42 protein-coding genes, 2 tRNA genes and 1 pseudogene are annotated in these 45,017 nt (G+C 66.3%); 27 read left to right on the top strand and 18 right to left on the bottom strand.

Annotation, left to right across the window (positions count from 1 at the left end):
* Positions 1–300: 300 nt before the first annotated feature.
* The 5 genes from AB0L58_RS12380 to AB0L58_RS12360 all read right to left on the bottom strand — a co-directional run bounded on the left by AB0L58_RS12380 (position 301) and on the right by AB0L58_RS12360 (position 6,426).
* The gene (locus AB0L58_RS12380) at positions 301–777 is read right to left on the bottom strand and encodes an NUDIX domain-containing protein (protein WP_364385436.1); all 477 of its coding nucleotides are present in this window, start codon (positions 775–777) and stop codon (positions 301–303) included.
* Between the two features lie 957 nt (positions 778–1,734).
* Complete coding sequence (locus tag AB0L58_RS12375; RefSeq protein ID WP_364385433.1) at positions 1,735–3,240, bottom strand: alpha/beta hydrolase; 1,506 nt, start codon at positions 3,238–3,240, stop codon at positions 1,735–1,737.
* Between the two features lie 225 nt (positions 3,241–3,465).
* Entirely contained in the window at positions 3,466–4,698 is a 1,233-nt protein-coding gene (locus AB0L58_RS12370) for a DUF6596 domain-containing protein (RefSeq protein WP_364385430.1), read from the bottom strand.
* A 5-nt stretch (positions 4,699–4,703) separates the two neighbouring features.
* The gene (locus tag AB0L58_RS12365) at positions 4,704–5,105 is read right to left on the bottom strand and encodes a YciI family protein (RefSeq protein WP_364385427.1); all 402 of its coding nucleotides are present in this window, start codon (positions 5,103–5,105) and stop codon (positions 4,704–4,706) included.
* Positions 5,106–5,202: 97 nt separating this feature from the next.
* Complete coding sequence (locus AB0L58_RS12360) at positions 5,203–6,426, bottom strand: FAD/NAD(P)-binding oxidoreductase (RefSeq protein ID WP_364385424.1); 1,224 nt, start codon at positions 6,424–6,426, stop codon at positions 5,203–5,205.
* Between the two features lie 181 nt (positions 6,427–6,607).
* Here AB0L58_RS12360 and AB0L58_RS12355 point away from each other — a divergent pair, with 181 nt between their 5' ends.
* Positions 6,608–7,252: a DsbA family protein gene (locus tag AB0L58_RS12355; protein ID WP_364385421.1), complete on the top strand. Its 645-nt coding sequence runs from the start codon at positions 6,608–6,610 to the stop codon at positions 7,250–7,252.
* Between the two features lies 1 nt (position 7,253).
* Here the strand turns inward: AB0L58_RS12355 and AB0L58_RS12350 are convergent, their stop codons facing one another.
* Entirely contained in the window at positions 7,254–8,396 is a 1,143-nt protein-coding gene (locus tag AB0L58_RS12350) for a M48 family metalloprotease (RefSeq protein WP_364385418.1), read from the bottom strand.
* A gap of 151 nt (positions 8,397–8,547) precedes the next feature.
* Between AB0L58_RS12350 and AB0L58_RS12345 the strand changes: the two genes are divergently transcribed.
* The 3 genes and pseudogenes from AB0L58_RS12345 to AB0L58_RS12335 all read left to right on the top strand — a co-directional run bounded on the left by AB0L58_RS12345 (position 8,548) and on the right by AB0L58_RS12335 (position 10,068).
* A complete protein-coding gene (locus AB0L58_RS12345) occupies positions 8,548–9,021 on the top strand; it encodes a ribose-5-phosphate isomerase (protein WP_364385415.1) in 474 nt (157 codons plus the stop codon).
* An 86-nt stretch (positions 9,022–9,107) separates the two neighbouring features.
* Positions 9,108–9,203 (top strand): annotated as a pseudogene (locus AB0L58_RS12340) (Fpg/Nei family DNA glycosylase); the annotation flags it as partial.
* A gap of 49 nt (positions 9,204–9,252) precedes the next feature.
* Complete coding sequence (locus AB0L58_RS12335; protein WP_364385412.1) at positions 9,253–10,068, top strand: DNA-formamidopyrimidine glycosylase family protein; 816 nt, start codon at positions 9,253–9,255, stop codon at positions 10,066–10,068.
* 168 nt (positions 10,069–10,236) lie between these two features.
* Here the strand turns inward: AB0L58_RS12335 and AB0L58_RS12330 are convergent, their stop codons facing one another.
* From AB0L58_RS12330 to AB0L58_RS12310, 5 genes are read right to left on the bottom strand one after another with little or no spacing between them, the layout of a single operon-like run.
* Positions 10,237–10,695, bottom strand: a complete 459-nt coding sequence (locus AB0L58_RS12330) for a MaoC family dehydratase (protein WP_364385409.1) — start codon at positions 10,693–10,695, stop codon at positions 10,237–10,239.
* Between the two features lie 42 nt (positions 10,696–10,737).
* Positions 10,738–12,258, bottom strand: a complete 1,521-nt coding sequence (locus tag AB0L58_RS12325; protein ID WP_364385407.1) for a long-chain fatty acid--CoA ligase — start codon at positions 12,256–12,258, stop codon at positions 10,738–10,740.
* Complete coding sequence (locus tag AB0L58_RS12320) at positions 12,258–13,133, bottom strand: amidohydrolase family protein (RefSeq protein WP_364385404.1); 876 nt, start codon at positions 13,131–13,133, stop codon at positions 12,258–12,260. Before AB0L58_RS12320 ends, AB0L58_RS12325 begins: the two co-directional genes overlap by 1 nt.
* Complete coding sequence (locus AB0L58_RS12315) at positions 13,130–14,053, bottom strand: SDR family NAD(P)-dependent oxidoreductase (RefSeq protein ID WP_364385402.1); 924 nt, start codon at positions 14,051–14,053, stop codon at positions 13,130–13,132. The genes AB0L58_RS12320 and AB0L58_RS12315 overlap by 4 nt, the downstream gene beginning before the upstream one ends.
* Before the next feature lie 35 nt (positions 14,054–14,088).
* Positions 14,089–14,433 (bottom strand): aldehyde dehydrogenase family protein, encoded by a 345-nt coding sequence (locus AB0L58_RS12310; protein WP_364385399.1) that lies wholly within the window; start codon positions 14,431–14,433, stop codon positions 14,089–14,091.
* Between the two features lie 194 nt (positions 14,434–14,627).
* Here AB0L58_RS12310 and AB0L58_RS12305 point away from each other — a divergent pair, with 194 nt between their 5' ends.
* The 5 genes from AB0L58_RS12305 to AB0L58_RS12285 all read left to right on the top strand — a co-directional run bounded on the left by AB0L58_RS12305 (position 14,628) and on the right by AB0L58_RS12285 (position 18,139).
* Positions 14,628–15,083, top strand: coding sequence for a MarR family transcriptional regulator (locus tag AB0L58_RS12305; RefSeq protein WP_364385396.1), 456 nt, complete (start codon positions 14,628–14,630; stop codon positions 15,081–15,083).
* A 12-nt stretch (positions 15,084–15,095) separates the two neighbouring features.
* Positions 15,096–15,839 carry an IclR family transcriptional regulator gene (locus AB0L58_RS12300; protein WP_364385393.1) on the top strand — a complete coding sequence of 248 codons (744 nt, stop codon included), beginning with the start codon at positions 15,096–15,098 and terminating at the stop codon, positions 15,837–15,839.
* 97 nt (positions 15,840–15,936) lie between these two features.
* Positions 15,937–17,016, top strand: a complete 1,080-nt coding sequence (locus tag AB0L58_RS12295; protein WP_364385390.1) for an aromatic ring-hydroxylating dioxygenase subunit alpha — start codon at positions 15,937–15,939, stop codon at positions 17,014–17,016.
* On the top strand, positions 17,013–17,207 hold the full coding sequence (locus tag AB0L58_RS12290) for a hypothetical protein (protein ID WP_364385387.1): 195 nt from the start codon (positions 17,013–17,015) through the stop codon (positions 17,205–17,207). The genes AB0L58_RS12295 and AB0L58_RS12290 overlap by 4 nt, the downstream gene beginning before the upstream one ends.
* On the top strand, positions 17,204–18,139 hold the full coding sequence (locus AB0L58_RS12285) for a PDR/VanB family oxidoreductase (protein ID WP_364385384.1): 936 nt from the start codon (positions 17,204–17,206) through the stop codon (positions 18,137–18,139). Before AB0L58_RS12290 ends, AB0L58_RS12285 begins: the two co-directional genes overlap by 4 nt.
* Before the next feature lie 112 nt (positions 18,140–18,251).
* On the opposite strand, the gene AB0L58_RS12280 is transcribed toward AB0L58_RS12285, so the two are convergent.
* Positions 18,252–19,205 carry a GGDEF domain-containing protein gene (locus tag AB0L58_RS12280; protein WP_364385381.1) on the bottom strand — a complete coding sequence of 318 codons (954 nt, stop codon included), beginning with the start codon at positions 19,203–19,205 and terminating at the stop codon, positions 18,252–18,254.
* A gap of 525 nt (positions 19,206–19,730) precedes the next feature.
* Here AB0L58_RS12280 and AB0L58_RS12275 point away from each other — a divergent pair.
* The 5 genes from AB0L58_RS12275 (at position 19,731) to AB0L58_RS12255 (ending at position 22,839) form a co-directional block, all read left to right on the top strand.
* Positions 19,731–19,804 (top strand) — tRNA-Gly (locus tag AB0L58_RS12275).
* 44 nt (positions 19,805–19,848) lie between these two features.
* Positions 19,849–19,922: transfer RNA gene (locus tag AB0L58_RS12270), tRNA-Pro, on the top strand.
* A gap of 195 nt (positions 19,923–20,117) precedes the next feature.
* Positions 20,118–20,834 carry a response regulator transcription factor gene (locus AB0L58_RS12265; RefSeq protein WP_364385378.1) on the top strand — a complete coding sequence of 239 codons (717 nt, stop codon included), beginning with the start codon at positions 20,118–20,120 and terminating at the stop codon, positions 20,832–20,834.
* Between the two features lie 32 nt (positions 20,835–20,866).
* Entirely contained in the window at positions 20,867–22,330 is a 1,464-nt protein-coding gene (locus AB0L58_RS12260; RefSeq protein WP_364385375.1) for a HAMP domain-containing sensor histidine kinase, read from the top strand.
* A gap of 113 nt (positions 22,331–22,443) precedes the next feature.
* On the top strand, positions 22,444–22,839 hold the full coding sequence (locus AB0L58_RS12255) for a DUF1801 domain-containing protein (RefSeq protein WP_364385372.1): 396 nt from the start codon (positions 22,444–22,446) through the stop codon (positions 22,837–22,839).
* Between the two features lie 42 nt (positions 22,840–22,881).
* Here the strand turns inward: AB0L58_RS12255 and AB0L58_RS12250 are convergent, their stop codons facing one another.
* The gene (locus AB0L58_RS12250; protein ID WP_364385369.1) at positions 22,882–23,583 is read right to left on the bottom strand and encodes an NAD(P)H-binding protein; all 702 of its coding nucleotides are present in this window, start codon (positions 23,581–23,583) and stop codon (positions 22,882–22,884) included.
* A 98-nt stretch (positions 23,584–23,681) separates the two neighbouring features.
* On the opposite strand from AB0L58_RS12250, the gene AB0L58_RS12245 reads away from it, so the two are divergent.
* Entirely contained in the window at positions 23,682–24,398 is a 717-nt protein-coding gene (locus AB0L58_RS12245; RefSeq protein ID WP_364385366.1) for a TetR/AcrR family transcriptional regulator, read from the top strand.
* A 292-nt stretch (positions 24,399–24,690) separates the two neighbouring features.
* On the opposite strand, the gene AB0L58_RS12240 is transcribed toward AB0L58_RS12245, so the two are convergent.
* Positions 24,691–24,975, bottom strand: a complete 285-nt coding sequence (locus AB0L58_RS12240; protein WP_364385363.1) for a hypothetical protein — start codon at positions 24,973–24,975, stop codon at positions 24,691–24,693.
* Positions 24,976–24,989: 14 nt separating this feature from the next.
* Here AB0L58_RS12240 and AB0L58_RS12235 point away from each other — a divergent pair, with 14 nt between their 5' ends.
* Positions 24,990–25,577, top strand: coding sequence for a short chain dehydrogenase (locus AB0L58_RS12235; protein ID WP_364385360.1), 588 nt, complete (start codon positions 24,990–24,992; stop codon positions 25,575–25,577).
* Between the two features lie 27 nt (positions 25,578–25,604).
* On the opposite strand, the gene AB0L58_RS12230 is transcribed toward AB0L58_RS12235, so the two are convergent.
* The 3 genes from AB0L58_RS12230 to AB0L58_RS12220 are packed head-to-tail and all read right to left on the bottom strand — an operon-like array spanning position 25,605 to position 32,539.
* Positions 25,605–28,175 (bottom strand): polynucleotide kinase-phosphatase, encoded by a 2,571-nt coding sequence (locus tag AB0L58_RS12230; RefSeq protein ID WP_364385357.1) that lies wholly within the window; start codon positions 28,173–28,175, stop codon positions 25,605–25,607.
* On the bottom strand, positions 28,175–30,016 hold the full coding sequence (locus tag AB0L58_RS12225; RefSeq protein ID WP_364385354.1) for a 3' terminal RNA ribose 2'-O-methyltransferase Hen1: 1,842 nt from the start codon (positions 30,014–30,016) through the stop codon (positions 28,175–28,177). Before AB0L58_RS12225 ends, AB0L58_RS12230 begins: the two co-directional genes overlap by 1 nt.
* A 54-nt stretch (positions 30,017–30,070) precedes the next feature.
* A complete protein-coding gene (locus AB0L58_RS12220; protein WP_364385351.1) occupies positions 30,071–32,539 on the bottom strand; it encodes a phosphoketolase family protein in 2,469 nt (822 codons plus the stop codon).
* Between the two features lie 275 nt (positions 32,540–32,814).
* Between AB0L58_RS12220 and AB0L58_RS12215 the strand changes: the two genes are divergently transcribed.
* From AB0L58_RS12215 to AB0L58_RS12185, 7 genes are all read left to right on the top strand, one after another.
* Positions 32,815–33,405 (top strand): FKBP-type peptidyl-prolyl cis-trans isomerase, encoded by a 591-nt coding sequence (locus AB0L58_RS12215; RefSeq protein WP_364385348.1) that lies wholly within the window; start codon positions 32,815–32,817, stop codon positions 33,403–33,405.
* 168 nt (positions 33,406–33,573) lie between these two features.
* Complete coding sequence (gene tig, locus AB0L58_RS12210) at positions 33,574–34,950, top strand: trigger factor (RefSeq protein ID WP_364385345.1); 1,377 nt, start codon at positions 33,574–33,576, stop codon at positions 34,948–34,950.
* A gap of 258 nt (positions 34,951–35,208) precedes the next feature.
* Positions 35,209–35,817, top strand: a complete 609-nt coding sequence (locus AB0L58_RS12205) for an ATP-dependent Clp protease proteolytic subunit (RefSeq protein WP_364385654.1) — start codon at positions 35,209–35,211, stop codon at positions 35,815–35,817.
* A 45-nt stretch (positions 35,818–35,862) separates the two neighbouring features.
* Positions 35,863–36,531, top strand: a complete 669-nt coding sequence (locus AB0L58_RS12200) for an ATP-dependent Clp protease proteolytic subunit (RefSeq protein ID WP_364385342.1) — start codon at positions 35,863–35,865, stop codon at positions 36,529–36,531.
* A 429-nt stretch (positions 36,532–36,960) separates the two neighbouring features.
* Positions 36,961–38,241 carry an ATP-dependent Clp protease ATP-binding subunit ClpX gene (gene clpX, locus AB0L58_RS12195; RefSeq protein WP_063044679.1) on the top strand — a complete coding sequence of 427 codons (1,281 nt, stop codon included), beginning with the start codon at positions 36,961–36,963 and terminating at the stop codon, positions 38,239–38,241.
* A gap of 211 nt (positions 38,242–38,452) precedes the next feature.
* On the top strand, positions 38,453–38,578 hold the full coding sequence (locus tag AB0L58_RS12190) for a hypothetical protein (RefSeq protein WP_364385339.1): 126 nt from the start codon (positions 38,453–38,455) through the stop codon (positions 38,576–38,578).
* Between the two features lie 244 nt (positions 38,579–38,822).
* Positions 38,823–39,164, top strand: a complete 342-nt coding sequence (locus AB0L58_RS12185) for an STAS domain-containing protein (RefSeq protein WP_364385336.1) — start codon at positions 38,823–38,825, stop codon at positions 39,162–39,164.
* Positions 39,165–39,222: 58 nt separating this feature from the next.
* On the opposite strand, the gene AB0L58_RS12180 is transcribed toward AB0L58_RS12185, so the two are convergent.
* On the bottom strand, positions 39,223–39,600 hold the full coding sequence (locus tag AB0L58_RS12180) for a nuclear transport factor 2 family protein (RefSeq protein ID WP_364385333.1): 378 nt from the start codon (positions 39,598–39,600) through the stop codon (positions 39,223–39,225).
* 282 nt (positions 39,601–39,882) lie between these two features.
* Between AB0L58_RS12180 and AB0L58_RS12175 the strand changes: the two genes are divergently transcribed.
* The 4 genes from AB0L58_RS12175 to AB0L58_RS12160 all read left to right on the top strand — a co-directional run.
* Complete coding sequence (locus AB0L58_RS12175) at positions 39,883–41,397, top strand: hypothetical protein (protein WP_364385330.1); 1,515 nt, start codon at positions 39,883–39,885, stop codon at positions 41,395–41,397.
* 42 nt (positions 41,398–41,439) lie between these two features.
* On the top strand, positions 41,440–41,793 hold the full coding sequence (locus tag AB0L58_RS12170; RefSeq protein ID WP_364385327.1) for a hypothetical protein: 354 nt from the start codon (positions 41,440–41,442) through the stop codon (positions 41,791–41,793).
* The gene (locus AB0L58_RS12165) at positions 41,790–42,269 is read left to right on the top strand and encodes a YbaB/EbfC family nucleoid-associated protein (protein ID WP_364385324.1); all 480 of its coding nucleotides are present in this window, start codon (positions 41,790–41,792) and stop codon (positions 42,267–42,269) included. Before AB0L58_RS12170 ends, AB0L58_RS12165 begins: the two co-directional genes overlap by 4 nt.
* Positions 42,270–42,278: 9 nt before the next feature.
* A partial coding sequence (locus tag AB0L58_RS12160; protein ID WP_364385321.1) for a hypothetical protein occupies positions 42,279–45,017 on the top strand: 2,739 nt, incomplete at its 3' end.

The raw sequence follows: 45,017 nt of genomic DNA, 5'->3' as shown, positions 1-45,017 counted from the left end.
GCGCCGAGACCGGGCAACTTTGTGTGGGGTGCCAGGTTGCTGCACCGGGTGCCCAGTGGGGTGCGCGATGCACGTATCGGGTGCCGGGCACCCTGTGCCGAGACCGGGCAACCTTTGTGTGGGGTGCCAGGTTGCTGCACCGGGTGCCCAGTGGGGTGCGCGATGCACGTATCGGGTGCCGGGCACCCTGTGTCGAGGCCGGGCACCGTTTGTGTGGGGCGGCTGGTTGTCGTACGGGGTGCCAGGTGGGACCGAGCGGGTGGGGTAGTCGGCGTTGGGCGGGTGGGGTGGTGGAGGGGGTTAGGTGAGGTGTTCGGCTAGGCGGTCGAGGTAGGGGCGTTGGCCGGTGCTGAGCTTTTCGCGGGCAGTGGGGAGGTCGAACCAGGCGGCGCGGTCGATTTCGGGGAAGGTGGCGAGGCGGCCGGATTTGGGTGGCCACTCCATTTCGAAGGTGCCGGGCACGACTGAGGATGGGTCGAGGTCGCCCGCCACGGCCCAGACGGTGAGGTTCTTGGTGGATTTGCCACTGCCGTAACGGACTTCGCCCAACGGCACCCGCTCGCCCTCGGGCACCGGCAGCCCGAGTTCCTCGAGGAACTCGCGCGCCGCGGCCATCTCGGCACTCTCGTGTTCCGGCTCGTACTCGCCCTTCGGAATCGACCAGGCCCCCGCATCCTTGCGCGCCCAGAACGGGCCACCCATATGCCCGATCAACACCTCGACATCACCGGAGTTCCGGCGAAACAACAGAATCCCCGCACTGAATTTGCCTGCCACACCAAGCAGTCTGCCGTCTCCCGCCACCTCGGCGCACAAGACACGGCGCCCGCAGCGCCCCCGGATGCTCGGCACCGAGCAAGGCGCCTATTTCCTCGTAGATCGGTTGGATCTTGTCCCGCAATTCCTTGGACTTGCCTACGTCAAGGTTCGACACCAGAGATTTCCTCTCATCGGCTCCGGCATTGGCTGGTCGGTACGTCGCGCGTTCCCGAGTGGTCGCTGAAGACGAACGGTTTCCTCGGATGCGCCCCGCGACCAGCGTCCGGTGGTCGGCCTGCTTCGCGATCCCGGTCTCGCCGAATGACAGCGCCTGCGCAGCGACACATGTCGCCAGCGCGCGGTCGCGGGAGGTGCCTCGGCTCGATCAAGTCGGGCCCGGCGGACTGCCGGGCCCGACTTGCCGTTGGCCGACTTGCTGTTGGCCGACTTGCTGTTGGCCGACTTGCTGTTGGCCGACTTGCTGTTGGCCGACTTGCTGTTGGCCGACTTGCCGTTGGCCGACTTGCCGTTGGCCGACTTGCTGTTGGCCGGCTTGCCGCGGGCCGGCTTGTTGTTGGCTGGCTTGCCGTTGTGGCTTGTTGTTGGCCGACTTGCCGTTGGCCGACTTGCCGTTGGCCGACTTGCTGTTGGCCGGCTTGCCGCGGGCCGGCTTGTTGTTGGCCGACTTGCCGTTGGCCGACTTGCCGTTGGCTGGCTTGTTGTTGGCCGGCTTGCCGTTGGCTGGCTTGTTGTTGGCCGGCTTGCCGTTGGCCGGCTTGTTGTTGGCCGACTTGCTGTTGGCCGACTTGCTGTTGGCCGACTTGCCGTTGGCCGGCTTGTTGTTGGCTGGCTTGTTGTTGGCTGGCTTGCCGTTGGCCGGCTTGTTGTTGGCTGGCTTGTTGTTGGCCGACTTGCCGTTGTGGCTTGTTGTTGGCTGGCTTGCCGTTGGCTGGCTTGCCGCGGGCCGGCTGTCTGCTAGCCGGCTTTGCGGCAGGTGGTGTCGCCGGGCGCGGTCAGCTGCTCGAAGTAGGCGAGGACAAGTTTGTCGACACAGTCGACTCCGTGCAGGAATCCGCCGTGCCCTTGGCCGTCGTTCGTGATGAGCGAAGCGTTCAGGGCGCGAGCGAGCTTCACCCCGCCCTGATACGGCGCTACCGGATCACCCGTGGTGGCGACGACGACAACCTTTGGCAGGCCGTTGATTCCGGATATCTGGTGCGGCTGGCTTGTCGGCGGTGTCGGCCAGAAAGCGCAAACACCCAGTGGCGCTTGACCTCGGAAGCGTCCGGTATCGGTGATCGGCGCGGCGGCGAGGCCGAGCTCGGTTTCCTCGGCGGCCTTCGCCCGATCCGTTGTGCGTGGTTCGTCGAGGCAGAGGGTCGCCATCTGCGCCGAGCGGTCGACTGCCCCGCGGAACAGGTCCGACAGCGCGAGCAGGGTGTCGCCGGTGCCGCCGGACAGCTCGCGCAGCCCAGTGGTGGTCTTGGGCCACAACGCGGGGGCGTAGAGCGAATTCAGCACCGCGGACAGGCCGTTGAGATAGTTCAGCCCGCGCCCGTCGCGGGTCGTAGCGGGCCGATCCAGCAGTGGGTTGAGCAGCCCGCGCAGTCGCGCGGTCGCACCGGCGGCATCGGTTCCGAGCGGACATTCGGCGTCCCGGACACAGCTGTCGGCATACGTCTGGAACGCCGATTGCAACGATGCATTGGTCAGGACGGGGTCGATGATCCGGGCCGCCGGATCGAGCGAGGCGTCGAGCACGAGAGCGCGCAACTTGCCGGGGAAGCGTTCGGCGTAGCTCGACCCCACTCGCGAACCGTAGGAGACGCCCAGCGCGTTGAGTTGGTCCGCACCGAGCGCGGCCCTGATGATGTCGAGGTCCCGGACCGCTTCCCGGGTGCCGAGGTGCCCGAGCAGTTCGGTGCCGGACTTCGCGACGCATTCCGCGACGTAGTCACGATTGTCCTGCTCGGATCGCTCGATTCCACTCGGCGACATATCCGTGAACATGCGCAGCTGATTCGCCTCGAATTGTTCCTGCGAGGCGCAGCGCGCCAGCGGGGTGGACGCACCGATTCCGCGCGGGTCGAAACTGACGACGTCGAACTTCTCGCCGAGCCCAGATTTCCCGAAGTAGGCGGGCACGCCGAGTCCGGGCTCGCCGGGACCGCCGGGAATCACGACCAACGATCCGAGCCGTTCTGCCCGCGCGGTCGTCCGCGAAACGGCGATCTGCGCGGTATTGCCGTCGGGTTTGTCATAGTCGATGGGCACCCGCACCCGTCCGCACCGCACATCCTCCCCGGCGTCTTTCATGCCTTCGAACCCGGCACACGATTCCCACTCGACGCGCTGGCTGTAGTACTTGCCGAGGTCCGGCTCCCCACGCGTCCCGTCCTGTCCGGCAGTGCACGCGGCAAGCAACGCGCCGCATGCCATCATCGCCATCAGCCGAATCTCATGCGCGCCAATGGATCTCATCTATGCCACATCCCATTTGTCCGATATCCGTGCTCACTCCAACCTCGAGATCAACCGTATGGCCCCGGCGTTGTCCGGGCCATCCGCGTCTTGCCGATGTGCCCGGACGGCGCCTGGGCCCGCCACGTGCACGAGGTGTGCATAGCCCACGGTGCGCCACGCGGTTGGCGGGCGAGTGCATGCATGCTGTGTAGAAGTGAATTGATCACAGCGACTGGCTTCGGACTACCCCTGCTGGGGGCAGGGGTGGTGGTGGAGGTGGGCGGCGCGGAGGGTGAGGTAGTTGCGTTCGGGGAGGCTGGTCGCGTGGTTGGCGGCGCGGGTGTAGTGGGCGATGGCTGTGGGGAAATCGCCTGCCATTTCGTATAGGTGGCCGCGGACGGCATCCAGGCGGTGATTGCCAGCGAGTTGGTCTTCGAGGGTGTTGGCGAGTTCTAGACCGGCGGTGGGGCCGTGGACCATGGCGGTGGCGACGGCCCGGTTGAGGGTGACCATCGGGTTCTTCGAGATGCGCTCGATTATGTTGTAGAGGGCCAGGATTCGGCGCCAGTCGGTGTCCTCGGCGCGCAGCGCCTGCGCGTGTAGTACGGCGATTGCGGCCTGGATTTGATAGGGGCCGGTGAGGCCCGAGGCGAGGCTGCTGGTCGCCGATGTGATGCCCTCGGTGATCAGGTCGCGGTCCCATAGTGCGCGGTTCTGTTCGGCGAGGGGGATCAGTTCACCGTGCGCCCCGGTACGGGCGGTCCGGCGGGAGTCGGTGAGCAGCATGAGTGCGAGTAGCCCGGTGACCTCGGTGTCGTCGGGGAGTAACCGGTGCATCGACCTGGTCAGGCGGATCGCTTCGGCGGAGAGGTCGGTTCGCTGTAGGTCGGGTCCTGCGGTGGTGGTGTGTCCCTCGTTGAAGATCAGGTACAACACGTGCAGTACCGCGCCGAGCCGCTCGTGCCATTGCGCATCACCGGGCTGGGCGAACGGGCGGTCGAGGGTTGCCAGCTTCTTCTTCGCGCGGGTAATTCGTTGCGCCATGGTTGCTTCCGGCAGCAGGAAGGCATTGGCGATCTCCGCCGTGCCGAGTCCGCCGACCGCGCGCAATGTCAGCGCGATGGCGCTCGCGGACGACAGCGCCGGATGGCAGCAGAGGAAGAACATGGCGAGCGTATCGTCGCGGTCGACGGCTTCCGTATCGGGCACATCGCGCTCGAAAACCGTTGTCTCCCTGCGCCGCCGAGCTACCTCGGCGCGCACCGCATCGGCCATCCGGCGCTGCGCGACCTGGATCAGCCAGCCGCGCGGATTATCCGGCAACCCGTCGGCAGGCCATTGGGTCGCCGCCGCCAGCATTGCCTCCTGCAGTGCATCCTCGGCAGCGTCGAAATCGCCGAACCGGCGTACCAAGGTGCCGAGGACCTGCGGCGCGAGTTCACGCAACAGGTCCTCGATGGGCGGTGCATCGTGCATGGCAACTATTGCTCGGTCGTCGGAGCACCCATGACCGCGCGCACCTCGATGTACTCACCGATCGGCTGACCGCCCGGCCCGGGGGCCGCCGAAGCCTGTGCGGCGATCTCCAACGCGCGCTCCGGATTTTCCACATCGACGATCCAATATCCGGCCAGGAACTCCTTGGTCTCCGGGAACGGCCCGTCGGTGATCACCGGCGCGGCGCGCCCGTCCGAGCTGACCAGCCGTGCCTCGTCCGGGCCCGCCAGGCCCTGCGCGTCGACCAGCTCACCGGACTTGGCCAGCTCCGCGCCGAGGGCCCGCTGGAAGTCGATATGCGCCTGGATCTCCTCCGGCGTCCATTCGGTGATCGGGACGTCGCAGTTGGCGGCAGGTCCATAGGTCTTGAGCAGCATGTATTTCATATCCGGTCTCCCAGCCTGCGGTGCGCCCGTGCGGCGCGCTCGCGATCAGGTCGGAGCTGGCGACGCCGATTCGACACCCACTCGATAGTGATCTGCATCACAGTGATGCGGAGGTATCGGCGAGCCGTTCCGGGTCGACCTGCTGGCCGATCAACTCCTTGATCCGGTCGGTCACATCCCAGACGTTCACATTCATTCCCGCCAAGACCCGGTTATCGCCGTCGAGCCAGAATGCGACGAACTCACGCTTGCCCACATCACCGCGCACCACCACGCGCGCGTACTCACCGGGTGCGGCGAATCCGGTGTACTCCATGCCCAGGTCGTATTGGTCGGTGAAGAAGTACGGCAGGCGGTCGTAGGAGGCCGATTTGCCGAGCATGGTCTGTGCCGCGACGGCGGGCTGATTGAGCGCGTTCGCCCAGTGCTCCACCCGAATTCGACGCCCGAGCCGCGGATGCTGTTCGCTGGCGATATCGCCGACCGCAACGATATTCGGGTCACTGGTGGCCAGGCTCGCGTCGACGAGTACGCCGCCATCGGTCGCCAGCCCCGCGTCGGTGGCCAGTTCGATATTCGGCCGGGCGCCGATCGCGACGAGCACCGCGTCGCCCTCGATCACGGTGCCGTCGGCGAGCCGGACGCCGGTCGCCAGATCGGTCTCCGCCCGATGGGTGGTGATCGCCTCGACCTGCGCGCCGAATCGCAGGTCGACGCCGTGGTCGCGGTGCAGATCCGCGAAGACCCGCCCCATCTCCGGTCCCAGGGCCGCCAACAGTGGCAGTTCGGCCGATTCGACAATGGTGACCTCGACCTGGGCGGCGCGCGCGGCCGAGGCGACCTCCAGCCCGATCCAGCCCGCCCCGATGATGACCAGCCGGCGGGCCGAGCCGAAGAGCTCGATCAGGCTGTCGGAATCGGCGATGGTGCGCAGCGTGTACACCCCGTGCGCGTCCATACCCGGAATCGGCAGGCGCCGCGGTGTCGAACCGGTCGCGAGTGCGAGCTTGTCGTAGCCGAGCGTCGAACCATCGGGCAGCGTCACGGTTTTCCCGCTCGGATCGATCGCGCCGACCTCGGTGCCGAGCCGGACATCGATATGGTGATCGCGATACCACTGGCCCGGATCGACGGTGAATTCCTCGAGCGACTTCTTACCGGCCAGATGTTCCTTGGACAGCGGTGGTCGCTCATACGGCAGGTAGTCCTCGGCGCTGATCAGCGTCACGGTTCCGGCGAAATCGTTGTCGCGCAGTGCTTCCGCCACTTTGGCCGCGGCCAGCCCGCCTCCGACGATGACGAAACGCTGATCAGAGGTCATAACGGACTCCTTTTCGGGAGGGAACCGGACGCCTGCGTGTCAACCCTACTGGGACCCGGGGCCGGCTTTGGAGAAAATCGGCGTCCGGTCCGGGAACGAATCGCGCGTCCGCGTGGTTGGCCACGGAGAGTGGCGCGGTGAATCCGCGCGTTCCGAGCGTGCGATGGAGAGGAACAGCTCTGTGAGCGAGACGACCACCAAGAACGTTGCCGATTTCTGGTTCGACCCGCTGTGCCCCTGGTGTTGGATCACCTCCCGCTGGATCCTCGAGGTCGAGCAGGTACGCGATATCGAGGCCCGTTTCCACGTGATGAGCCTGTCGGTGCTGAACGAGGGCAGGGAGGGGCTGCCTCCGCAGTACGAGGAGTTGCTCGCCACCGGCTGGGGTCCGGTTCGGGTCGCCATCGCCGCAGCACAGGAGCACGGCGACAAGGTGCTCTCGCCGCTGTACACCGCGATGGGCACCCGCATCCACAACCGTCGCGAGGAGTACGCGCGCGACTCCCGCAAGGAATTCCTCGCCGTGGTGATCGCGGATTCGCTGGCCGAGGTCGGCCTGCCCGCCGAGCTGGCCGCGGCCGCCGAGAGCGCCGAATTCGACGAGGCGCTGCGCAAGAGCCATCACGCGGGCATGGACAAGGTCGGTCCGGATGTCGGCACCCCGACCATCCACATCAACGGCAAGGCATTCTTCGGTCCGGTGCTGTCGCGGATCCCGCGCGGCGAGCAGGCCGGGAAGCTGTGGGACGCGGCGGTGACGCTCGCCGACTACCCGCACTTCTTCGAACTGAAGCGGACCAGGACCGAGGACCCGGTCTTCGACTGACCTATGGCACGGGCTTCGGCGGCAATGCCGGAACCTCGCCGTAGCTGCTCGGGTACGGACCGGCCGGTGGCGCACCGGCCGGTCGGCTCGGCCGCCAGAACAGCTTGCCGTGCCTGCTGCGGTCGCGCAGGGCCCACATCCGCCAGGTCAGCACCGGATGCGAGGACATGGCATTGCTGATCCAGATGAAAAAGCCCTTCTCGACCGCGGCCCGATCGGCCATTTCGTCGAAGCCGACCAGTTTGTTCAGGTATTTGCCCGCGGCGAGAGTGCCCATGGCCCCCGGTGCTCCGACATGCCGGTTGCAGTAGCCGTGGTTGTCGGCGGTGTACTCCTGGGACCGGATCAGCGAGCTGCCGATGATCGGCAGTGACGGCGCCACGAACATGCCGAGCTGACGCCAGTAGGAGGTGTGCCCGGCCGCGATATGTCCGACCTCGTGGCCCACGATGAAGGCGAGGGCCTCGGGTTCGCGTGCGGCGCCGCCGATTTCGAACAGATCGCTGTAGACCGCGACATAGCGTCGGAAGCCGTGACCGGAAGCGAAGGCATTGATCTGGCCGTTGCCGAGCACGACGTAGGCGTCCGGCACCTTGGCCATCCCGAATCGGGCCGCAGCCTCGACCACCAGCTGATAGCCCTCGGGAAACTGGGTCGGTGACATCTTGACGCCGTTGACCCGCATGGACGCGTAGCCCATGCCGCGCAGGAACCAGACCACGATCGGCGCGAAGACCAGGATGATCACGTAGATGCTCGGCTGCTTGCCATCCAGGACGAGATCGATGCACACCGCCAGCGCGATCAGCATCGCGAACGTGGTGATCACACAGACGACGACCAGCAGTGGAATCTCCCATGGGTGCCGTGCGGGCATGCCGAACGGAGACAGGCCCCGCGGCTGTCGCTGCGGGGGCGTACCCGGCGGAACCGGAGTCACACCGTATCCATACGACGCGGGTCCGTACTGGGGCGTGGGGATTCCGGGATACGGCGCCGACGGGTATTGCGGCGTTGACGGGTACCGGGGCGGTTCATTCGGTGTGGCGGTCGCGTCCTGAACCTGCGCCCATCCGCCCAGAGCGGGATAGGGATCGGCGGGTCCGCCCGCCTGCTGGGGCGGCTGGGAGTCGTGCGGCTGCATGCGATGAACTCTATTCATTTGCCGGTGGCGAGGTTCGGTGCCGTTGGCGTGGGTGGCACATCAGTCGATTCGCCGTGGCGGCCAACAGTGTTAATGGTGGCCGCGCGGCCCTCTCGCGGCACCGCGAAACACGCCTGACACAATCGCAGCCATGCGCGTATACCTGGGTGCCGACCATGCCGGTTTCGAATTGAAGAATCACGTCAAGGCCCATCTGGAGCAGGCGGGCCACGAGGTCGTCGACTGCGGCGCCCTCGAATACGACGCACTCGACGACTACCCCGCGTTCTGCATCGAGGCGGCCCGCCGCACCGTCGCCGATCCGGGCAGCCTCGGCCTGGTCTTCGGCGGCAGCGGCAACGGTGAGCAGATCGCCGCGAACAAGGTGCCCGGCGCCCGCTGCGCCCTGGCCTGGAGTGTGGAAACCGCCCAGCTGGCCCGTGAGCACAACAACGCCCAGCTGATCGGCATCGGCGGCCGCATGCACTCCACCGAGGAGGCGCTGGCGATCGTGGACGCGTTCGTCTCGACCAAATGGTCCGAGGAGCCGCGCCACCAGCGTCGCATCGACATTCTGGCCGAGTACGAGAAGACCGGTGTGGCCCCGGCGCTTCCGGCCTCCTGACGCAGAGCATTTGGCGAAAACCGCCGTCTCGCAAGCCGAGCCACCGCGGATGCGGGACGGCGGACTGGAGAGGATCGCTATTTTCGATGCCTGAGGGCAATACACCGCAGCGCCTTGCGTGGCTGCGGCAACGGGGCTTCGCGGGCAATGCGGTGTGCGTTTCGAGCTCGAAGCAGCGGTTCGCCGCCCCAGCCGCGCGCGTCGGCGGACCGGAAAGGATTTCGACCTTCGATGCCTGAGGGCCACACGCTACATCGGCTCGCGCGACTACATCAGCGGCGGTTCGCCGGGGGAGTGGTGCGCGTTTCCAGCCCGCAGGGCAAGTTCGCCGCCGGGGCCGCGCGCGTCGACGGTCAGGTGCTCACCAAGGCCGAGGCGTGGGGCAAACACCTACTGCACCACTACGAGTCGGGTCTGATAGTCCATGTGCACCTCGGGCTGTACGGGGTGTTCACCGAGGTGCCGCTGCCGATGGGCGAGCCGGTCGGACAGGTGCGGATGCGGATCGTCGGTGACGCGTCGGCCGATGATCGCTGGTACGGCACCGACTTACGCGGCCCGACCGCGTGCGAGGTGTACACCCGAGCGGAGGTGACGGCGCTGACCGAGCGGCTCGGCCCGGATCCACTGCGGCGCGGCGCCGATCCCGAACGGGCTTGGCGGCGAATTCATCGCTCGCGCAGACCGATCGGCGCACTGCTGATGGATCAGCAGGTGCTCGCCGGTGTCGGCAATGTGTATCGCGCGGAACTGCTGTTCCGGCACGGTATTTCGCCACAGCGACCGGGTACCGCGCTGTCCGCCGACGAATGGGACGCGATGTGGACCGATCTGGTCGCGCTGATGCGGGTGGGCGTGCGGGTCGGCAAGATGGTCGTCGTTCGGCCCGAACACGACCACGGCGAACCGTCCTACACGCCCGACCGCCCACGCACCTACGTCTACCGCCGTCCCGGCGCGCCCTGCCGCATCTGCGGCACCCCCGTCGCGCACGGTGTGCTGGAGGGTCGCAACCTCTTCTGGTGCCCCACTTGTCAGGCCAACTGAGCCGGTGCCGGTCGTATTGCGCCCCAGTCGAATCCGAGCAACCGGCAGCCTGTGGGAGTACATGATTTCGCGGCGGTGCTGGATTGTGGATCCGGCCCAGCTCGGTCGTCGACGAAACTGCGGATCGCTGGGTACCCCGGCCGTCGGCCGTGTCAGGCCTACGCAGCGCTACCGGTAGTAGCGGTGCACCATCTGGGCGATGCATACCGGTTTGTCGGCGCCTTCGCGCTCCATGACCGCGTCGACGGTGACCTGGACCGCGCCGTCGCCGAGGTCGGTGGCATCGGTGAGGGTGGCGGTGAGGCGAACCTTCGAACCGGCGGGGACGGGGGCTGGGAAGCGGACCTTGTTGAGGCCGTAATTGATTGCCATGCCACGGTTTTCGATGACGAGTAGGTGCGACCAGAGCGGGATGAGCAGCGACAGGGTCAGATAGCCGTGCGCGATGGTGCCACCGAAAGGGCCCGTCTTCGCGCGTTCGACATCGACGTGGATCCACTGCTCGTCATGGGTGGCGGCGGCGAACATATCGATATCGCGTTGCGGGATCTCGATCCAGTCGCTGCTGCCGAGGTCGGTGCCGATGAGGTCGAGTAGGTCGGTGGGATTGTCGACGGTGGTCGCCATGGTGGCCGTGCTCCTTCGTGAATACTGTTGCGGGGTAGAGATTTACGGTGCCGAATCGCGGAGTCGGCGAGCCTCGTCGCGCAGCGGCAGGCGCTGGATCTTGCCGAGGGCGTTGCGCGGCAGCTGCTCTCGGAAGACGTAGAACTTCGGGATCTTGTATCGGGCGAGATGTGCTTCGAGATGGGCGCGAATCGTGTCTTCGTCGACGACGTGACCGGCGCGGACGACGATGAACGCCAATCCGACCTCACCCCAGCGTTCGTCCGGCACGGCGACCACGGCGCAGTCGCCGACACCGTCCAGGCGGGCGATCGCCGCTTCGACCTCGACGGGGTAGATGTTCTCGCCACCGGAGATGATCATGTCTTTGACGCGGTCGACGATGTACGCCCAGCCGTCCTCGTCGATGCGGATGATATCGCCGGTGCGGAACCAGCCGTCGATGAACGCCTGCTCGGTGGCATCGGGTCGCTGCCAGTATCCGGCAAAGACATTGGGGCCCTTGACGAGCAGTTCGCCCTGACCCGGACCTTCGATGATCTCGCCGGTCGGGGTGAGCAGCGCGACGTCGGTGAAGAAATGCGGCACACCCGCGGATACCGGATGTGCATCGGCGCCGTGGCGCAGTGCCATGAGCACGCCGGGTGCTGCCTCGGTCATACCGTAGCCCTGTAGGGCTTGGATGCCGCGGTCCAGCCACGCCTTGGCCACATGTTCGAGGACAGGGGAGCCGCCGAAGGCGACGCAGCGCACGCTCGACAGATCGGTGGTCTCCCACTCGGGCGCCTCGCACAGCATTTTCAGCATGGTCGGGGCGAGCGGGAAAGCCGTGGCCCTCCGGTGCTCGATGATGGCCAGGAATTCGGCGGGATCGAATTTCGGTATGACAATGACGGTTCCGCCGACGTAGAGCGTCGGCAGCGTGATCTGCCCCAGTCCGAGTACGTGGAACAGCGGCGCGGAACACAGGCTGACATCGTCGCGGCCGAGACTGAAATGGGCGAACTGGTTGAGAGTGTTCCAGACGATATTGCCGTGGGTCAGCACCGCGCCCTTGGGGCGGCCGGTAGTGCCAGAGGTGTAGAGGATCAATGCGGGATCGTCGAGTCCGACCGCACGGGCGGGTGGTGTTCGTCCGGCGTGCTCGGTAATCGCGTGCTCGTACTCCTCGCCCGGATGAAGCAGTCGGGGAGCGGTGGAGCTCCGTGCGAGCGCATCGATGCCAACCGCTTCGGTGTCGGCACCGATGACGAATACCGTTGGGGTGGAATCGTCGAGCAGGCCCGCGATCTCCGGTGCCGTGAGCCGCGTGTTGAGCGCGACGAAGATGGCACCGAGATGCACCGTGGCGAAGAGGGTTTCGAAGGTCGCGATGTCGTTGTGTCCGAGGTAGGCGACCCGGTCGCCCGCCTCGACGCCGAAATCGGCGAGGGTTGCGGCCAGGGCGTCGACGCGACGGGCGAGGGTGGCGTAGTCGACCCGCCGGCCTTGTTGGATCAAAGCGACGGCATCGGGCTCCATCCGGGCCCGCCGACGCGGCCACGAGCCGATTCCCTGGTCCATCACGTCGGCCTCAATCCCAATGCGGTGATGGCGTTTTCGCGCAGGATCAGCGGACGGACCTCGTCTTTGATATCGAGTTGCGCGAAGTCTGTCAGCCACCGATCCGGGGAAATGAGCGGAAAGTCGGAGCCGAACAGCACCTTTCGTTTGAGCAGGCTGTTGGCGTATTTGACCAGTTGCGGCGGGAAGTATTTCGGTGACCACCCGGACAGATCGATATAGACATTGGGTTTGTGGGTGGCCACGGCCAGCGCTTCGTCCTGCCAGGGAAACGACGGATGCGCGATGATGATGGTCAGATCGGGGAAGTCGACCGCCACGTCATCGAGCAGCATCGGGTTGGAGTACTTGAGTCGGATGCCACCGCCACCGCGGAGTCCCGATCCGATTCCGGTCTGACCGGAATGGAACAGGGCGGGCACCCCGAGTTCGCTGATGGTCTCGTAGAGCGGGTAGACGGCGCGATCGTCGGGCCGGAACGCCTGCACGCTCGGATGGAATTTGAAGCCACGAACCCCGTGCTCGACGACGAGTCGCCGGGCTTCGGCCAGTCCCGCCTTGCCCTTGGCCGGATCGATACTGGCGAACGGGATGAGGACGTCGCGGTGTGCGGCGGCCGCGGTGGCGATGTCGTCATTGCTGATCCGCCGGTGGCCGAGTGCGGATTCGGCGTCGACGGTGAAGACGACCGCGGCCATGCGGCGTTGCCGATAGTAGGCGGCCATCTCGTCGATGGTCGGCGGACCCGATTCGGTGCCGAAGTAGTCCTCGGCGCCCGCCCGGAGCTGGTCGGGTAGTGAATAGTGGCCGCAGCCATCGGTTTCGGCGTGCGTGTGCACGTCGATCGCGACGAGCTGGTCCAGGTCGAGGCTCATGACAGCTGCTGCGCGGTCGTCGGGATCTTGGGCAGCGGGATGCCGTAGGTTTCGAGCTGCTCACCGATGGCGGAATCGAATGCTTCGGCGATCGCGTCGGCGCTCCAGCCGCCGTCGCGGAAGGCACTGCGGATTTCGCGCGGATGCGACCAGAGCGATAGCCGGTCGCCGCCGATGCCGAGGCACTGGCCGGTGATAGAGGCGGATGCGTCGGAGGCGAGGAAAACCACCAGTCCGGCGACATCCTCCGGGGTGCCGAACGAGGCGGCGCGGCGCACCACCGAGGGGATGGGCGCACCGTTCTTCATACCCTCGACGTAGGGGGCGAGGAAGGGAATTGTCTCGGTCATCGCGGTGGCCGCATTGGGGATGATCGCGTTGACGGTGACTTCGGCCTTCGCGCATTCCATCGCCCACGTGCGTGCCATCGCCGCGATACCGGCTTTTGCTGCCGCATAGTTGGTTTGACCGAAATTACCGCGCTGACCGGCGGGGGATCCGGCGAGCACGACCCGCCCGCCGTGTCCGGCTGCACGGAAGTGTTTGACCGCTTCCCGCACGCAGGTGAAGGTGCCGCGCAGATGGACGTGGATGACCGCGTCGAAGTCGTCGTCGGACATATTCCACAACACTTTGTCGCGCAGGATGCCCGCATTGGTCACCATCGCATCCAGTCGCCCGAACGCGTCGACGGCCGCCGCGACGAGTGTCCGCGCGGCCTCGGTGGTACCGACGGCGACGGGCACGGCGAGCGCTCGACCGCCCGCTTCGGCGATTTCGGCGGCGGCCTTCTCGGCGCGGTCGGCGGCCACATCGTTGACCACGACCGCCGCGCCGACGCCGGCCAGAGCCTTGGCGTAGGCGAGGCCGAGACCTTGTCCGCTGCCGGTGACGATGGCGACTTTGCCGGTGAGATCCATATGCAATATTCCTTTCGAAAGCGCTGTCGACAGTCTCAGAAGATGAGGACGGTTTGATCGCCTTGTCCGAGGTCATATCCGCCACGGCCCGGCCGATATCGTCGAACGGGTACCGGGTGATCAGCTTGTCGATCGGCAGCCGTCCGCTGCGCTCGTCGACCAGCGCGAGTCGGCCCGCGACCGGCCCATTCGGCGCCGATGAACGCCGCACGTGCGGCCGCGAGCGCATCGTCGACGTCGGTGCGGTCGGCGTCGGCGACGCTGCCGATGACCCGGCCGGTCGACGGGTCCAGCACCTCGCCGCGGCCACCCGATGCGGAGTCGCGCCATGTGCCATCGATGAACAGCTGTCCGTAGACGTGACTGTCGTTCGTGCTCATGCTTCCTCGTTCCGTCCGACGATTCCGGCCGTGGCCGAGACGCGCCTGACGCTCGCTCTCATCAACAGGAAACCTGATGGTTTTAGTGATGTCGGCCACTATCCACCAATGACAGGATTCCTGTCAATGATCTATTCTCGATTTCGTCGAACGTCCGGTTCGACGCCCGCGACGTCGCCGGTGAGGAGAGGTTGATGACGATGTCGGAAGCCAATGCGTCCGCAAGCCGACCGCGTAGCCACACCTCGCTGCTGTACGCGGTGAAGCGGGTCGAGCTGGCGGTGCGGGCGCGCCTGGACGAGCTGCTGCGCCCGGTCGGGATCACCACGTTGCAGTACACCGCGCTGACGGTGCTCGAGCGTCACGACGGCTTACCGGCCGCGCAGTTGGCGCGGGATTCCTTCGTCACGGCACAGTCCGTCGCCGATGTGGTCCGTGCCCTGGAAAGTCGCGGACTCATCGCGCGCGAACGCAACGCATACAACCGGCGCGAACTGCTGATCCACCTCACCCCGGCCGGGCGGCGGTTGTTGGCCGATGTCGCCGACGCGGTCGACGCGGTGGAACAGCAGATGATCAGCGGGATGACGGCCGAGCAGGCCGACGATTTCCGCTCGGCGTTGGTCCGAGCCTGGCATGCGCTGTCCTGACCGGCCGCGGCCATGACCCAGTCGTCGGTGCTCGCGCGCGCACTGGTGCTGCTGGAGGCGTTCGACAGCGCCCACCCGGTGTTGAAGCTGTCGGAACTGGCCGAGCGCACCGGTCTACCGCAGACCACTGTCTACCGTCACGTCGTCGATCTCGTGCAGTGGGGTGCGCTGGATCGGGCCCCGAGCGGCGGGTATCAGATCGGTTTGCGCATGGTGGAGATCGCCTCCTTCTGCCCACGCGCCAGGCCCATTCGTGATGTCGCGCTGCCGTTCATGGAGGACCTGTACGAGGCGACGCACCAGAACGTGCAGCTGGCGGTCCGCGACGGCACCGAGGTGGTCTATGTCGAATTCCTCGCCGGTCGCGATGCCGTATTCGTGCGCACCCGAGTGGGGGCACGCTGGCCGATGCACGCGACCGGCGTAGGGCTGGCCATCCTGGCCTACGCTCCCGCCGAGATCGTGGACAAGATCGCCGACCGGCCGTTCGCGGTATTCACCACGAAGACGATCAGTACGCCCGATGCGCTGCGGCGGGCACTGGCCGAGGTGCGCCGCACCGGGGTCGCGATCAGTGACGGGCAGGTGACTCTCGACGGATATTCCGTCGCCGCACCGATTTTCGGTTCGGACGGCCAGGTCGCGGCGGCGCTGTCGATAGTCGTACCGGCCGGTGACTCCCGCCGCGCCATGTGGGCTCCGGCGGTGCGCACGGCGGCCCACGGCATTACCCGGCAGCTGGGTGTCGGGCACTGACTTCCGTTCGACGGAAGTGTGTCTTGGTTCACGTGCCGCTGGCCCACACGATGGACCGCACAGCCCGCTCGGGGGAGCACATTTCAGGAGCATTCCGATGAGCCCGACAACCGCAATCGCCCGCAACCAGTGGTATGTGGCCGCCTACAGCCAGGAGATCGATCGCGACCTGTTCGCGCGAACCATCTGCAACGAGCCACTGGTGTTCTACCGGACCGAGGACGGCACAGTGGTGGCACTGTCCGACCGCTGCATCCACCGCCGCTACCCGCTGTCGCAGTCGCGGCTGGTCGATGACCGTGTCGTCTGCGGCTACCACGGCTTCACCTATGACCGCACCGGTGCCTGTGTCGCGGTGCCCGCACAGACCCGCATTCCCCGCACCGCCCGTGTCGCGTCTTATCCGGTGGTGGAACAGGATTCGTTCGTCTGGGTGTGGATCGGCGACCACGTACTGGCCGACCCGGCGGCGATCCCGCGCGCACCGTGGCTGGTGCAGGAGGGCTGGACCACTGTCCGCGGTCTGGAGACCATTCGGGCCAGGCATGCGCTGCTGATGGACAATCTGATGGACCTGTCCCACGAAACCTATTTGCACGGCGGCTATATCGGCACACCCGAGGTCGCGGCGACGCCGATCAGCACCGAGGTCGACCAGGCGGCCGGTGTCGTGCGGGTGAGCCGGCACATGGACGATGCCGAATGCCCGCCGTTCTATGCCGGTTCGACGGGTATCACCGGGCGCATCACCCGCTGGCAGGACATCGAGTTCCAGCCGCCGTGTCTGTACCGATTGCACAGCCGCGTCGCGCCGCAGGGCAACTATCCGCCCGACGGCTACCTGCCCGGCCGCGGCGCCGACACCGATCCCGGTGCGTGCCACACCGAGATCGTGTACGCCCTCACTCCGGAAACCGAGCGTTCGGTACACGACTTCTGGATGGTGGCCAGGGATTTCGCGATCGATGACCAGGACGTGACCGACTACCTGTACAAGAGCAATCACACCGTGGTGATGCAGGATGTGGTGGCACTGAACCTGGTCGAGGAGGTCATCGCCGCGGAGGAACGCGCCGGGGGCACCTATCAGGAGCTGTCGATCAATATCGACACCGGCGCGCTGGCGGCACGTCGGCTGATCGCCGAACTCACCAGGACCGAGGCAACCCGGGCATGACCGCGACCGACTGTCACCGCGTGCAGTGGTTCCCGGGCAGCGACCAACTCTTCGGCCGATGCCATTGCGGCGCAACCAGGATCGCCGATGATCCGATCGAGATCTGGCAGTGGTTGCTCGCCCACCCCGGCGGTCATCGCGACCAGACGTCCGATCCGCGGCCCGCGACGCTGATCGGCGCCGGAAGATGACCGCCGAACCGGAATTCACCGTCACCGTCACCGACCGCCGCACCCTCGCCGAGGGCATCGTCGAACTCACCCTCGCTGTGACCGACGGGCACACCCCGAAATGGCAGCCGGGCGCCCATATCGACCTGATCCTGCGCCCGGATCTGGTGCGCCGGTATTCGCTGTGCGGTGATCCCGACGATCACGGCCGATTGACCGTCGCGGTCCTGCGCGAGGCGAGCGGCCGTGGTGGATCGGCCTACATCCACGACCGGCTGACCGTAGGCGAATGTCTGCGAATCCGAGGTCCCCGCAACAACTTCCCGCTCCGGGACGCGCAACGCTATCGGTTCATCGCCGGTGGTGTCGGAATCACACCGCTGCTGCCGATGATCCGCACCGTCGCGGGACGCGGTGGCCAGTGGCGCCTGCACTACGGCGGCCGCACCCGCGCGAGCATGGCCTACCTGCCTGAACTGTCGGCGCTCGGGCCGATCGAGGTGTGTCCGCAGAGCGAGACCGGCCCGCTGGATCTCGACGCCATCCTGTCCGGACCCGATCCGGGCGCCCTCGTGTACTGCTGCGGTCCGGAGTCGCTGCTGGCCGCTGTCGAACGTCACTGCGCCGCAACCTGGCCCGCCGATGCCCTGCATATCGAGCGGTTCGCGCCGAAGCCGACCGAGGGCGCGGTCGACACCGCCTTCGACGTCGAATGCGCGCAATCCGGTCTCACCGTGCGCATCCCGGCGCATACCTCCGTTCTAGACGCCGTCGAAGGGGCCGGTATCGCAGTGTTGTCTTCTTGCCGCGAAGGCACCTGCGGTACCTGTGAAACCGTTGTGCTGGACGGTATCCCCGACCATCGCGACAGCATCCTCACCCCGGACGACACCGACGTGATGATGATCTGCTGCTCGCGCGCCCGCACTCCGCGACTGGTTCTGGACATCTAGTCCCAGCTATCGAAATGTTCCCCTGAATGCTTGGCGTCCAGGTCCCCGGTACCGAGGTCCAGAAACCGGCCGAACTCCTAGCACTGGTAGGAGATTTCTTGTACTCCTCCGGTCAGCCTGCTACGGCCTTGATTTCGGGTTTATCGGAATCGGCGAGGGCGAAGCGGCGCCCGCCCGCGGTCTTCGCCGAATACATCGCGCGATCGGCGCGACGCAGCAGATCGGTGAAATCGCAGGAGTCGCCCGGCGGACAGTAGGCGGTGCCGACACTGGCCGAAACCGGCACCGGACCGGCCGTCGACCACACCGGATCCCGCAGCGCGGCCACGATCCGATGCGCGATTTCGCCGAGCGTGTTGTGCAGCGGGTTGGTGGCCAGCACGAATTCGTCACCGCCGTAGCGGCAGATGACCGTATCCGGGGGGCAGATCTCGCGCAGCCTACGGGCCAGTTCGACGAGCACCTCGTCACCGACGGCGTGTCCGTAGTTGTCGTTGATCTGCTTGAACCGGTCCAGATCGATCAGCAGCAGGCCGACTCCGCGGTTCGGGTCGGCCGTCATCAGCCGCACCTTGTCCTGCAGCAGCGTCCGGTTGGCCAGATCGGTGAGCGCGTCATGGGTGGCCTCGTGCCGCAGCCGATGCTGGAGCGCGGCGATCTCCTGCACCCGCAACGACACCGCGGCCGAAATGTGTTGCTCCTGCTGGGCCAGCGCCCGCTCCTGCAATGCCTGGGCATAGCTGTCGATGGCCTGACTGGCGACCAGCGGCCAGCGCGTGGCGACCAGCGACCCCGGCGCCCCCGCCGGGAAGCCGAGCAGCCAGCGGGTGGCCTGCGCCAGCATTCTGGTCCGTTCGAACGGCGCCTCGACCAGTCGCGCCCCCAACATCCGCGCCTCGGGCACCGGAAAGGGCTCGGACCTGGCCAGCAACAGCAGCCGCTGGATGATCTCGACCAATACCGGCTGCAACTGTTGTGGTGACGCGTGTGATCCCGGTTCCGCGCAAACCGCGCGTGCCCAATCGCCCGCCATCTTCGCCACGGGGGGCTCGGTATCCGCAGCCATCGTCCTCACCCGCCACGGGTGATGTCGGTACCCGGGTGCCCTGTTCTCACGCAGGTGCCGGCGCCACCCCGATCGTTCCCACTGCTACGCGGTTGTGTCCACCTCGCTTGGTGCACGCTCACCGCCCCCTTTCCAGATACCCCCGTCCGGCAAAAAGGATCCTAGCAAGCCACTCGGCACTGAAAAACGCCGTTTTATAACGAGTTATCGGTACCTCGCGAATGGCGATCGGGTATGACATCGCTCCCGCGTCATCGGCGTTACACATCAATTTCGTTCGCCGGGATGTCGCGGACCGACACGCCGACAGCACGCCGAAACGGGCGGTTTTCTGGTCCGGGGGCGGCTCGACCCGATTAGTAATAGCCATCGGCTACCGTAGGCGGTCGGGATTGCGGTCAGGTCTGCCCGGCAAGGGCCCCGCTGAGCGGTTCGATGGGGGGCTGATTGGCGTTCCCGACGCCTGATTCGGTACAGTCGGTTCGCACACGACATCGTGGCGATCCCATCAGATGTCGTATGCCTGCGGGTGTAGTTCAATGGTAGAACCTCAGCCTTCCAAGCTGATGGTGCGGGTTCGATTCCCGTCACCCGCTCCACGCAGGATTCATCCTCGTCGGCACGGTCTTTCGCCGCGAGGTCACGGGGTGTAGCGCAGCTTGGTAGCGCATCCGCTTTGGGAGCGGAGGGTCGCAGGTTCAAATCCTGTCACCCCGACAAGAGTTCCAATGCCCACAGGCCGGGTTCGGTTGTGGTGGGCGGTGTTCCGCGCTTCGGGAGTAGGTCCCGGATGTAGCCAGGCGAGGTGCTGGTGCGATGCGGCAGGATAGCCGGCGCGGCCGATTCGAGCGAAATCTCCGCCGATGCGATCGCTCCGCCGGCCGGGTGGACAATGCGGCATAGTGTGTAGCCGTGCCCGACCGCGACACATCACCGGCCGCGACCGTTCTCGTGGTCGACGATGAGCCCAACATTCTCGACCTGCTCTCCGCCGCACTGCGGATGAGCGGATTCGACGTGCATACCGCCGCGAGCGGGTACGCCGCGCTCGCCGAGGCCGCGGCGCATCCGCCCGACATCGTGGTACTGGACGTGATGCTGCCGGATCTGGATGGCTATGCGGTGGCGCGGCGGCTGCGGGAGTCCGACAGTCAGGTGCCGGTGTTGTTCCTGACGTCCCGGGACGCAGTAGAGGATCGGATCGCCGGGCTGGCCGCCGGTGGTGACGACTATGTCACCAAGCCGTTCAGCATCGAGGAGGTCCTGCTGCGATTGCGCGCGATTCTGCGCCGCACGCTCGGATCGGAGTCCGGCGACGATCGGGTACTCGAATACGCGGACCTGGAACTGGATCTCGATGCGCATGCGGCCTATCGTGCGGGCGCCGAGATCCGGCTGTCGGCCACCGAATTCAGTCTGCTGCGATATCTGGTGGTCAATGCCGAGAAGGTGGTCAGCAAGCAGCAGATCATCGATCGGGTGTGGAGTACGGAGACCGGGCGCGACGGGCGGGTCGTGGAGACCTTCATCAGCCAGCTTCGGCGCAAGGTCGATGCCCAGAATCCGCCGCTGATCCATACCATTCGCGGTGTCGGCTACACCCTGCGGCGCGGCGGCGGGCGTTCGTGAGTCGGCGCCGGGTGTGGAATCGGGCTCGCCGGTTGACCTTACGCACCCGGCTGCTGCTGGCGCTCGTCGCGATCGCCGGTATCGGTATGGTCGCCTTCGGGCTGCTCAGTGTGGCGATGTTGGATCGCGCGCTGCTCGACCGGGTCGACGACCAGCTCAATCACGTTGCCAGCGATATGACTTCGACCAAGCGGCCACCGCCGCCACCGCCCTCCCGGCCGCCGGAGTACGAGCAGTTGCCTTCGGATTTCCGGCTGACGTTCTTCGATCTCGACGGGCGTCAGATCGGCAAACTCGGCGCATCGGCCGAGGTGAGTACGGTGCCCGCATTGCCCGCGATGGACGCGGCATCGGTACGTGCCCGTGCGAATACCGCTTTCACGGTCGGTGACAAGAAGAGCGATATCCGTTGGCGGGTGCGCACTGTCGTACAGCCGGCGACCGAATGGCAGCCCGATGGCGGGACCGTCGCGATCGCGATGTCGCTGGCGACCACCGAGGCGACCACCGGCAAACTCCGCACGATCGAGTTGGTGGCTGGTGCGACACTGCTGCTCGCCATCTCCGTGATCGCGACGCTGCTGGTGCGAATCGGCCTGCGACCGTTGACCAGGATCGAGCACACGGCCGAGGCCATCGCCGCCGGGGATCTGGATCGCCGTGTCGCGCAGACCGATCCGCATACCGAGGTGGGGCGGCTCGGCACGGCGTTCAATGTGATGGTCACCCGGCTGTCCACGGCATTGCGCCAGCTCGCCGATTCCGAGCAGCGGATGCGGGCGTTCATCGCCGACGCCTCCCACGAATTGCGCACCCCGCTGACCTCGGTGCGCGGCTACGCCGAGCTGTATCGGCGCGGTGGCGCCTCGGACGAGGTGGGCGTGCGGGAGATGATGAGCCGGATCGAGGGCGAAGCGATCCGGATGGGTGTGCTCGTCGACGACCTGTTACTACTGGCCAAATCCGATCAGGAACGGGCGCTCGATCTGGCCGAGGTCGATCTGGTGGTGCTCGCGATGGAAGTGGTGCGCGACGCCGCTACCCGAGCCCCGGATCGGGATATCGGCCTGGACAGTCCGGATGACCCGGTTCGGATCGTCGGCGACGAACATCGATTGCGGCAGGTCGTGACGAATCTGGTCAACAATGCGCTGGTGCATACGCCGTCCGAGGCGTCGATAACCGTCACCGTCGGGGTCAGGGCGGCCGCCACATTGACCGATCCGATCGCCGCCGAAGCCGGCGCGGTACTGCCCGACGCATCCGAATTCGTCGTACTCGATGTGCACGACGACGGCCCCGGCATCGCGCCGGAGAACGCGCCGCGCATCTTCGATCGCTTCTATCGGGCCGCCGAATCGCGCTCCCGCACCGGCGGTTCGGGACTCGGACTCGCCATTGCCGATGCCATCCTGGGCGCGCACGGTGCCCGGATCCAGCTGTTGCGCACCCCAGGGGCCGGTACGACCTTCCGGATCCTTTTCGCCGTCTCCTGAACATCGGCGCGGATTCGGCACGATGCTCGCGGAGATGGGTTAAGTTAATCGTCGTTCTGGTTCCCGGCGGTGATCAGGCACGAATTCACCGCGATTGTGTTTGGATCGGTCGCATGTCCTATCAGCGGGACCCGCGCGTCGACGCCTACATCGACCCGCTACCCGAGTGGCAGCAGGCGATCTGTCATGAGGTGCGCGAGCTGGTGCATGCCGCCGATCCCGAGGTCGTGGAGACCATCAAACGCACTGTGCAGCCGTATTTCGTGCTGGACGGCAATATCTGCGCCCTGCTCGCCGCGAAGACCCATGTGAATGTGTTCCTCTACGACGGTGGCATAGTGCCGGATCCCGAGGACATCATTACCGGAGGCCACGAGAACAAGACCGGGCGTACCGTGGCGATTCACGAGGGTGAAAAGCTCAATGTCCCAGCACTTCTCGCAATGTTCGAACAGATCATCGCCAATAACCGCGCGGGTGGCTGGCGCAAATTGAAACGCGAAAGCTGAACTCCCGCACCGACCGTCGCGCGGTCGGCGCGGAGTATCCGGTCAGTAGCCGATGGTGAAGCGCCGCTGGACGAATCGTGGCAGTTCGACCTCGTCGAGTAGCGCGACCGCGGCATCCTCGATGGAGATGCGGCTGTGGCCGTCGGTATCGCGTACCGGCTGGTCACCGCCGACCCGGTAGCGTCCGGTGCGTTCGCCGGGGGCGATCAATTCGGCCGGGCTGAGGTAGGTCCACAGCCGATTCGAGGTGCGCAGGATATCGAGGGCCGCGCGGTGGCCGCGCACGGCGGCGGCGTATGCGCGGGGCAAGCCGAGTCCGTCGAGGGTATCGGCGAGGCGTTGGTCGTCATCGGCGGTGACCTGTCCGGGCTCGTACTCCAAACTTCCCGCGCCGCCGACCACGATCAGTCGGGTGCGCGGGTGCGTGTGCAGTGCGTCCAGCAGCGAACGCGCCGCACGCGCGTAGCCGGTCGGATCGGCGATGGAGCGCGCGACCGTGTCGTCGAAATCCGCTGCCGCATTTCCCGGCTGGTAGCAGCTGATGAGGACGTCCATGCCGGGGAGGACCGCGGCAATGGCCGCGCTGTCGAAGATGTCGAGGCTGCGCCAGGTGGTATTCGGCTGGCTGGTGGTGATCTGCCCGGCGTCTCTGGTGAACGCCGTGACCTGGTGGCCGCGGGTGACGGCTTCGGTGCGTACCCGCTGGCCGATATTGCCGGTCGCGCCGACGATTCCGATGAACATGGTTCTCCTGGATCTGATTGAAACGGCGTGTAGAAACTATACGCCGTGAAGTATATGAGCTACGTCTAGTTTTCTCACACCGCTGTAGAGTTGCCACCGTGGGCACTGCGACGCCGAGTCGGCGAGAGTTACGACGCTCCGAGACGACAGCGGAGATCAAGCAGGTCGCGCTCCGGTTGATGGCCGAGGGTGGACCGGGCGCCATTACGCTGCGGGCAATCGCGCGCGAGATGGGCATGACCCCCAATGCGGTGTACAGCTACTTCCCGACCCGCGACGACCTGATCACCGCGCTGATCAACGATGTGTACTCCGAACTGGCCGATGCGGTCGAAGCTGCCCGCGATGCCCGTCCCCAAACCGACGCGTCGGGCCGAATCCTCGCGTGGGCCTGTGCATTTCGTGATTGGGCCCTGGAGAACCCCGCGGGATTCCGCCTGATATACGGCGATCCGGTACCCAACTATCAGCCCCCGGAGGGCGGTGCGGCTCCGGCCGCGGAGCACCGCGTATGCGCGGGCCTGACCGGTTTGGCCGCGGGCGCCTGGCCGCACGCCGAAAGGCAGTACGCGGACAACGGTTTCGAGTGGTCGGACTTCGAACCGAAACTCGTCGACGAGGTCAAGGCCGAGTTCCCCGGCCTACCTCCGGCCGCGGTCGCGATCGCCCTGCGAATCTGGGGCCACCTGCACGGCCTGGTCTCCCTGGAAGTCCTCGGCCACCTGCGCTCCCAGACCACCGATCCGGCAAAGCTCTACCGCAACGAAATTCGCCATCTCATCCGTTCGCTGGGGTTGGAGCCACCCGAGCGCTGAGCCCGGTTCCGATGTGCTCGGACTCGGCGCGTTCGTCGGCGTCGCGCTTGCCGCCATGTCCTCGTCCGACGGCTGCTTGGTGTCGTGACGGTTGTGCTGCCGTTTCTGGCGGCCTTCCAGATCGGCTTGGCACTGCCCGGCGGACATTCGGACTGGACTCTGCAGCCGACCGTCGGGTCCGGGTGTTGTCCCGGTGGCCGTGGCAATTCACGAGGGGTGGGCGCGCGGCTCGCACCCGGCGTCGAATCCGCGGTTGCGCAGGGGAGTTCGGACTGATAGCCCCGGTGGCGTGTCAGCTGGCGGCGCGAGTGCCGTCGAATGTGACGGCGGGTCGCTCGGCGGCGGCCGCGCGTGCGGCGCGTTCGATGAGTGCGGCGAGAAAGGGGAGTCGGGCGTCGCCGAGGGACATGGCGTGGTTGCCGAGGTGGTTGGTGACGAAGCCGATGCCGAGGCCGAGACCAGGGTTGGCGATGCCGCCGATGCCGAAATGGCCGAGGGCCGGGCGGGTGAGGCGGGTGCCGACGATGGCGCGGTGGTAGCCGAGCGCGGGTAGGCGGAATAGCGTGCGGCCCGACATGGTTGGGCCGACCTGTGAAGATTGTTGTGATCGGTGCTACCGGAACCATCGGCTCGGCCCTCGTCGACGCACTAGAGACGAAGGAACATCAGGTTGTTCGTGCTTCCCGGCGCGGGATCGTCCAGGTCGACCTGGACGATCCCGGGTCGATCTCCGCACTCTTCGATGCGGTGGACAATATCGACGCGATCGTCGCGGTGGCCGCCAGCGGTCAGCTCGCCGAACTCCCCGACTCGACCGATGACGAGTACTTCCTCGGCCTGGAAGGTAAATTCCTCGGCCAAATTCACCTGGTTCGCCACGCCATCCGGCACCTCAACGATGCCGGGTCCATCACGCTCACCAATGGCATCTCGACCTTCTCCGAGCCGGGGCTGTCCTTCGCGGCCGCGGTCAATGCCGGCCTGGGCGGCTTCGTGCCCGCGGCGGCGCTCGAGCTGCCGCGCGGAATCCGCTTGAATTCGGTGAGTCCGGGCTGGATCTCGGAAACCCTCACCGCACTCGGTCGCGACGGCGCCGCGGGCACTCCGGTCGCGAATGTGGTCCGGGCCTATCTGGAGCTCATCGAAGGAACCGCCCACGGCCGGGTGGTCGAGCCATGACCAGGTACCGGCCGCGGGAGTGAGCTTTCAGAGGCGTGGGTCGACCGGCTCCGACTCGAGGGCGAGGACCGCGAAGACGGCTTCGTGCACGCGCCACAGCGGTTCGCCCGCGACGAAACGGTCCAGCGCCTCCAGGCCGAGCGCATACTCACGCAGTGCCATCGAGCGCTTGCGACCCAGACCGCGGGTGCGCAACCTGCGTAGGTTGTCATCGCGCAGGTACTCCGGGCCGTAGATGATCCGAAGGTACTCCGGACCGCGGCATTTCACGCCCGGCTGGACCAGATGGTCGCTCTGGCCGCGGACCATCGCTTCAAACGGCTTCACCACCATGCCCTCGCCGCCCGCCGTGGTCAGCTCGGTCCACCAGGTGGTGGTCGCCGCCGCGCTGTCCGGATCGGTCAGATCGACGATCCTGCGACCGGTCGGGGTGAACAGATCGGCGTCGGCGGCGACCAGGCGGTCGATGGTCGACAGGTGCCAATCATGGTCGCGTACCGCGTAATTGACGCCGGCACCGGCCAGGATCTGGAACGGTGCGATACGCAGACCCGCCAGGCCGTCGACCGGCCAGCAGTAGCGGCCGTAGGCGGTGGTGAAGGCCGCCGCGTCGGTTCTGCGCGCGGCGGTACGTTCCGCGAGTTCGGTGACATCCAGGCCGCGGGCCGCGACATCGGCAAGCAGATCGGTCGCGGTGCCGAGCGCCGCACGGGCGACCGCACCGACGGCGGCGTACTGATTGCGTAGCAGGCCAACGGCTTTGGCCGACCACGGCATCAGCTCGGTATCGAGCAGCAGCCATTCGGTATTCAATTCCTCGAACAGTCCGGCTGTCTCGGCCGCGGCACGCACCAGGGCGAGCAGTTCCTCGGTTTGCGCGGTGTCGTCGAAGAACGGCCGCCCGGTACGGGTGTAGAGCGCACCGGTACTCCCGTCGTCGACGCCGAACCGCTCCGCCGCGGCCCGCGCCGAACGCGTCACGAGGATGATTGCGCGCGAGCCCATATGCTTCTCCTCGCATACCACGCGCCGCACGCCCTCGGACCGGTAGTAGTCGAGGGCTTCGGCGGGATGTTCGAGGTAGCCGTCCAGCTGGGTGGTCGCACACGGCGCCATGGTCGGCGGCAGATACACCAGCCAGCGCGGATCGATCGCGAAGCGGCTCATCACTTCCAATGCGGCTCCGGCATTCTCCTCCTGCACGCCGACACGGCCGTGCTGGCGGGTTTCCACCACCCGGCGGCCCAGCACGTCGTCCAGATCGAGCACGCCGGGATCGCGATGCACCACACCAACGGGTGCCGCGCCGGTGGTGGTCTGCAGTGGACGCACCGGCTCGTACCAAACTCGTTCGGCCGGAACCGAAACCGGCACGCGCTCCGGATAACGCAGGGCCGAGAGCTTGCCACCGAACACGACACCGGTATCCAGGCACAGCGTGTTGTTCACCCAGCGCAGATCGGTCACCGGCGTGTGGCCGTACAGCACGGTGGCGCGGCCGCGGTAATCCTCGGCCCACGGATAGCGCACCGGCAGACCGTATTCGTCTGTCTCCCCGGTGGATTCGCCATACATCGCGAAGGAGCGAACACGGCCCGAAGCGCGCCCGTGGTATTCCTCCTTCAGCCCGGCGTGCGCTACCACCAGTCGGCCACCGTCGAGTACATAGTGGCTGATCAGGCCGCGGCAGAAGTCCAGCGCCGCCTTGCGGAAGTCCTCCTCCTCGGCCTCCAGCTGAGCCAGTGATTCCGCGAGCCCGTGCGCGATACGCACCTTCTTGCCGTCGAGTGCGCGCACCAGCTTGTTCTCGTGATTTCCGGTGACGCACAGTGCCGTTCCCGCGCGCGTCATCCCCATGACGAGTCGGAGCACACCGGGGGTATCCGGCCCGCGATCGACCAGATCGCCGACGAATACCGCGGTGCGCCCCGCCGGGTGACTCGCACCGACGGCCCGCCCCGCATCGTCACGCGCCAACACGTAGCCGAGTTCGCCGAGCAGCGTCTCCAATTCGGCGCGGCAGCCATGCACATCGCCGATGACATCGAACGGTCCGGTGAGTTCACGCCGGTCGTTCCACGCCTTCTCGTCGGTGATGGTCGCTGCCTCGATCTCCTCGACGCCGCGCAGTACGTACACCTTCCGGAAGCCCTCGCGTTCCAGACCACGCAGGCCCCGGCGCAGTTCGCGCTGCTGTCGGGAGACCACGTGCCTGGCCAGGTGGGACCGGTCGGGGCGTCGCGTATTGCGTTCGAAGCACACGTCATCGGACACGTCGAGCACGATCGCCACCGGCAACACGTCGTGCGCTCGCGCCACCGTGATCAGTTCCTGACGTGCCTTCGGCTGCACATTGGTGGCGTCGATGACGGTGCGCAGGCCGCGCCGCAGCCGGATACCGGCGATGTGGTGCAGCAATGCGAAGGCATCCGGCGTCGCCGACTGATCGTTCTCGTCATCGCTGACAATGCCGCGGCACGCATCCGAGGAGATGATCGCGGTGTGTGGAAAGTGCTTGCGCGCGAAGGTCGATTTGCCGGATCCGGTGCTGCCGATCAGTACGACGAGCGAGAGCTCCGGGACGGATAGCTCGGTCATCACGCGGCTCCTCTCGCATTGTGGTCGGTGATATCGGACGTGGCCCTGGTGAAAAGAGCCAGCTGGGTGGGCGGGCCGAATTCGGGATGCTCGACACCGACGGGCACGAAGCGCACCGCGTACCCGTACCGTTCGGCCACGCGACACGCCCAGTCTGCGAATTCCGCACGGGTCCATTCGAATCGGTGATCGGAGTGCCGGAACCTGCCGGCGGGCAGCGTTTCGTACACCACATTGTGCTCGGCATTCGGTGTCGTCACCACCACCGAACCCGGTGCGGCCGAACCGAATACCGAGTATTCGAGCGCACCCAACCGCGGCTCGTCGATATGCTCGACAACCTCCATCAGCACGGCGGCGTCATAGCCGCGCAAGCGCGCGTCGGTATACGTCAACGCACCCTGCAGCAGCGTCAATCGCTGCGCCACCCGCTCCGGCATCCGATCCAGCCGCAGCCGCCGCTTGGTGGTATTCAGTGCTCGCATCGATACGTCGACACCCACGATCTCGGTAAACGCTCTGTCCGCCAACAGTTCCCGCAGCAGTGCTCCCTCCCCGCAGCCGAGATCGAGCACCCGATGTGCCCCGACCTCCCGCAGCGCGGCCAAGACCGCGGCCCGTCGCATGACCGCCAACGACGGCGCACGCTCATCACCATCGGTAGCCGTGGCCGCTGCCGACGCTGCCTGCGATGTTGTCTGCGCCGGCGTGGCTTCCGGCGCCGTGGTCTCTGCCATTTCGGCCGCTGGTGTCGCGGTCTGTGCGGCTGCGGCTTCTGTCGTTGTGCTCGCGGCCGCTGCGGCATCTGTCCCCGTGGCCGCCGCGGTCGTGGTCCGAGCCGTCGGCTCCTCGGTCGATGCGGCCCCACCCGTTACGCCGGGCCGTGCATTATCGATCACGGCATCTGGTCCACGGCGCGACTGATCGTGTGTTGCCCCGAAAACTCCAGGCACAGTGCCGGTTTCAAAAAAATCGCCGGACTCGTCGGCAGATGCCTCGCCGTTGCTCGCAACGTCGGCTGAGTCCTCAGCCGCTGCCAATGCCTCGTCGAATCCCTCCTCGACCGCATCGAGCTCCTCCGCCTCCACATCGTCCACCTCGGCCAGCCGCGCCAGCGCGGTCCGCACCAGCGACTGACGTCGCGCCAGGTAGCGCCGCGTGATCCAGCCCCGTTCCGGATGCTCGGCGAGCCACCCGGCCCCGGCGCGGATGAGCTTGTCGACCTCGTCGGCGGCCAACCAGTAGTGCTTGGCCCCGTCGAGTACCGGCAGCAGGACGTACAGATGCGCGAGTGCGTCGGCAAGGCGGGCGGTGCCGGCGAGTTCCAGTCGCACGTAATGCGAATCGCCCCACTCCGGAAAGGCCGGATCGAGGGGGAGTGGTTCGGCGAGCACGGTCCAGCCCAGCGGCGCGAAGACCCGCTCGGCGGCCTCCGGTCCACCCTTGCACGGCAGCGCGGGCAGCGCGATCCGCAGTGGCAGTGCCGTCCGTGCCAATTCGGGCCGCTGATCGCAGCGGCCGTGCAGTGCGGTGCGGAATACCGCGCCGAGCGCGACCGACAGCAGCGATGACGCCGCGTACGGCCGATCGTTGACGTACTGGCCGAGACTGAAATCCGGTGTGCTGCGCGACCGCCCGCGCACCAGCCGAATCGGATCCACCTCCAACAGCAGCGCCGCCGTACAGCGCGCCGGGGTCGCCTCCGGGTACACCACATGCGCGGTGCCGTAGGACTGTTCGAAAGCCTGCACCCGGTCCGGATTCTTGTGCAGCAAGAAGCCCAGATCGGTCGCGGGCCAGGCCGCGCCCTCCGGCGGTGTGCAGGTGATCGTCAACAGCATCTTGCGATCGTCGCCGAGCCGCACACCGCATGCAAGGAGGTTTCGCGGCCCTTATCAGAGGCTGACGTTCGGCCAGGTCCAGTTCGCCACCGCCGGAAGGTCTTCCCCGTGTTCGCGAGTCCAGTCGCGCGCACGCCAGCGGGCGTCGACCATTTCCTGCCGCAGCCCGGCCGCCCTCTCGCGCAAGGTCGCGACCCGGTCGATCACATCCATGACCAGGTGGTACCGGTCCAGATCATTGAGCATCACCATATCGAAAGGTGTTGTCGTGGTGCCCTTTTCCTGGTACCCGCGCACGTGCAGCTCGCCGTGGTTGGTACGCCGATAGGTGAGTCGATGGATCAGCCACGGATATCCGTGGAATGCGAAGATCACCGGACGGTCCCTGGTGAACAGCGTGTCGAACTCGCTGTCGGACAGGCCATGTGGATGTTCGTCGGATGGTTGCAGTCGCATCAGGTCGACCACATTCACCACCCGCAGCCGCAGTTCCGGTAGACGCTCGCGCAGAATCGCCGCCGCCGCAAGCGTTTCCAGTGTCGGCACGTCCCCGGCGCAGGCGAGCACGACATCGGGCGTGGTGCCCGGCTCGTCGTTCTGTCCGGCCCAGTCCCAGATCCCGGCACCGCGTGCGCAGTGCACCGCGGCATCGGAAATCGAAAGCCAGTCCGCCTGCGGCTGTTTCCCGGCGACCACCACATTGACGTAATGCCGGGACCGCAGACAGTGATCGTAGGTGGACAGCAGCGTATTCGCGTCCGGTGGCAGATACACCCGCACGATCGATGGCTTCTTGTTCAGCACCACATCGAGGAATCCAGGATCCTGATGGGTGAAGCCGTTGTGGTCTTGCCGCCAAACATGCGATGACAGTAGGTAATTCAGGCTGGCTATGGGGCGCCGCCACGGTACCGCCGCACTCGCGTCCAGCCATTTGGCGTGCTGGTTGAACATCGCGTCGACGATGTGGATGAATGCCTCGTAGCAGGTGAACACGCCGTGCCTGCCGGTCAGCAGATAGCCCTCGAGCAGCCCCTGGCACATATGCTCGGACAGCACCTCGATCACGCGTCCGGTGCGGTCGAGATCCACATCGAACTCGCCGATCTCGGCCTGCCAATTGCGTCCGGTGACCTGCAGAATGTCCTGCAGTCGATTGCTGACCAATTCGTCGGGTGCGAAGGTCAGGAAATTGTCCGCATTGCGCGCGGTGACATCGCGCAGCCAGGCACCGAGCACCCGGGTCGCCTCGTGCTGCGTCGCGCCCGGTTCGCGGACCGCGACGCCATAGGAACGCCAATCGGGCAGCCGCAGATCCCGAACGAGCGTGCCCCCATTGGCAACTGGATTCGCGCTCAGCCGCCGATCGCCAGCGGGCACCAGGTCGAGCAGTTCCGATACCGGCCGGCCCGACTCATCGAAGAGTTGCTCCGGCCGATATGACCGCAACCACTGTTCGAGCACCGCCCGATGGCTGTCGTCGGTGCGCGCGCCCGCCAACGGCACCTGATGCGCCCGGAAGGTGCCTTCGACCGGATCGCCGTCGACCACCGGCGGGCAGGTCCACCCCTTCGGCGTGCGCAGCACGATCATCGGCCAGCTCCGGCGCGCCCCATCGGTCCCCGCGCGTGCGGCCCGCTGCATCTCCGCGATGCGATCCAGGGCGGTATCCACGGCGCGGGCCATCTCCTGGTGCACGGCCGCGGGATCGCTGCCCGCGACGACGAACGGCTCGTAGCCGTATCCGCGCAGCAGCGTCAGCAATTCGGATTCCGGAATGCGCGCCAGGATGGTCGGGTTGGCGATCTTGTACTGATTCAACGCGAGAATCGGCAGCACCGCGCCGTCGCGTGCCGGGTTGAGGAATTTATTGGCATGCCAGCTGGTGGCCAGCGGTCCGGTCTCCGCCTCACCGTCGCCGACCACACAGAATACCGTCAGATCCGGATTGTCCAGTGCCGCCCCGAACGCATGTAGCAGCGAATAGCCGAGTTCACCGCCTTCGTGGAAGGAACCCGGCGTCTCGGGCGCGCAGTGGCTCGGCACGCCGCCCGGGAAGGAGAACTGCGCGAACAGCGCCCCCATCCCGGTCTCGTCCTGTGGCACATGGCTGTAGAGCTCGGAGTATGTCCCCTCCAGCCACGCGCAGGCATTCGGCCCCGGCCCGCCGTGTCCGGGTCCGGCCACGAAGACCGCGTCGAGATCGCGCTGCCGAATCGCCCGATTGGCGTGCACCCAAACCAGATTCAGGCCGGGCACAGTGCCGAAATGTCCGAGCAACCGCGGTTTGATGTGTTCGGCCCGCAGCGGTTCGCGCAGCAGTGGATTGCTCATCAGATAGATCTGGCCCACCGCGAGATAGTTCGCGGCCCGCCACCACGCGTCGAGCGCTTCCAGCTCCGCGCGATCGAGCGGGCCCGGCACCTCCGCGAGCCGACACGGCCGCGGGGCGACGGTCGCACCACCACTGCTTTCGACATTGTCGGCCGAGGTATCGCCCTCGGTGCCAATCATCTGCGTCATGCGTCGACTCTCCTCACACTCGGGCATCGGAAGCGGCACCTGGAGGGACCGCCGGTCACCGGGTCCTGCACGGTTGCCGACGTCGATCGATAACGCCGGATGGAGAATTCACCGTCAGCCTACTCAGGCCGGGCCCCGCCGATTCGGTTCTCACGGTCCCGCGCCGGTGGGGGTCGCGTCTGGAGCCGGATGTCACGTGATCCGGTGCCATCTGTCGTCGCATTACCCACAGGCGGCTGGGCTCGGACGAGTCGCGATGGATTATCGTCCGCCGCATGCAAACACTGCGCAGGATCATCGGTATCGGCACCATCGCCGCGGCGACATTCGCGCTGGCTGCCTGTGGCTCCGACGATGACAAGGGCTCGGCCACCACCACGTCCGCCGCCACGTCATCGGCCGCCGCGGCATCGGCGCAGCCCACCTTCGGCCAGCTGCCCGCGCAGAACACCGCCGCGGAATGCACCGCCGACGACATCGTGGTGGTCGGCGGTTTCGGCGCGACGCCGAAGATCACCATCCCGGACACCTGCACCGCGCCGACCCAGCTCGTCGTCAAGGATCTGGTTCCCGGCAGCGGGCCCGGTGCCGTCGTCGGTCAGCCGCTCACCATGAACTACACGCTGATCACCTGGTCGGACAAGAAGAAGCTGGACAGCTCATTCGACCGCGGCAAGCCCTTCCAGCTGACGCTGGGTGCCGGACAGGTCATTCCGGGGTGGGAGCAGGGGCTGGTCGGCGTGCAGGCGGGTGCGCGACGGCTGCTGATCATCCCGCCGAATCTCGGTTACGGTGCGGGCGGCAACGGCATCAAGCCCAACGAAACGCTGGTCTTCGTCACCGACGCGGTTGCCGTCGGCAAGTAATCGCGGCGCGGGGTCGGCGGCGGCGGTGCTGCCTGCAACCCGCCGCGACGGGTCAACTAACCTGGTCGAGATGCGCACGTCGAGCCGTGCGGCGATTTTGCTCGTGATTACCCCCAGCACGTCGGCCACAAGCAAGTCGACCAGAACCAACGAACAAGGAGCATGTCCGTGAAGAGCACCGTCGAGCAGCTGAGCCCGACCCGGGTCCGGATCAACGTCGAGGTGCCTTTCGAGGAGCTGAAGCCGGACTTCGACAAGGCCTACAAGGCGCTGGCCAATCAGGTCCGCATTCCCGGCTTCCGTCCGGGTAAGGCCCCGGCCAAGCTCATCGAGGCCCGCCTGGGCCGCGGTGCGATCCTCGAGCAGGTCGTCAACGATGCGCTGCCCGGCCGCTACAGCGAGGCCGTCACCACCTCCGAGGTCAAGGTCATCGGCCAGCCGGAGATCGAGATCACCAAGATCGAGGACGGCCAGGAGCTGGCGTTCACGGCCGAGGTCGACGTGCGTCCGGAGATCACCCTGCCCGCCTACGACGCCATCGAGGTGACCGTCGACTCGTTCACCATCGGCGACGAGGACATCGAGGAGCAGCTGCAGTCGCTGCGCCAGCGCTTCGGCACCCTGACCGGTGTCGAGCGTCCGGTCCAGAGCGGCGACTTCGTCTCCATCGATCTCTCGGCCACCGTGGACGGCGAGGACGTGCCCGAGGCGGCCACCACCGGCCTGTCCCACGAGGTCGGCTCCGGCCAGCTGATCGAGGGCCTGGACGAGGCGCTCATCGGTCTTTCGGTCGACGAGTCCAAGGAGTTCACCTCGAACCTGGTGGCCGGTGAGCACGCGGGCAAGGAGGCGCTCATCACCGCAACCGTGCGCTCGGTCAAGGAGCGCGAGCTGCCCGAGGCCGATGACGACTTCGCTCAGCTGGCCAGCGAATTCGACACCCTCGACGAGCTGAAGGAAGATCTGCGCAACCGGGTTGAGCGGGTCAAGAAGGTCGAGCAGGCCGGTCAGATCCGGGACAAGGTGCTCGAGACCCTCCTGGAGCAGGTCGAGGTGCCGCTGCCGGAGGCGGTTGTGCAGGCCGAGATCGACGCCGTGCTGCACGATGCCGTGCACGGCTTCGACCACGACGAGGCCAAGCTCGCGGAGGCGCTCGAGGCCCAGGGCTCCAGCCGCGAGGAATTCGACAAGGACACCAAGGAGTCCGCCGAGAAGTCGGTGAAGACCCAGCTGCTGCTGGATGCGATTGCCGAGGCGGACAACACCCAGGTCGGCCAGGAGGAGCTCACCGAGCGGATCCTGTTCCAGGCCCAGCGCTACGGTCTCTCGCCCGAGCAGTTCATCCAGCAGGTGCAGCAGGCCGGGCAGCTCGGCGCGGTCTTCGCGGACGTGCGTCGCGGTAAGGCGCTGGCCGGTGTGGTCGGCAAGGTGAAGGTCACCGACGCCGATGGCAACACCGTGGACACCGCCGAAATGTTCGGTGCTCCTGAGGGTTCCGCCGATGCGGCGGAGTCCGACGAGGCCGCCGCGGCGAGTGCCGAATAACTTCATGAAGTGCCAGCGTGATGACGCCCCGGAGGGGCGCGAGATTGCGCTGTGAGCGAGCGAAGCGAGTGAACCAAAAACACAGTGCGCTCTCGCGCACAGGGCAATCGAGCGTCAGCGAGATTGCGCTGTGAGCGAAGATGGGCGGTACCGGGAGTTCGGTGCCGCCCTGCTTCGTTAATGTTTGTGGCAAGCGAACCAGAGATGGCTGTTCGGCATCAGCAACGAGCCGGTGAGAGAAGGCAGGTATCCGTGACAATGAACAAGGCAGGGGTCGTCATGACATCCGCGACTGCTGGTCTGAACCTCAGTGATTCGGTGTACGAGCGCCTGCTGCGTGAGCGCATCATCTTCCTCGGCACTCAGGTCGACGACGACATCGCCAACAAGCTGTGCGCGCAGATCTTGCTGCTCTCGGCGGAGGACCCCACCCGCGACATCTCGCTCTACATCAACTCGCCCGGCGGCTCGGTGACGGCGGGTATGGCCATCTACGACACCATGCAGTTCGCCGAATGCGATATCGCCACCTTCGGCATGGGGCTGGCCGCGTCGATGGGCCAGTTCCTGCTCACCGCCGGCACCAAGGGCAAGCGCAGCGCGCTGCCGCACGCGCGGATCATGATGCACCAGCCCTCGGCGGGCATCGGCGGTTCCGCGGCCGATATCGCGATCATGGCCGAGCAGTTCGCGCACACCAAGCGCGAGCTCAACGAGTTGCAGGCGCTGCATACGGGTAAGTCGATCGAGCAGGTGACCGCCGACGCCGACCGCGACCGCTGGTTCACCGCGGCGCAGGCGCTGGAGTACGGCTTCATCGACCGCGTGATCACCCACGCGGCGCAGGCGAACGGCGCGGGTAACTAACTAAACACGCAGATCCGTTCCCCCTCAACGACTTTGGAGACGAAGATGGCCAATCAGTTCGACCCGCGCGCCGGTCTCGGCGGCACCGCTCCGGCGAGCCCGCAGTCGCGCTACATCCTGCCCTCGTTCATCGAGCACTCGAGCTTCGGTGTCAAGGAGTCCAACCCGTACAACAAGCTGTTCGAGGAGCGCATCATCTTCCTCGGCGTGCAGGTCGACGACGCTTCGGCGAACGACATCATGGCGCAGCTGCTGGTGCTGGAGTCGCTCGATCCCGATCGCGACATCACCATGTACATCAACTCGCCCGGTGGTTCGTTCACCTCGCTGATGGCGATCTACGACACCATGCAGTACGTGCGTGCCGATGTGGCGACCGTCTGCCTGGGGCAGGCCGCCTCCGCCGCGGCCGTGCTGCTCGCCGCCGGTACTCCCGGCAAGCGCGCCTGCCTGCCCAACGCCCGCGTGCTGATCCACCAGCCGTCGCTGGAGGGGGGCATCCAGGGGCAGGTTTCGGACCTGGAGATCCAGGCCGCCGAGATCGAGCGCATGCGTCGCCTGATGGAGACCACGCTGGCGCGCCACACCGGTAAGGATGCGGACACCATCCGCAAGGACACCGATCGCGACAAGATCCTGACGGCCGAGGAGGCCAAGGAGTACGGGATCATCGACACGGTCTTCGATTACCGCAAGCTCAGCGCCCAGAAGTAGGGGGCCGCGCCGGACGCGGCGCGCTGATCGCTCGTAAGTTGCTCTATGTCAAGAAAATCCGGCCGGGGCATATGCCGCTCGGCATGTGGCCCGGCCGGATCGCTTCGCCGAAAGCCGACCGGCCGGAAGGGTGTCGGGTGGAAGGGTTTCCGAGGCGGGGCGGCCGGGAGTGTCGAATGGCCGTCGATCGGGGTGAACGTGTTTCAAGTGGTAGGAACTCGGACAACCCCTCGTGAGAAACATGCTCGAGTTGTCGACCTCCGTCGCACACACCGGGTACGGTCAAGCTAGGGACCTTTGCTCCCGGTTGACGGCAGTGCTCGAACCGTCGGAATCGCTCGAGGTGTTCGTGATTACACCCGAGGGTGGCGGATTGCTGGCAACCTGGATAGACGGTTGCACGCGGACAAGGAAGTAGGGACCCACGAGATGGCGCGCATCGGAGATGGCGGCGATCTGCTGAAATGCTCGTTCTGCGGAAAGAGTCAGAAGCAGGTCAAGAAGCTCATTGCGGGACCAGGGGTGTACATCTGCGACGAGTGCATTGATCTATGCAATGAGATCATCGAGGAAGAGCTGGCCGAGTCCAGCGAGGTCAAACTCGATGAGCTGCCCAAGCCCGCCGAGATCCGGGACTTCCTGGAGAACTACGTCATCGGGCAGGACACCGCCAAGCGCACCCTCGCGGTGGCCGTCTACAACCACTACAAGCGCATCCAGGCGGGCGACAAGGGGCGTGACAGCCGCGGCGAGACCGTCGAACTGGCCAAGTCCAATATCCTCATGCTCGGTCCCACCGGCTGTGGCAAGACCTACCTGGCTCAGACGCTGGCCAAGATGCTCAATGTCCCGTTCGCCATCGCCGACGCGACGGCGCTGACCGAGGCCGGATATGTCGGTGAGGATGTCGAGAACATCCTGCTGAAGCTGATCCAGGCCGCGGACTACGACGTCAAGCGTGCCGAGACCGGAATCATCTACATCGATGAGGTCGACAAGATCGCTCGCAAGAGCGAGAACCCGTCCATCACCCGCGATGTCTCCGGTGAGGGTGTGCAGCAGGCGCTGCTGAAGATCCTGGAGGGTACGCAGGCGAGTGTGCCGCCGCAGGGCGGGCGCAAGCATCCGCACCAGGAATTCATCCAGATCGACACCACCAATGTGCTTTTCATCGTTGCGGGTGCATTCGCGGGGCTGGAGAAGATCATCTCCGATCGCACCGGACACCGTGGCATCGGCTTCGGCGCCGAGGTGCGTTCCAAGGCCGAGATCGATACCGACGACCACTTCGCCGAGGTAATGCCGGAGGATCTGATCAAATTCGGTCTGATCCCGGAATTCATCGGCCGCCTCCCGGTCGTCGCCTCGGTGACGAACCTGGACAAGGATTCGTTGGTCAAGATCCTCTCCGAGCCGAAGAACGCACTGGTGAAGCAGTACGTGCGATTGTTCGAGATGGACGGCGTCGATCTGGAATTCACCGATGACGCGCTGGAGGCGATCGCCGATCAGGCGATTCTGCGCGGCACCGGTGCGCGTGGCCTGCGCGCCATCATGGAGGAGGTCCTGCAGCTGGCGATGTTCGACATCCCCAGCCGCGACGACGTCGCCAAGGTGGTCGTGAACGCCGATACAGTCAACGACAATGTGCTGCCGACCATCGTGCCGCGCAAGGCACAGCGCGCCGAGCGGCGGGAGAAGTCGGCGTAATCGCTGGGCGAACCGGGTCAGACGAATGCAACCGCAACCCCCGTTGCTTCCGGCTGGCCCTGGCACGCTGGTGGATGCCGCCGCGATCCTCAGCGGCACCGTCGATATGCGTACGTATCAGCGCCGGCATCTAGTGGTCTACGCCTCGAGCTCGGGAGGATTCACCTGGGGCCGAGACCCTGTCGCCCCTGATCCCCGAGGGCTCCTAGCGATGCTGACAGACTGTGTCGAGTGGCTGGATGAGCATTTCGGCTGGGAGCTGGTGAACGTCTTCTCGCGGGATTACCAGACCTGGCACTGCTACTACGCGATGCTGCGGCGATCGCGTTCGGACTAGTTCGATGTGTAGCGGGGTGCCGGTTCGGGTACTCCGAGGTCACGGTTGAGTAACCAGCCCAGTCCTGGTCCTGGATGATCGGGGCGAAAAGTTCCCGCCGACCCAGGCTTCTGCCCGGCGGATGCGACGGACCGAGGTCCTCATGTCGACAGTTCTCCTTCCCTCAGATCAACGTATCGCCGCGGCGGACGGATCCGGACCACAGCGGTCCCCTGATCGGCTGTGTGTAGTCGTGTCACCGCCGATGGATTCGGTCACCGTGTGCGCCGTCGGCGGCGAATTGGACCATCTGACGGCCGATGCCTTTCGGCAATCTCTGCTCGAGGCGCTGCCAACCGCGGGTGCGGTGGTCGTTATCGACCTATCGAGGGTGACGTTCTTCGGCGTCGCGGGGCTGCGGGTTTTGATGGAGGCCCGATCCTGGTTCGGCCGCAGCGGCCGACGACTCCAGTTGATCACGGGCCCGCGCTGTGTGGATCGGCTGCTCGAGGTCGCGGGTCATACCGCGGTCTTCGACATCATTCCGAGTCTCGCCGCGGTAGCGCGCACAAAACCACTCGCGTCGGTTCGCGCGAGCGCCCGATAATCGAAAACGCGGGTGCGGCAGCCGCATTCGGCTGCCGCACCCGCGTTTTCGGGTGGACTCAGGGCGCTTCGTTGCGCATATCGTCCTGGCCCCAGTAGGCGCGCATGGCGACAATCTTGCCCTCGTCGTCGAAGTCCATCGCATCGATGGGCGCGAGGGCGAAGCGCTGATCGCCGAACTTGGTCACGAGGGTGAACATGAAGGCGGCGTGGTTGCCAGCGATACGAATCGAATCCGCGTGCAGCTCCGTTTCCCGATCGAGGTTCGCGAGCACCTCGTAGAACTCGCGAATGGCATCGTGGCCGCGCTTGGGTTCGGTGCCGATCGGATCCTCCACCACCGCGTCGGGTGCGTAGAGGTCGACGATCGCCTCGGTCGGACCGGAACCGACCAACTTGACGTACTGCTCGATCACATCGCGGATCTTGGCTGCCATGGAAACCTCTCCCGAATTGAAACGTGTTCTAATTCGGAGCGTAGCAGTGCCCGGTGACCGCGTGATATGGAATCCCGGTGGGTAGGGCAGACGTACTGGCGCAGATAGCGGCTCGCTGGTCGCGCGCACAAGATTTCGGACACAGGGGGTATCTACGGGCATACATTCCGGCGGAGCGGTGATCGCGCCGAATCTTCCGAATTCCCCCTCCTGGGAAGTTTGCGTCGGAGATGCCAAGATTTGGGGAGGAATGCACACGATGAGGATCGGTGGAGGCGGACTGTGAGCGACAAGAACAGGAATCCGGGCGACGCCGACAACGGTGACGAGGCGCCCGATGTCGGGTTCAGTTTGTCTCCGGACGGCACAGCTGAACCCGAGGGCGTCGCTGCGGCAAGTGAGGATTCCGGCGCCGAGAGCCGGGATCGGCAACTGGCCCGCGAGATCGCCGACGCGCTGGGCGAGGCCGGCCCGCCCGGATGGCGGCAGCTCGACGCGGTTTTCGTGCTGACTACCACGACCGGGGTTGCCGAGGTCGTCTACAGCGGAGCCGGCCAGACAATGCGGACCGAACCGGCCGCATCGGTGCTGGAGCGCGTGCGCGAGCATCGGGCGCTGGTCGCCGAGCTCGACGGTGAGCCGTGGTGGCGACTGCTGGTGCGGTTGAGCGCTGAGGGTGAGTTCGACGTCGACTACGACTTCGGCGACGAGCCGTTCCCGGACGGGCAGCTGTTCGATCCCGAGGCCTATCGCGCCGATCTGGAAGAATATCCGCGCGAAACCCTGCCGGTGTGGCTCGCGGCATATATCGGTCACGACAACCGTCAGACCAGAACCCCGCAGGACGCCGCCGCCGCCGCACGCGCGGATAAGGCCGCGAAGGTGTGGCCGGTGCTGGCGGAGAACGAATTCCCCGACTTCCCGGAGATGTGGGCGCGGTGGGCGGTCGTCTCCGCGGCATTCGTGGCCGCCGGATCCGACTGGGGCCCACGGGTGCTGCCGGCGATGGGATGGTTCGAGAGCTCGCGTCGCGGTGGTAGCACGCTGTACTCGCTGCCGGGTGGCAGGGCGGTGCTGTCCGGTGGTGTGTGGGAGTCCCCGAATTTGGACGCCGCCTACAACGACGGTGTCGATATGCCGAAATTCTATGCGGGCGCGCCGGAATGGGTTGCCAATCCGGTACTGAATCCGCGTGCGGCGACCGGGCTGATGTCGTTCGTCTACTGGTGGGAGGGTGGCCGCTGGTATCGGGGCGAGTCCCCGTCCGCGGAGCAGTGCGCCACCGCGGTGCCCGGCGTATGGACCGCGAACACCGCGGTCGGCATCGTCGCCGGACTGGCCGCGCAGCCGCCGAGCGCCGAACAGCGTTCCGCCGCAGCGGCTTTGATCGCGGCCGCCGAAGTCGGTGTGGTCACCCGGGAGACCGTGGAGAACCTGTTCGACGACGACCGCTTCGATATCGACGGTGCGATGTACCAGCTGACGCTGGCCGGTGTCGTCGCGTCGCTGCCGGAGCAGATGCCGGAGGAAGAGGCGATCTTCCGAGTACGCACCTACATCGAGGGGCGCGGTCTCGACACGTCGGGATACCCCCTGGATCAGTTGACCGCCGACCGATTCAGCTGCGGCTGGATGGTGTACGTACCGGTGCCGCGCGGCGAGATCGCGATCGGCCGCGCGATCTTCTACATCGCGGACGACGGTGTCCTGGAGCACTCGTCCTCGTCGGTCGCTCCGACCACGTTCGTGAAGGGTTTCGAGCAGCGCTTCCAGGAACGACAGGGCGCGACCGCGTGACGGCGCGGTCCAGTATCCGGGGGCGAGTGAACGGAGGACGCCATGGGTAGCAGTTTCGACGAGCAGAAGCTGAAGGTCGAGGCCGCCGACATGCGTGAGCTGTCAGGCGATTTGACGGATCTCGCGGGCAAGATTCGCACGATCATGAACAACTTGAAGGCAGCCAACGATCCGCTCGAGGCGCGGCCCGTGTGGGGGACGCATGAGCCGGGCGAGAATTTCAAGCGGGATTACGACCCACAGCGCGATGCCATTCACGATGTCGGTGCCTCCTACGTGAAGGTCTTGGAGGGCGACTTCGCCACCAATTTCGATGACGGTGCGAAGTTGCTCGAAAAGATGGAGGGCAAGAACAAGACAGAGATCGACAAGATCATGAGGAGCTATAAAGCGTGAGCGCCGCCGATGAAGAACTCTTGGCGGAGATGATGAAGACCGTCCAGGCGAATATGGCATCACTTCGCGAAGCGTACGAGCAGCGCGCCCAGCTCACCGGGACGGGAACGGCCGCCGACAAGCAGGTTACGGTCGTGGTGAACGCGGACGGGGTCGTCATCGAAACGCGGATGGACGACGAGATCGCCGAACTGTCCCCGGAGCAGATCGCCGAGGCCGTGACGAAGGCGGCGCAACAGGCATTCGCCGAGATGAAGCGCAAAACCGAGGAATTGGTTGCGCCGATGCGGGAACGCCATGCCGGAATGCCGAAACTCTCCGATCTGCTGCCCGGCATTTCGAACGAATTGAACAGCCTCCCCACCCCCGTCGCGGCGCCGACCACGCCGCGGGCTTCGGTCGAACGTGAGGAGCCCGGCGCCGCGCGCCGAGGTGCCCGCGGCGCCGGGCCGGAGGTCACCGAATCCAGCTGGTAAGGATCGGCCGTGATTCCGGATGGCCTACGGCTGTTCATAGATATTTTCGGTGGCGTCGCGCCCAGTAAGGATCCGTGGACCTGGGATCTCGATGGGGTCGCCGAACTCGGCAACAACTATGCCAAGGCCGCTGATTCTCTGAACGAACTTCTGCCTGAGTTCAATCGGATCATCCATCAGACGGAGAGGTGGTATGAGGGGCACGGTGGCGAAGCGGCCGCCAAATCGCTCAAACAGCTGACCGACGGCAAGTATTCGATCCACCACTTCATCAAGGGGATGGAGGCGGTGCCCGGATTCACCTCCGAAGCCAACGCGAGCATTGTCGGCGACCGCGTCACCGAATCCATCTTCGCCCTGTGGGGTGCTGCGGAATTCGCGAGGCTGGCTGCCGAAGTGGCCGCGTCCGGTGGATTGTTGGCCGGTTTTGCGGAGGCGGAAGCAGCGGTCGTCGTCATGATCGGGCGGATCACCTTCGCCCGGGCACGCGCGCGGATGATGGAAAAGCTCGGTGCCGCCGCCGGGCGATGGTTCGGCGAACAGCTGCTGCTGCGCGGGCTGAGCCGGATGGGGCTGGAAGGTCTCGAGAACTTCCTGGAGCTTGCCTTCAAGGGGCTCGGCTCCGGGTTGAAGCTGGCGGGCGTCGGTGCGGGGCTCACCGCCGGTGTCCAACTGGCCACCGGACAGGATCTCGATCTGGCCAAGATCGGTGATGCGGCACTGGCCTGGGGTGTGGGCGGCGTGGCCGGACACACAGCTGCCGGGATCTTCGGTCCGGCGGCCACGCGAATCGGCCTGGGGCGCATGGCGCCGATGGTGACCGGGTTCGCGACAGGCCTGACGACCGCGGTGGCCATCGGGGCGCTGCACAGCCAGTGGGACATGTTCTCCCTGGGCTATATGGGTGTTCTGGGTGCGGCGGGCGGTGCCCGGGGCGGTTTGTCTGCCACCCGTCACTCCAGTATCGGCGCCACGCCGCTGGATATGGCAGGCAAGGTGGAGCACGCCGATCTGGTGAAGTCGATCGAGGCCGATCTCAAGGTGTCCGATGGGCTGCCGACCCCCGACTTCCGGGAAAAGTTGGACACCGCGGCCGCGAGCAACGACATCCACACACTGAAAACTCTGCAATACCAAGCGCATGACCATGCGGTGCAGAATCCGGGCAGCGGTACTGCCGTCGCCGCGGATACGGCGAAGGCGGCGACGGTCGCGGCCCAGGCCCCGGCCACAGTGGCGCAGGCTGTCGCGCCGCAGACCACCACCCTGAATGTCCTGGGTAAGGAATTCCAGGTGCCGGTCGAGGGCGGGGCGTCGTCGTCGACCCCGCGTGTTGCGACCGGCCCGGCGAACGGGGGTGTCAAGGCGTGGGGTGGTATCGCCACCGGCGACGCCGCGTCACCGGTGCAGGCGGGAAGGACGGCAAGCCCGGACGCCGGTGGCCCCCGTGCCTCGGGCGAAGGCGCGCCGGCCCAATCCCAGGCACGGGCCGGCGCCGCGCCGGAAAGCGGAGCACGAGGGGGAGCGTCGACGGCGGGGCGGACCGAATCCGCCGGCCCGGCGGCGGGTGTGAAGGATGGGACTGCTCCGCACAAGCCCGCGCGCGAGGAATCCGCTGAGGCACAGCGATATCCGAGTTCCGGGCTGGATGCCGGCAAGCCCGCGAAGGAGGAGGCCGCTGCGCGGGCGCAGGTCCCGGAATCCGGGTTGAATGTTCACGAGCCCGCCGCGAAGGAGGATCCCGCTGCGGGACAGCGGTATCCGAGTTCCGGGTTGGATGCCGAAAAGCCGATGAAGGAGCACTCCGCCGCGGCGAAGGACCCTTCTCCCGCCGCGAAGGAGGAATCCACTGCGCAGCAGGAGAATTCGGCGAACGAACCGAATACGCACGAGCCGTCGAACCGGTTGCGGCGGCGGCTGCGCGCGTTCACCCGAGCACTGTCGGAGCGGATGCGAGCCGAGGTGGCCATCCGGGATCGGCTCGATGTGCTGGCGCCTGAACCGGCGGGTGCGCCGGAACGTTCTGTGGCGGAACGGTTCCGGGAATGGGAGGCGGCGGAGCGGGCCCGGTTGGAGCGGGTCGGGACCGACGCGCAGGCGGCCCGGACGAACAAGATGCTCGACGAGATGGTTGCCGAGTTCGACGCGTACGAGGCGAAGGTAGCCGAGTCCGAACACCGGCGGAACACCGCGAAGCAGATGGCCACCGAGGAGGTGTGTTCCACCTTCGGAGTCACGCCCGAGGCGGTGGGCACCAACAGGATGATCCTGGTGGCCACCCAGAACGGGAGTGACCATTTCATAAGAGTCGAGCTGGTCATGTCCGACGCTCCGGGCGAGCTTCGGACACAGGTCCAGGTCTACAACTCCCATGAAGTGAATGCCGAGGCGTACAACGCGGACCGTCGCCAGGTCGAATCCAAGTACCGGCGGAAGGTGTCGGCCCGGGTCGGTGAGCAGGTCGCCGATATGCGCACCCTTTCGGAGCAGACGCAGCGGATGCGCCAGCGCAGGGCCGAGCGGCATATCGCGGAGATCCGGGCTGCGGAGCAGGAGAAGGTCCGCCAACTGCAGAGCAACGCGCAGCACGACCTTCGCGAGGCGCGCGCGAATGAAGCTGCCGCACAAAGGCGTTTGGCGGAGGCGCAGCAGGGCCTGCGGGATGCATCGCATCCGACCGACGTAGCACGGGCTCAGCGGGAGCTTTGGCGGGCCAGGGAGCTCGAGGCTGCGGCCGGGGCGCGGGTG

Source organism: Nocardia sp. NPDC052112 (assembly GCF_040680135.1).
Classification (GTDB): domain Bacteria; phylum Actinomycetota; class Actinomycetes; order Mycobacteriales; family Mycobacteriaceae; genus Nocardia.
This window is presented reverse-complemented; position numbering and strand designations above follow the sequence as displayed.

Bases quoted from the DNA above. Each gene is read 5' to 3' on its own strand.
- AB0L58_RS12375 (WP_364385433.1), bottom strand. From the start codon at position 3,240: ATGAGATCCATTGGCGCGCATGAGATTCGGCTGATGGCGATGATGGCA.
- AB0L58_RS12370 (WP_364385430.1), bottom strand. From the start codon at position 4,698: ATGCACGATGCACCGCCCATCGAGGACCTGTTGCGTGAACTCGCGCCG.
- AB0L58_RS12365 (WP_364385427.1), bottom strand. From the start codon at position 5,105: ATGAAATACATGCTGCTCAAGACCTATGGACCTGCCGCCAACTGCGAC.
- AB0L58_RS12360 (WP_364385424.1), bottom strand. From the start codon at position 6,426: ATGACCTCTGATCAGCGTTTCGTCATCGTCGGAGGCGGGCTGGCCGCG.
- AB0L58_RS12350 (WP_364385418.1), bottom strand. From the start codon at position 8,396: ATGCAGCCGCACGACTCCCAGCCGCCCCAGCAGGCGGGCGGACCCGCC.
- AB0L58_RS12345 (WP_364385415.1), top strand. From the start codon at position 8,548: ATGCGCGTATACCTGGGTGCCGACCATGCCGGTTTCGAATTGAAGAAT.
- AB0L58_RS12335 (WP_364385412.1), top strand. From the start codon at position 9,253: ATGCCTGAGGGCCACACGCTACATCGGCTCGCGCGACTACATCAGCGG.
- AB0L58_RS12330 (WP_364385409.1), bottom strand. From the start codon at position 10,695: ATGGCGACCACCGTCGACAATCCCACCGACCTACTCGACCTCATCGGC.
- AB0L58_RS12325 (WP_364385407.1), bottom strand. From the start codon at position 12,258: ATGGACCAGGGAATCGGCTCGTGGCCGCGTCGGCGGGCCCGGATGGAG.
- AB0L58_RS12320 (WP_364385404.1), bottom strand. From the start codon at position 13,133: ATGAGCCTCGACCTGGACCAGCTCGTCGCGATCGACGTGCACACGCAC.
- AB0L58_RS12315 (WP_364385402.1), bottom strand. From the start codon at position 14,053: ATGGATCTCACCGGCAAAGTCGCCATCGTCACCGGCAGCGGACAAGGT.
- AB0L58_RS12310 (WP_364385399.1), bottom strand. From the start codon at position 14,433: ATGAGCACGAACGACAGTCACGTCTACGGACAGCTGTTCATCGATGGC.
- AB0L58_RS12305 (WP_364385396.1), top strand. From the start codon at position 14,628: ATGACGATGTCGGAAGCCAATGCGTCCGCAAGCCGACCGCGTAGCCAC.
- AB0L58_RS12300 (WP_364385393.1), top strand. From the start codon at position 15,096: ATGACCCAGTCGTCGGTGCTCGCGCGCGCACTGGTGCTGCTGGAGGCG.
- AB0L58_RS12295 (WP_364385390.1), top strand. From the start codon at position 15,937: ATGAGCCCGACAACCGCAATCGCCCGCAACCAGTGGTATGTGGCCGCC.
- AB0L58_RS12290 (WP_364385387.1), top strand. From the start codon at position 17,013: ATGACCGCGACCGACTGTCACCGCGTGCAGTGGTTCCCGGGCAGCGAC.
- AB0L58_RS12285 (WP_364385384.1), top strand. From the start codon at position 17,204: ATGACCGCCGAACCGGAATTCACCGTCACCGTCACCGACCGCCGCACC.
- AB0L58_RS12280 (WP_364385381.1), bottom strand. From the start codon at position 19,205: ATGGCTGCGGATACCGAGCCCCCCGTGGCGAAGATGGCGGGCGATTGG.
- AB0L58_RS12255 (WP_364385372.1), top strand. From the start codon at position 22,444: ATGTCCTATCAGCGGGACCCGCGCGTCGACGCCTACATCGACCCGCTA.
- AB0L58_RS12250 (WP_364385369.1), bottom strand. From the start codon at position 23,583: ATGTTCATCGGAATCGTCGGCGCGACCGGCAATATCGGCCAGCGGGTA.
- AB0L58_RS12240 (WP_364385363.1), bottom strand. From the start codon at position 24,975: ATGTCGGGCCGCACGCTATTCCGCCTACCCGCGCTCGGCTACCACCGC.
- AB0L58_RS12230 (WP_364385357.1), bottom strand. From the start codon at position 28,175: ATGACCGAGCTATCCGTCCCGGAGCTCTCGCTCGTCGTACTGATCGGC.
- AB0L58_RS12225 (WP_364385354.1), bottom strand. From the start codon at position 30,016: ATGCTGTTGACGATCACCTGCACACCGCCGGAGGGCGCGGCCTGGCCC.
- AB0L58_RS12220 (WP_364385351.1), bottom strand. From the start codon at position 32,539: ATGACGCAGATGATTGGCACCGAGGGCGATACCTCGGCCGACAATGTC.
- AB0L58_RS12215 (WP_364385348.1), top strand. From the start codon at position 32,815: ATGCAAACACTGCGCAGGATCATCGGTATCGGCACCATCGCCGCGGCG.
- AB0L58_RS12205 (WP_364385654.1), top strand. From the start codon at position 35,209: ATGAACAAGGCAGGGGTCGTCATGACATCCGCGACTGCTGGTCTGAAC.
- AB0L58_RS12200 (WP_364385342.1), top strand. From the start codon at position 35,863: ATGGCCAATCAGTTCGACCCGCGCGCCGGTCTCGGCGGCACCGCTCCG.
- clpX (WP_063044679.1), top strand. From the start codon at position 36,961: ATGGCGCGCATCGGAGATGGCGGCGATCTGCTGAAATGCTCGTTCTGC.
- AB0L58_RS12190 (WP_364385339.1), top strand. From the start codon at position 38,453: ATGCTGACAGACTGTGTCGAGTGGCTGGATGAGCATTTCGGCTGGGAG.
- AB0L58_RS12185 (WP_364385336.1), top strand. From the start codon at position 38,823: ATGGATTCGGTCACCGTGTGCGCCGTCGGCGGCGAATTGGACCATCTG.
- AB0L58_RS12180 (WP_364385333.1), bottom strand. From the start codon at position 39,600: ATGGCAGCCAAGATCCGCGATGTGATCGAGCAGTACGTCAAGTTGGTC.
- AB0L58_RS12170 (WP_364385327.1), top strand. From the start codon at position 41,440: ATGGGTAGCAGTTTCGACGAGCAGAAGCTGAAGGTCGAGGCCGCCGAC.